This is a genomic window from Rhizobium sp. BK196, assembly GCF_014193255.1.
GTDB lineage: Bacteria > Pseudomonadota > Alphaproteobacteria > Rhizobiales > Rhizobiaceae > Rhizobium.
In genome coordinates this window covers 282312-339394 of sequence record NZ_JACHZB010000004.1, presented here as the reverse complement: position 1 = coordinate 339394, position 57083 = coordinate 282312, and the positions used below count along the sequence as shown (strand labels likewise).

At 60.3% G+C, this 57083-nt stretch carries 56 protein-coding genes (2 of these 56 cut by a window edge); 42 read left to right on the top strand and 14 right to left on the bottom strand.

Translation table 11 applies throughout. The features are described 5' to 3' along the window. The 3 genes from sppA to FHT78_RS16850 all read left to right on the top strand — a co-directional run. A protein-coding gene (gene sppA / locus FHT78_RS16860; protein ID WP_183746216.1) for a signal peptide peptidase SppA crosses the window boundary here: on the top strand, window positions 1–230 show its end. Its footprint begins 721 nt before the window's first position; only the last 230 of its 951 coding nucleotides appear in the window; its start codon lies off the left edge, out of view; the stop codon is at window positions 228–230. Between the two features lie 30 nt (window positions 231–260). Beyond that, window positions 261–560: an integration host factor subunit beta gene (locus tag FHT78_RS16855; protein ID WP_003544934.1), complete on the top strand. Its 300-nt coding sequence runs from the start codon at window positions 261–263 to the stop codon at window positions 558–560. A gap of 100 nt (window positions 561–660) precedes the next feature. After that, entirely contained in the window at window positions 661–993 is a 333-nt protein-coding gene (locus tag FHT78_RS16850) for a LapA family protein (RefSeq protein ID WP_183746213.1), read from the top strand. Between the two features lie 6 nt (window positions 994–999). Here FHT78_RS16850 and FHT78_RS16845 read toward each other — a convergent pair whose 3' ends face one another. After that, complete coding sequence (locus FHT78_RS16845) at window positions 1000–1443, bottom strand: GNAT family N-acetyltransferase (RefSeq protein ID WP_183746210.1); 444 nt, start codon at window positions 1441–1443, stop codon at window positions 1000–1002. Between the two features lie 32 nt (window positions 1444–1475). Next, on the bottom strand, window positions 1476–1928 hold the full coding sequence (locus FHT78_RS16840; protein WP_183746207.1) for a carbon monoxide dehydrogenase subunit G: 453 nt from the start codon (window positions 1926–1928) through the stop codon (window positions 1476–1478). A gap of 115 nt (window positions 1929–2043) precedes the next feature. Between FHT78_RS16840 and FHT78_RS16835 the strand changes: the two genes are divergently transcribed. The 5 genes from FHT78_RS16835 to FHT78_RS16815 all read left to right on the top strand — a co-directional run bounded on the left by FHT78_RS16835 (window position 2044) and on the right by FHT78_RS16815 (window position 7772). Then, window positions 2044–3141, top strand: a complete 1098-nt coding sequence (locus FHT78_RS16835) for a class I SAM-dependent methyltransferase (protein WP_183746204.1) — start codon at window positions 2044–2046, stop codon at window positions 3139–3141. Further along, window positions 3138–3995, top strand: coding sequence for an RNA methyltransferase (locus tag FHT78_RS16830; protein ID WP_183746201.1), 858 nt, complete (start codon window positions 3138–3140; stop codon window positions 3993–3995). Before FHT78_RS16835 ends, FHT78_RS16830 begins: the two co-directional genes overlap by 4 nt. Next, window positions 3992–4498: a signal peptidase II gene (gene lspA / locus FHT78_RS16825; protein ID WP_183746198.1), complete on the top strand. Its 507-nt coding sequence runs from the start codon at window positions 3992–3994 to the stop codon at window positions 4496–4498. Before FHT78_RS16830 ends, lspA begins: the two co-directional genes overlap by 4 nt. 55 nt (window positions 4499–4553) lie before the next feature. Further along, window positions 4554–6788 (top strand): ATP-binding protein, encoded by a 2235-nt coding sequence (locus FHT78_RS16820; RefSeq protein ID WP_183746195.1) that lies wholly within the window; start codon window positions 4554–4556, stop codon window positions 6786–6788. A 108-nt stretch (window positions 6789–6896) separates the two neighbouring features. Then, complete coding sequence (locus FHT78_RS16815; RefSeq protein WP_183746192.1) at window positions 6897–7772, top strand: GNAT family N-acetyltransferase; 876 nt, start codon at window positions 6897–6899, stop codon at window positions 7770–7772. A gap of 377 nt (window positions 7773–8149) precedes the next feature. On the opposite strand, the gene FHT78_RS16810 is transcribed toward FHT78_RS16815, so the two are convergent. After that, complete coding sequence (locus tag FHT78_RS16810) at window positions 8150–10435, bottom strand: NADP-dependent malic enzyme (RefSeq protein ID WP_183746189.1); 2286 nt, start codon at window positions 10433–10435, stop codon at window positions 8150–8152. A 113-nt stretch (window positions 10436–10548) separates the two neighbouring features. On the opposite strand from FHT78_RS16810, the gene mutS reads away from it, so the two are divergent. The 4 genes from mutS (at window position 10549) to murJ (ending at window position 18147) form a co-directional block, all read left to right on the top strand. Continuing rightward, on the top strand, window positions 10549–13275 hold the full coding sequence (gene mutS, locus FHT78_RS16805; protein WP_183746186.1) for a DNA mismatch repair protein MutS: 2727 nt from the start codon (window positions 10549–10551) through the stop codon (window positions 13273–13275). 13 nt (window positions 13276–13288) lie between these two features. Next, the gene (locus FHT78_RS16800) at window positions 13289–13564 is read left to right on the top strand and encodes a hypothetical protein (RefSeq protein ID WP_183746183.1); all 276 of its coding nucleotides are present in this window, start codon (window positions 13289–13291) and stop codon (window positions 13562–13564) included. A 114-nt stretch (window positions 13565–13678) separates the two neighbouring features. Further along, complete coding sequence (locus FHT78_RS16795) at window positions 13679–16570, top strand: [protein-PII] uridylyltransferase (RefSeq protein WP_183746180.1); 2892 nt, start codon at window positions 13679–13681, stop codon at window positions 16568–16570. Further along, entirely contained in the window at window positions 16567–18147 is a 1581-nt protein-coding gene (gene murJ, locus FHT78_RS16790; RefSeq protein WP_183746177.1) for a murein biosynthesis integral membrane protein MurJ, read from the top strand. Before FHT78_RS16795 ends, murJ begins: the two co-directional genes overlap by 4 nt. 89 nt (window positions 18148–18236) lie before the next feature. Here the strand turns inward: murJ and FHT78_RS16785 are convergent, their stop codons facing one another. After that, on the bottom strand, window positions 18237–18665 hold the full coding sequence (locus FHT78_RS16785) for a DUF882 domain-containing protein (protein ID WP_183746172.1): 429 nt from the start codon (window positions 18663–18665) through the stop codon (window positions 18237–18239). A gap of 185 nt (window positions 18666–18850) precedes the next feature. Between FHT78_RS16785 and FHT78_RS16780 the strand changes: the two genes are divergently transcribed. The 16 genes from FHT78_RS16780 to FHT78_RS16705 all read left to right on the top strand — a co-directional run bounded on the left by FHT78_RS16780 (window position 18851) and on the right by FHT78_RS16705 (window position 32742). After that, entirely contained in the window at window positions 18851–19246 is a 396-nt protein-coding gene (locus FHT78_RS16780; RefSeq protein ID WP_183746169.1) for a VOC family protein, read from the top strand. 100 nt (window positions 19247–19346) lie between these two features. Beyond that, on the top strand, window positions 19347–20411 hold the full coding sequence (gene trpS, locus FHT78_RS16775; protein WP_183746166.1) for a tryptophan--tRNA ligase: 1065 nt from the start codon (window positions 19347–19349) through the stop codon (window positions 20409–20411). A 76-nt stretch (window positions 20412–20487) separates the two neighbouring features. Next, on the top strand, window positions 20488–20979 hold the full coding sequence (locus tag FHT78_RS16770) for a universal stress protein (RefSeq protein ID WP_112541815.1): 492 nt from the start codon (window positions 20488–20490) through the stop codon (window positions 20977–20979). Window positions 20980–21086: 107 nt separating this feature from the next. Further along, a complete protein-coding gene (locus FHT78_RS16765) occupies window positions 21087–21653 on the top strand; it encodes a NifU family protein (RefSeq protein WP_183746163.1) in 567 nt (188 codons plus the stop codon). Between the two features lie 88 nt (window positions 21654–21741). Next, window positions 21742–22401: a tRNA (adenosine(37)-N6)-threonylcarbamoyltransferase complex dimerization subunit type 1 TsaB gene (gene tsaB, locus FHT78_RS16760; protein WP_183746160.1), complete on the top strand. Its 660-nt coding sequence runs from the start codon at window positions 21742–21744 to the stop codon at window positions 22399–22401. A 2-nt stretch (window positions 22402–22403) separates the two neighbouring features. Beyond that, a complete protein-coding gene (locus tag FHT78_RS16755; RefSeq protein WP_183746157.1) occupies window positions 22404–22898 on the top strand; it encodes an N-acetyltransferase in 495 nt (164 codons plus the stop codon). A gap of 33 nt (window positions 22899–22931) precedes the next feature. Continuing rightward, complete coding sequence (locus FHT78_RS16750; protein ID WP_183746154.1) at window positions 22932–23360, top strand: Fur family transcriptional regulator; 429 nt, start codon at window positions 22932–22934, stop codon at window positions 23358–23360. A 27-nt stretch (window positions 23361–23387) separates the two neighbouring features. Further along, window positions 23388–24185 (top strand): lysophospholipid acyltransferase family protein, encoded by a 798-nt coding sequence (locus tag FHT78_RS16745; protein WP_183746150.1) that lies wholly within the window; start codon window positions 23388–23390, stop codon window positions 24183–24185. A 47-nt stretch (window positions 24186–24232) separates the two neighbouring features. Next, window positions 24233–25642 (top strand): tRNA (N6-isopentenyl adenosine(37)-C2)-methylthiotransferase MiaB, encoded by a 1410-nt coding sequence (gene miaB, locus FHT78_RS16740; protein ID WP_183746147.1) that lies wholly within the window; start codon window positions 24233–24235, stop codon window positions 25640–25642. 18 nt (window positions 25643–25660) lie between these two features. Next, on the top strand, window positions 25661–26713 hold the full coding sequence (locus FHT78_RS16735) for a PhoH family protein (RefSeq protein ID WP_183746144.1): 1053 nt from the start codon (window positions 25661–25663) through the stop codon (window positions 26711–26713). Further along, on the top strand, window positions 26713–27228 hold the full coding sequence (gene ybeY / locus FHT78_RS16730) for an rRNA maturation RNase YbeY (protein ID WP_183746141.1): 516 nt from the start codon (window positions 26713–26715) through the stop codon (window positions 27226–27228). The genes FHT78_RS16735 and ybeY overlap by 1 nt, the downstream gene beginning before the upstream one ends. Then, entirely contained in the window at window positions 27225–28358 is a 1134-nt protein-coding gene (locus tag FHT78_RS16725; RefSeq protein WP_183746138.1) for a hemolysin family protein, read from the top strand. Before ybeY ends, FHT78_RS16725 begins: the two co-directional genes overlap by 4 nt. Window positions 28359–28436: 78 nt before the next feature. Further along, entirely contained in the window at window positions 28437–30041 is a 1605-nt protein-coding gene (lnt, locus tag FHT78_RS16720; RefSeq protein WP_183746135.1) for an apolipoprotein N-acyltransferase, read from the top strand. Between the two features lie 153 nt (window positions 30042–30194). Continuing rightward, a complete protein-coding gene (locus FHT78_RS16715; protein WP_183746132.1) occupies window positions 30195–30614 on the top strand; it encodes a helix-turn-helix domain-containing protein in 420 nt (139 codons plus the stop codon). A 176-nt stretch (window positions 30615–30790) separates the two neighbouring features. Further along, window positions 30791–32044 carry a methionine adenosyltransferase gene (gene metK / locus FHT78_RS16710; protein ID WP_183746130.1) on the top strand — a complete coding sequence of 418 codons (1254 nt, stop codon included), beginning with the start codon at window positions 30791–30793 and terminating at the stop codon, window positions 32042–32044. Continuing rightward, the gene (locus tag FHT78_RS16705) at window positions 32041–32742 is read left to right on the top strand and encodes a tRNA (guanosine(46)-N(7))-methyltransferase TrmB (RefSeq protein ID WP_183746126.1); all 702 of its coding nucleotides are present in this window, start codon (window positions 32041–32043) and stop codon (window positions 32740–32742) included. Before metK ends, FHT78_RS16705 begins: the two co-directional genes overlap by 4 nt. Before the next feature lie 177 nt (window positions 32743–32919). On the opposite strand, the gene FHT78_RS16700 is transcribed toward FHT78_RS16705, so the two are convergent. Both FHT78_RS16700 and FHT78_RS16695 read right to left on the bottom strand, forming a co-directional pair. Beyond that, complete coding sequence (locus tag FHT78_RS16700; protein WP_007814896.1) at window positions 32920–33177, bottom strand: DUF1150 family protein; 258 nt, start codon at window positions 33175–33177, stop codon at window positions 32920–32922. Between the two features lie 47 nt (window positions 33178–33224). After that, window positions 33225–33650, bottom strand: a complete 426-nt coding sequence (locus tag FHT78_RS16695; RefSeq protein ID WP_183746123.1) for an Hsp20 family protein — start codon at window positions 33648–33650, stop codon at window positions 33225–33227. A 282-nt stretch (window positions 33651–33932) separates the two neighbouring features. Between FHT78_RS16695 and FHT78_RS16690 the strand changes: the two genes are divergently transcribed. Then, a complete protein-coding gene (locus FHT78_RS16690) occupies window positions 33933–34877 on the top strand; it encodes a nucleoside hydrolase (protein ID WP_183746119.1) in 945 nt (314 codons plus the stop codon). A 72-nt stretch (window positions 34878–34949) separates the two neighbouring features. Here FHT78_RS16690 and grpE read toward each other — a convergent pair whose 3' ends face one another. After that, window positions 34950–35585: a nucleotide exchange factor GrpE gene (gene grpE, locus FHT78_RS16685; protein WP_183746116.1), complete on the bottom strand. Its 636-nt coding sequence runs from the start codon at window positions 35583–35585 to the stop codon at window positions 34950–34952. Window positions 35586–35696: 111 nt separating this feature from the next. Further along, a complete protein-coding gene (hrcA, locus tag FHT78_RS16680) occupies window positions 35697–36782 on the bottom strand; it encodes a heat-inducible transcriptional repressor HrcA (RefSeq protein WP_183746114.1) in 1086 nt (361 codons plus the stop codon). 175 nt (window positions 36783–36957) lie between these two features. On the opposite strand from hrcA, the gene rph reads away from it, so the two are divergent. The 4 genes from rph (at window position 36958) to hemW (ending at window position 40030) form a co-directional block, all read left to right on the top strand. Continuing rightward, entirely contained in the window at window positions 36958–37674 is a 717-nt protein-coding gene (gene rph, locus FHT78_RS16675) for a ribonuclease PH (RefSeq protein WP_183746111.1), read from the top strand. A 73-nt stretch (window positions 37675–37747) separates the two neighbouring features. After that, a complete protein-coding gene (locus FHT78_RS16670; protein WP_183746107.1) occupies window positions 37748–38164 on the top strand; it encodes a VOC family protein in 417 nt (138 codons plus the stop codon). A gap of 9 nt (window positions 38165–38173) precedes the next feature. After that, window positions 38174–38818 carry an RdgB/HAM1 family non-canonical purine NTP pyrophosphatase gene (gene rdgB / locus FHT78_RS16665; protein WP_183746104.1) on the top strand — a complete coding sequence of 215 codons (645 nt, stop codon included), beginning with the start codon at window positions 38174–38176 and terminating at the stop codon, window positions 38816–38818. A gap of 15 nt (window positions 38819–38833) precedes the next feature. Beyond that, window positions 38834–40030 (top strand): radical SAM family heme chaperone HemW, encoded by a 1197-nt coding sequence (gene hemW / locus FHT78_RS16660; protein ID WP_183746101.1) that lies wholly within the window; start codon window positions 38834–38836, stop codon window positions 40028–40030. A 106-nt stretch (window positions 40031–40136) separates the two neighbouring features. Here hemW and FHT78_RS16655 read toward each other — a convergent pair whose 3' ends face one another. Next, window positions 40137–41057: a DMT family transporter gene (locus FHT78_RS16655; protein WP_183746099.1), complete on the bottom strand. Its 921-nt coding sequence runs from the start codon at window positions 41055–41057 to the stop codon at window positions 40137–40139. 141 nt (window positions 41058–41198) lie between these two features. Between FHT78_RS16655 and gcvA the strand changes: the two genes are divergently transcribed. Further along, window positions 41199–42083, top strand: a complete 885-nt coding sequence (gene gcvA / locus FHT78_RS16650; protein ID WP_183746096.1) for a transcriptional regulator GcvA — start codon at window positions 41199–41201, stop codon at window positions 42081–42083. On the opposite strand, the gene FHT78_RS16645 is transcribed toward gcvA, so the two are convergent. The 5 genes from FHT78_RS16645 to mutM all read right to left on the bottom strand — a co-directional run bounded on the left by FHT78_RS16645 (window position 42080) and on the right by mutM (window position 47852). Beyond that, on the bottom strand, window positions 42080–43162 hold the full coding sequence (locus FHT78_RS16645; RefSeq protein WP_183746094.1) for a saccharopine dehydrogenase C-terminal domain-containing protein: 1083 nt from the start codon (window positions 43160–43162) through the stop codon (window positions 42080–42082). The two genes, gcvA and FHT78_RS16645, sit on opposite strands and share 4 nt — an antisense overlap. 131 nt (window positions 43163–43293) lie before the next feature. Then, entirely contained in the window at window positions 43294–44847 is a 1554-nt protein-coding gene (gene dnaA / locus FHT78_RS16640) for a chromosomal replication initiator protein DnaA (RefSeq protein WP_183746091.1), read from the bottom strand. Between the two features lie 858 nt (window positions 44848–45705). Next, complete coding sequence (rpsT, locus tag FHT78_RS16635) at window positions 45706–45984, bottom strand: 30S ribosomal protein S20 (RefSeq protein ID WP_007814867.1); 279 nt, start codon at window positions 45982–45984, stop codon at window positions 45706–45708. A 194-nt stretch (window positions 45985–46178) separates the two neighbouring features. After that, window positions 46179–46952 carry an enoyl-CoA hydratase gene (locus FHT78_RS16630; RefSeq protein ID WP_183746088.1) on the bottom strand — a complete coding sequence of 258 codons (774 nt, stop codon included), beginning with the start codon at window positions 46950–46952 and terminating at the stop codon, window positions 46179–46181. Between the two features lie 9 nt (window positions 46953–46961). Continuing rightward, window positions 46962–47852: a bifunctional DNA-formamidopyrimidine glycosylase/DNA-(apurinic or apyrimidinic site) lyase gene (gene mutM / locus FHT78_RS16625; RefSeq protein ID WP_183746085.1), complete on the bottom strand. Its 891-nt coding sequence runs from the start codon at window positions 47850–47852 to the stop codon at window positions 46962–46964. A 153-nt stretch (window positions 47853–48005) separates the two neighbouring features. Between mutM and ubiE the strand changes: the two genes are divergently transcribed. From ubiE to FHT78_RS16585, 8 genes are all read left to right on the top strand, one after another. Next, window positions 48006–48782 (top strand): bifunctional demethylmenaquinone methyltransferase/2-methoxy-6-polyprenyl-1,4-benzoquinol methylase UbiE, encoded by a 777-nt coding sequence (ubiE, locus tag FHT78_RS16620; RefSeq protein WP_183746082.1) that lies wholly within the window; start codon window positions 48006–48008, stop codon window positions 48780–48782. Between the two features lie 5 nt (window positions 48783–48787). Continuing rightward, window positions 48788–50362 (top strand): 2-polyprenylphenol 6-hydroxylase, encoded by a 1575-nt coding sequence (gene ubiB / locus FHT78_RS16615; RefSeq protein ID WP_183746079.1) that lies wholly within the window; start codon window positions 48788–48790, stop codon window positions 50360–50362. Window positions 50363–50454: 92 nt separating this feature from the next. Then, window positions 50455–52038: an aromatic amino acid lyase gene (locus tag FHT78_RS16610; RefSeq protein WP_183746077.1), complete on the top strand. Its 1584-nt coding sequence runs from the start codon at window positions 50455–50457 to the stop codon at window positions 52036–52038. A 28-nt stretch (window positions 52039–52066) separates the two neighbouring features. Beyond that, window positions 52067–53434, top strand: a complete 1368-nt coding sequence (locus FHT78_RS16605) for an amidohydrolase family protein (RefSeq protein WP_183746075.1) — start codon at window positions 52067–52069, stop codon at window positions 53432–53434. Then, window positions 53431–54711 carry a Zn-dependent hydrolase gene (locus tag FHT78_RS16600; RefSeq protein WP_183746073.1) on the top strand — a complete coding sequence of 427 codons (1281 nt, stop codon included), beginning with the start codon at window positions 53431–53433 and terminating at the stop codon, window positions 54709–54711. Before FHT78_RS16605 ends, FHT78_RS16600 begins: the two co-directional genes overlap by 4 nt. Next, window positions 54692–55789 (top strand): DUF917 domain-containing protein, encoded by a 1098-nt coding sequence (locus tag FHT78_RS16595; protein ID WP_183746071.1) that lies wholly within the window; start codon window positions 54692–54694, stop codon window positions 55787–55789. The genes FHT78_RS16600 and FHT78_RS16595 overlap by 20 nt, the downstream gene beginning before the upstream one ends. A 3-nt stretch (window positions 55790–55792) precedes the next feature. Beyond that, window positions 55793–56122 (top strand): TfoX/Sxy family protein, encoded by a 330-nt coding sequence (locus FHT78_RS16590; protein ID WP_183746069.1) that lies wholly within the window; start codon window positions 55793–55795, stop codon window positions 56120–56122. A 47-nt stretch (window positions 56123–56169) separates the two neighbouring features. Beyond that, on the top strand, window positions 56170–57083 hold the 5' portion of the coding sequence (locus FHT78_RS16585) for a urocanate hydratase (protein WP_183746067.1). 748 nt of this gene lie beyond the right edge of the window; 914 of the gene's 1662 nt are visible here — the first part of the coding sequence; the start codon lies at window positions 56170–56172; its stop codon lies beyond the right edge, outside the window.

The window sequence follows — 57083 nt, the reverse complement described above, 5'->3', positions numbered from 1 at the left end:
AGCCGGAAATCCGCGCCTATCTGACCTCGCGAAACGTCAGCGCCAAACTGCCGGTCGTCGACTGGGACAAGAAGAGCAACACGCCCTTTCTGCTCGCTGGAGCTGTTTCTCGGTTGATTACGATCCTTGGTTATGGCGATCTTGTCAAAGGCCAGGATCTGAACGGCATCCTGCCCCCAAAGTTGCTCCTTGACGGGCTGCTTTCAGTTTGGCAGGTTGGCCAGGATTGAATAAGAAATCAATAATTTAAGGGGGCGACCGTGATCAAGTCCGAATTGGTGCAGATAGTTGCGGCACGCAATCCGCATCTCTACCATCGGGATGTGGAAAATATCGTCAACGCGGTCCTCGACGAGATCACTGATGCGCTTGCCGCCGGCAACCGTGTCGAACTGCGCGGCTTCGGCGCATTTTCCGTAAAGAACCGCCCTTCCCGCTCCGGTCGCAATCCGCGCACCGGCGATACGGTCTTCGTCGAGGAGAAGTGGGTTCCTTTCTTCAAGACTGGCAAGGAACTGCGCGAGCGCCTGAACCCCGGACAGGCCGACGAAGAGGATTGATCCTCGGCACCGCGCATCACGCCGCACTTGAACTTCGCCGCCGCACTTCTATTCTGGCGTCCATGAAGCTTGCCTTCGCCAAACCGGCGCGGAGAACGATATGACCAAGAAGATTATCAACCTTTTGATTTTGCTGCCGCTTGGTGTCATCCTGATCATCTTCTGCGTCGCCAACCGGCAGAGTGTGACGCTCGCCTTCAATCCGTTCCGGCCGGAAGATCAGGTTCTTTCCCTGGCCGCGCCCTTCTTCGTTTTCCTGCTGATTGCCTTCATCATCGGCATGCTGGTGGGCTCTGCTGCGACCTGGTTCAATCAAGGCAAACACCGCAGACGCGCACGCGTAGAAGCTAAGGAAGCAATCCGCTGGCAGGGCGAAGCTGACCGCCACAAGACGCGGGCGGAAGAGATCGCCGGGCAGTTACCCTCGCGGTGATTGCCGTTATTCCGTCGTTGCGGGAGTGAAACTCAGCTCTTCATAATCGCCTTCCGTCGAGGCGCCCCTGCCGGTGACCTGGAAGCCGTGCGCCAGATAGAAGGTCTTTGCGTGGCTGTTGTTGACGAGGCATTTCAGCCGATATGTGTGTTTCGGCCAGGCGGGAAGCGATTGCAGCAAGGCGGCTCCCGCGCCTTTGCCCTGAAATTCGGGCAAGACATAGAGCATATGGATGAAGTCATCCGCCGCCCAGATCGAGATGAAACCGGCTATCCTCCCGTCAGGCGCCTCGCAGACGGAAACGACTTCGCCATTGGTATGGGCCGCAAAGTCCTCTCTGTGAAATTTGCCGGGGTCGACCCAAGTGAAAGTCTGCCGCCGAACGGTCAGATAGAGTTCCGCAAGCTTTATCGTGTCTTCGGGGCGGTTCGGCCGGATTTTCCAGTTCATGGATCTTGCGTGAAACGAGTTATGCATGGTGTCTAGCTTGCAGCCTTTTCAATAATCGCCGCATTGAAATTTCCCCAAAAGCGGCGGGCGAGCTTTTCCAATGTTGCGCGGATCAATCTGCCGCCGAGTTCGGCGAGCCGGCCGCCCGTGTCCCCATCAGCTTTATAACGCAACAGGGTATGCAGACCCTCGTCCTCCAGGGCGACATCGGCTTGGCCCCTGGCAAAGCCGGCGATGCCGCCCCGCCCTTCCGCGGCGATGGTGTACCTGCGCGGCGCATCGACATTCGAAAGCCTGATCTCACCGTTAAACGTCACCGAAAACAGGCCGAAGCCAACTTTCACCGTTGCCAGGAATTGCGTGGGTGACAGCTTTTCCACGCTCTGGCAGCCTGGAATGCACCGCCTGATGATATCGGGATCGTTCATGGCAGCCCATACTACGTCCCGCGGTGCAGCAATGCGTTCCTCCCCGATCAGGTCCATCAGCAATTCCCCGTTTCCATGGCCGGAGCATATCATAACGGGAAAGCGCTTTGCCAAGGTCGGGCGGGATGCTATTTGCACTGGCTCAAGTGAATTCAAGACGCGGAAGACCACGTTGAAACAAAGAGAACGCCGGCTTGGCGCGAAGATAGCGACAGGCCCTTCCGGCGGGCGCCGCTCCGATGTGCGGCCTGCAAAGCCGGAAAAGACAGCAATTAAGGCGGCACCGGCGCGCGAACAGCGCCCGCCGGCAGCCGTTCCAGCGATAATCGAACGCCCGCTTATGGCGCGCCACGGCGAACGGCCGGCGGAGCGCGTGCCTGTCATCCTGGAATCGACGGGTGCGGGCGATTTCCATCTGATCGACAGCGGCAACGGCCAGAAGCTTGAACAATATGGCCCCTATAGGGTCGTGCGGCCTGAGGGACAGGCGCTTTGGCAGCCATCGCTGCCCACCCATGTCTGGGAGAAGGCCGATGCTGCCTTCACCGGCGATACTGATGAAGAAGGCACCGGCCGCTGGCGTTTTCCGAAGCAAGCCCTTGGCGAAACCTGGCCGCTCAACCTGCTCGGTGTAGATTTCTTCGGCCGTTTCACCTCCTTCCGGCATGTCGGCGTCTTCCCGGAGCAGATTGTTCACTGGAGCTGGATGAAGAGCCAGGCAGAAAGCGCCGGACGCCCGCTGAAGGTGCTGAACCTCTTCGGCTATACCGGCGTCGCCTCTCTGGTCGCCGCCGCTGCCGGCGCGGAAGTCACCCATGTCGATGCCTCGAAGAAGGCGATCGGCTGGGCGCGCGAAAACCAGGCGCTGGGGCGCATGGAAAAGCTGCCGATCCGCTGGATCTGCGAGGACGCGATGAAATTCATCCTGCGCGAAGAACGCCGCGGCAGCCAGTACGACATCATCCTTACCGATCCGCCGAAATTCGGCCGCGGACCGAACGGCGAAGTCTGGCATCTCTTCGAACATTTGCCGCTGATGCTGGACATCTGCCGGGAAATCCTGTCGCCGAAGGCGGTTGGTCTCGTGCTGACGGCCTATTCGATCCGGGCAAGCTTCTACTCCATCCATGAACTGATGCGCGAGACGATGCGCGGCGCCGGCGGCGTCGTCGAATCCGGCGAACTTGTCATTCGTGAAGCGGGGCTGGACGGCAAAACACCGGGCCGGGCGCTCTCGACCTCTCTCTTTTCCCGCTGGGTGCCGAAATGACCGAATTCCATGATCGTGGCCCCCGCAGGGTCGGGCAGGTGAAGGAAGTCACCTCGCTTGCCAATCCGATCATTAAAGACATCAAAGCGCTGACGAACAAAAAGTCGCGCGAGGAGAGCGGCACCTTCATCGCCGAAGGTCTGAAGCTCGTCATCGATGCGATCGAGCTCGGCTGGACGATCCGCACGCTCGTCTACGCCAAGGCCGCCAAGGGCAAGTCACTCGTCGAGCAGATGGCGGCAAAGACCGTCGCTTCGGGCGGGCTCGTGCTCGAAGTCAACGAGAAAGTGATCTCCTCGATCACACGTCGTGACAATCCGCAGATGGTGGTCGGCATCTTCGAAAGCCGCTGGAGGGCCCTGAAGGATATCAGGCCGAAGGAGGGCGAGACCTGGGTGGCGCTCGACCGTGTGCGCGATCCCGGCAATCTCGGAACGATCATCCGCACTGCCGATGCTGCCGGCGCCTCCGGTATCATCCTCGTCGGCGAAACTACCGATCCCTTTTCGCTGGAAACGGTGCGCGCTACGATGGGCTCGATTTTTGCGGTTCCGGTTTCCCGCGCAACGGCGGAGGAATTCATCGCCTGGAAGAAGCAGGCTGGCGTTTCGATCGTCGCGACCCATCTTGCGGGCTCTGTCGATTATCGTACGATCGACTACAAGAAGAAGCCGGTCGTGCTGCTGATGGGCAACGAACAATCCGGGCTGCCGGATCAGCTTGCCGGGCAAGCGGATGCGCTTGCCCGCATTCCGCAGCAAGGCCGCGCCGATTCTCTCAATCTCGCGGTTGCCACAGCCGTCATGCTTTTTGAAGCACGCCGCCATCTCCTCTCACTGACCGAGGGCAAATGACCAACCAGACGATCGCACGCCCGGCGCTCTTCTCGCGCCCCCTGCCAATACTGATCTTCATCGTGATCGCCGTTATCCTCGACCAGATCGTCAAGATCGCCGTCGATCGCTATCTGCCGCTGCAGGAAGCCGTGCCCGTCATTCCGATGCTGGCCCTTTACCGCACCTACAATCTCGGCGTCGCCTTCTCGATGCTTTCCGGCATGGATGGCTGGTTCATTGTCGGCATGCGTTTGGCCATCGTCGCCTTCGTGCTTTATCTCTGGCGCCGCACCGCCAAGGACCGCTGGCTGGCCCATCTCGGCTATGCACTCATCATTGCCGGAGCGATCGGCAACCTCGTCGACCGTTTCACCTATGGGCATGTCATCGACTACATCCTCTTTCACACGGAAACCTGGTCCTTCGCCGTGTTTAACCTTGCGGACAGCTTCATCACCGTCGGCGCCGGCTGCGTCATTCTCGATGAGATGCTGCCGAAGCCGAAAAACACGGACCATTAAACTTTTAGCGGATTCCTGAAAACATTCGGAACGGGCAATATGTTAGCTGATCTGCATGCAGAGTCTGGCGCAGTTTCAGGAACGATTGTCCGCTACATTCGGCGGAGCCGCCGTTAGGTCTGATCGAGGCCGAACAGCGGGCCAATTCGTGTCGCCCCCTCCTGTTCGCCCCCATCAGCCCTTGCTCTTCTACTGGCTCGGCGGAGTGGGCTTGCTGACGGCGATCCTATTATTGCTTCTCTTCCATTGGGGTGATTCACTTCTGGCCGGTCTCGGCTTTGTCCTGCTTGCCGCCATCGTCGGCTACCTCGCCGTTCTTTTCAAGAATAGACAGAGACCGGGCGGCGGCGGCCGGGAAACATCAGAACGCATCGATGTGACCGGCCTGCTCGGTACAGTCCATGACGTGCTCGGCGATATCGTCGTCACCCGTATGATGGACCGGCGGATCATCGGCGCAAATGAGACGTTCCGTAATCTCACCGGACGCGCCACACCCGAAGGCCAGACCTGCGAAGAGATCGGCCTCGCCTTCCGTCCCGGACCGCAGCCGCACCGTTACGATGTGGAGATTTCGACACCGACCGGGCAACGCATCTATCTCTGGCACGATGTCGTGACCCGCGATCCGGCAAACGGGCGCCTGCTTCTGCAGAGCATCGCACGGGATGTGACCGAAGAGCGGCTTGCAGCAGAGCGCCGCGAGGAGGCGCTGCAGAAGGCCGAATATAACAGCGCTGCCAAATCGCGGCTGCTCGCAACCGTCAGCCATGAAATCCGCACGCCTCTGTCAGGCATTCTCGGCATGGCCCATCTGATTTCCGAAACGAAGTTGACGCAGGAACAGCAGAATTATCTGACCAGCATCCGCCAGTCCGGTCATGCGCTGACGCAGCTGGTCGAGGATCTGCTCGACTTCTCCACCATCGAGGTTGGCCGTTTCCAGCTCCATCCGCGCTCGGAATCGCTGCGCAAGCTCGTCGAAAGCGTCGTGGAGATGCTCGCCCATCGCGCCCATGAGAAGGGTATCGAGATCGGCGCGACGGTTTCCTCCGACGTGCCGGAGCTGATGAGCTTCGATCCGGCACGGCTGCGGCAGGTGCTCTTCAACGTCATCGGCAATGCCGTCAAGTTCACGCAGGCAGGCGGCGTCTTCATCCGCGTTTCGAGAGGCGCCGGCGAGCTGCTGATATCAGTGACCGATACCGGCCCTGGCATGGCGGCAGAGGAGCAGGCGCGCATTTTCGGGGAGTTCGAACAAGGCGGTTCGCTTGCCCAGAAGAGCAACGGCACCGGCCTTGGCCTTGCAATCTCCGCCCGGATCATGCGGGAATTCGGCGGCTCGCTGACAGTTGCAAGCGAGAGGGGCAAGGGTAGCCAATTTACCATCCGCTTCCCTGTTGAACTTTCGGAAGAGGATAAAGCCAGCCGGAGCGCGTTGCTGGCGGGAAACAGCATCGTGCTGCTTGCCCCGGCTGGTGCAGCGCGCACGGCGATCGCCGAGACGATCACGACGCTCGGCGGGCGCTGCCACCTTGTCGCCGGCGGCGACGCAGCGCGCGAGAGCCTGCTGTCACTCGCCCGCAGCGGCGAGCAGCCGACCGATATCATCGTCGATCACCGCATGTCCGAAGAATTCTCGCTGCATATTGCCGATCGCACGGAGATCGCGGCGCTCGGCCTGCGCAAGGTGCTGCTCGTCAATCCGGAAGAGCGTAACTCCTATTCGCTCGACCTCTTCGATGCGTGGCTGATCCGGCCGTTGCGCGAGCAGTCGCTGATCGACGTGCTGCGCGGACGCATGCGCGGCATGGAAAAGCGTGATGCGCTGAACGACAATCAGCCCGGCCTCGGCCCATCCATTGCAGAACGGACGGCAATGGGTGGCGGTCTTTCCGTTCTCCTCGGCGAGGACGATCCGATCAACGCCATGCTGGTGCGCGTCATGCTGGAAAAAGGCGGCCACTCCGTCAGGCATGTGGATGATTTCGAAACTCTGCTCGATTATGCGCTGGGTGACGACAGGCCTGATATCATCATCAGCGATCTCTCCATGCCCGGCGGCAACGGCATCGACATGCTCGGACGCCTGCGGGGACACGAACGGCGGCTCGATCTCCAGCCCGTACCGGTGATCGTTCTGACAGCGGACAAGAGCGACGAATCACGGCGGCAGGTCTTGCTCAACGGCGCCAATCGCGTCATGGTAAAACCGGTGGATCCGGTCAGGCTGCTCACCGAAGTACAGGCAGTTGTTGCTCTTTCAGCCCGTCGGGCTGAGGTGCGCTGAAGCTGAGAAGATCGGCACGCTTCTTGCGTGCATAAATTCGGTATGTCACTTTCCTGTCGTACATAAGTGTTTTATGGCGTGTGATAAGCCGGAGACGGGAGAATCGCTATGTCTGTTGACATCCTTAATTGTGACGCCACTGCCGAGGCCGCTCGGCCATCGACGGCAGCTGCGCCAAAGGAAGGCGATGTTCTCGGCCGCATCGGCAATCTGGAGACTCGCCTTGCCCGCAGCGCGCGGGAGATCGATGCCGCGCAGGCTGTGCGCTATCGCGTTTTCGTCGAGGAAATGAAGGCTCAGCTGCCGGCCGACGCGATGCGCCGTGAGCGGGATTTCGATGCCTATGACGCCTTCTGCGACCACCTTCTCGTTCTCGACCGATCGATCGAAGGCGATGCCGAAGATCAGATCGTTGGCACCTACCGTCTGCTCAGGCAGGACGTCGCCATGGCAAATGGCGGTTTTTACTCGGCTTCGGAATTTGCGATCGACGAGCTCATTGCCCGTCATCCCGACAAGCGCTTCATGGAACTCGGGCGCTCCTGCGTGTTGCCGGAATACCGAACCAAGCGGATCGTCGAACTGCTCTGGCAGGGTAATTGGGCCTATGCGCTGAAACATGGCATGAGCGCCATGTTCGGCTGCGCCTCCTTCCCGGGCGTTCACCCCGAACGCCACGCTTTGGCGCTATCCTTCCTCTATCACAGCGTGCTCGCCAAAGGCGAATGGGCTGTTGGCGCCCTGCCGCATCTGGCCCGCGACATGGACCTGATGCCGCCCGAAGGCGTCAATCCGAAGAAGGCGCTGATGGCGTTGCCGCCACTTATCAAGGGTTACCTGCGCCTCGGCGCGATGGTCGGCTCCAGCGCCGTCGTCGATCAGGCTTTCAACACGACCGACGTGCTGATCGTGCTGCCGATATCGAGCATTTCCGACCGGTACCTGAACTATTACGGCGCGGATGCAGGCCGTTTCTCAAGCTGAGGCGACTGCCTGACGACTGTCTCGTTAATTCATTCTGTTCGGCGTTTTGAGTAAGGCGCATCGGCAATGCCAGCTGGGCTATGCCCCGCCTACAACATTAACACCATGCGCCATATCGAATGTCGGAAATCTCAAGAAGAAGGCTGGCAAGCTTCGCCAGCGCGAGAGGGATATTCTCTCGGCGACGATTACGCTTGATGACGTGAAGGCGCTTTTCTTGAATACACTGCAAACGGCGCTTCGTTTCATAAGCCGCGGCGGCCGGAGACCTGGGGCGCGCGAATATTCATCGTTTGCGGTCCAGATGATAATCTGATCGCTTCTGCAGGTCAGGCCGCCCTAAGGCGGACCACGCACGCGGTCCGCCCTTCCTGTTGTCACGAACCGGCGGCGTAGGCCGCGATGGCAGCCATGTTGACGATATCGCTGTCCTTGGCGCCCATCGCGGTGATCTGCACTGCCTTGTCGAGGCCGACGAGGATCGGGCCAATGACTGTCGAGCCGCCGAGTTCCTGCAGCATCTTGGTCGAAATCGATGCCGAGTGGAATGCCGGCATGACGAGGACGTTGGCCGGTCCGGAGAGGCGGCAGAAGGGATATTGCTCCATCACTTTGCGGTTCAGGGCAACGTCGGCGGCCATTTCGCCATCATACTCGAAATCGACGCGTCGCTTGTCGAGGATCTTCACTGCTTCGCGCACACGTTCGGAGCGTTCCCCCGAGGGATGGCCGAAGGTGGAATAGGCGAGCAAAGCGACTCGCGGCTGGTAGCCCATGCGGCGCGCCAGACCTGCGGCCTCCTCGGCAATATCGGCAAGCTCCTCGGCCGTCGGCATGTCGTGAACCGCGGTGTCGGCAACGAAGACCGTACGGCCGCGGCAAAGAGCGATCGACACGCCAATGACGCGGTGGCCGGGCTTCTGATCGATGCAGCGGCGCACATCGTCCAGCGCCGTCGAATAGTTGCGGGTGATGCCCGTCACCATGCCGTCAGCATCGCCAAGCGCCACCATGGTGGCGGCGAAATGGTTGCGGTCATTATGGATCAGGCGCTGCGCGTCGCGGTGAAGGTAGCCTTTGCGCTGCAGACGGGCGTAGAGATAATCGATATAGGCCTCGACGCGGGTCGAGATACGAGCGTTGACGATTTGAAGACCCGGACGATTGAGGTCGATGCCGGCGCGCTCTGCCGTTGCATGGATCAGGTCCTCACGGCCGAGCAATATGGCGGTGCCAAGCTGCTGATTGGCGTATGACATGGCGGCGCGGAGCACCTGCTCCTCTTCAGCCTCGGCGAAAACCACCCGCTTCGGGTGACGGCGCACACGCTCATAAAGGCTGGCGAGCGTGGAGGCGATCGGATCGCGGCGGGCCGACAGCTCTCGCTTGTAGCCAGCCATGTCGGTGATGGTCTTGCGGGCGACGCCGCTTTCGATCGCCGCCTCGGCAACCGCGGCCGGAATGGCAGATATCAGGCGCGGATCGAAGGGAACCGGAATGATGTATTGAGCGCCAAAACGCGGGCGGTTGCCCTGATAGGCGGCGGCGACATCGTCGGGCACGTCTTCGCGCGCCAGGCTGGCCAGCGCCTTGACGGCTGCGATCTTCATCGCATCATTGATGGTCGAGGCACGAACATCCAGCGCGCCCCGGAAGATATAAGGAAAGCCCAGCACGTTGTTGACCTGGTTCGGATAGTCCGAACGGCCGGTCGCCATGATGGCGTCATCACGGATGCGGGCAACTTCTTCCGGCGTGATTTCCGGATCGGGATTGGCCATGGCAAAGATGATGGGCCGGTCGGCCATGGAGCGGATCATCTCTTCGGAGAAGGCGCCCTTCTGCGACAGGCCGAACACCACATCGGCGCCTTTCATCGCCTCCTCCAACGTGCGGGTATCGGTCTTTGCCGCATGCGCCGATTTCCACTGGTTCATGCCTTCGGTACGACCCTGATAGATAACGCCCTTGGTATCGCAGAGGATGATGTTCTCAGGCGCAAAACCCATCGACTTGATGAGCTCGACACAGGCGATGGCGGCAGCGCCCGCGCCGTTGCAGACGAGCTTGGTGGTCTTGAGATCGCGGCCGGTTAGTTCCAGCGCGTTGATAAGGCCGGCGGCGGCAATGATCGCAGTGCCATGCTGGTCGTCATGGAATACGGGAATATCCATCAGCTCGCGCAGACGGCTTTCGATGACGAAACAGTCCGGCGCCTTGATGTCTTCCAGATTGATGCCACCGAAGGACGGACCGAGGAAACGCACGCAATTGATGAATTCGTCGACATTTTCCGTATCGACTTCAAGGTCAATGGAATCGACATCGGCAAAACGCTTGAAGAGTACCGACTTGCCTTCCATGACCGGCTTGGAGGCAAGCGCGCCGAGATTGCCGAGACCGAGAATAGCCGTGCCGTTGGAAATGACGGCAACCATATTGCCGCGGGTCGTGTAGTCGTAGGCAGTAGCAGGATCGGTGGCGATGGCTTTGACCGGCACAGCGACACCGGGAGAATAGGCCAGCGAGAGGTCGCGCTGCGTCGCCATCGGCTTGGTCGGGTTGATCTCCAGCTTGCCGGGCCGGCCCATCGCGTGAAATTCGAGCGCTTCCTTGTCGGTAACAGAGGTCACCGGCCGTTCTTTCTTCTCCATCTGCGACATGCCTCCTCCAAACGTCTGTGGGTGACGTTTTCCTCTTTCCCAATTGCTGTTGTCATCTATAGCGGCGCGCGGATAGGGTTGGCACCTGTTTTTTTGGGAAAAACTGCACCTCCGTGAACGCACGAATAGACAGCAGAAACGAAGCCTTCTCGGCAGCCGAGCTCGCCACTGAGGAAAGCCGCGCCTCGGCGACGCCGATGATGGAACAATATATCGAGATCAAGGCGAACAATCCGGATTCGCTGCTCTTCTATCGCATGGGCGATTTTTACGAGCTGTTCTTCGAGGACGCACTTGAGGCTTCACGCGCGCTCGGCATCACGCTCACCAAGCGTGGTCAGCACATGGGGCAGGATATTGCAATGTGCGGCGTGCCTGTGCATGCGGCCGATGACTACCTGCAGAAGCTCATCGGGCTCGGTTACCGCGTCGCCGTTTGCGAGCAGGTGGAAGATCCGGCAGAAGCCAAGAAACGCGGCTCGAAATCCGTCGTCAAGCGCGATGTCGTACGCCTCGTCACGCCAGGCACCATCACCGAGGAAAAGCTGCTCTCGCCCTCGGAATCGAACTATCTGATGACGCTGTCGCGTATCCGCGGTGCTTCCGAGCCGGTGCTGGCGCTTGCCTGGATCGATATCTCCACCGGCGTTTTCCGGTTGGCGGAAACGGAAGCATCGCGATTGCTCGCCGATATCCTGCGCATCGATCCGCGCGAGCTCATCGTTCCCGATACGATGTTTTATGACGGCGAACTAAAATCGGTCTTCGACGTGCTCGGCCGCACCGCCGTCCCGCAGCCGGCTGTGCTTTTCGACAGCGCGACGGCAGAGACCCGCATAGCGCGTTATTTCGACGTTTCGACGCTCGACGGCTTCGGAAGTTTCTCGCGCGCAGAACTGGCGGCCGCGGCAGCAGCCATCGCCTATGTGGAGAAGACGCAGATTGCCGAACGGCCGCCGCTCGGCAGGCCGGAACGGGAAAGCGGCGCCTCGACGCTGTTCATCGATCCGGCCACACGCGCCAATCTGGAACTAGTGCGCACGCTCTCCGGTGATCGCAATGGTGCGCTGCTGAAGGCGATCGACCGCACGACCACCGGCGGTGGGGCACGGCTGCTTGCCGAACGGCTGATGTCGCCGCTCACCGATCCTGCCCGCGTCAACGAGCGCCTGGATTCAATTGGTTTCCTGATGCAGGAACCTTCACTCTGCGGCGACCTGCGCGACGCGCTGAAACACGTACCCGACATGCCGCGGGCGCTCTCCCGCCTAGCGCTTGATCGGGGCGGTCCGCGGGATCTCTGGGCCATTCGCCAAGGGCTCGCCGCTGCCGCGCATATCGCCGATCTATTGGGAAGCGCGATGCTGCCAGAGGAGCTGGAACAGGCGCGCATGGGGCTGCAGGCTCTCCCGTCCGAGCTCGAAGCCCTGCTTGCCGAAAATCTCGCAGAGGAATTGCCGCTTCTGAAACGCGATGGTGGCTTCCTGCGAGACGGTGCCAATGCCGATCTCGACGATGTTCGGGCGCTACGCGACCAATCGCGCCGGGTGATCGCAGGCCTGCAGCTGCAATATGCCGAAGAGACCGGCATCAAGTCGCTGAAGATAAAGCACAACAATATCCTCGGTTACTTCATCGAAGTCACCGCCGGCAATGCCGGACCGATGACCGATACAGCAGAGGCGAAGGCTCGCTTCATCCACCGGCAGACGATGGCAAATGCCATGCGTTTCACCACGACTGAGCTTGCCGACCTCGAAAGCCGCATCGCCAATGCCGCCGACCGCGCGCTGCAGATCGAGCTCGAGGCTTTCGCCCGGATGACGGAAGCGACTGTTGCAGAGGCAGAATCGATCAAGGCTGGCGCGCTGGCCCTTGCCGTCATCGATGTTGCGGCAGGTTTGGCGCTGCTTGCAGAAGAGCAGGCCTATTGCAGGCCGCTGGTCGACGGCTCGAAGATGTTTGCGATCGAGGGCGGGCGCCATCCCGTCGTCGAACAGGCACTGCGGCGGCAGTCCATCGGTCCCTTTGTCGCCAATAATTGCGATCTGTCGCCGGTCTCCGACGGCAAGGATGGCGCGATTTGGCTGCTGACCGGGCCGAACATGGGCGGTAAATCGACCTTCCTGCGGCAGAACGCGTTGATCGCCATTCTCGCCCAGATGGGTTCCTTCGTGCCGGCAACGTCGGCCCATATCGGTATCGTCGACCGGCTGTTTTCGCGTGTCGGCGCCTCCGACGATCTGGCGCGCGGGCGTTCCACCTTCATGGTGGAAATGGTCGAGACGGCTGCGATCCTCAACCAGGCAACCGATCGTTCCCTCGTCATTCTCGACGAGATCGGCCGTGGCACCGCGACCTTCGACGGCCTTTCCATCGCCTGGGCCGCTGTCGAGCATCTGCACGAAGCCAATCGCTGCCGCGGGCTTTTCGCCACGCATTTCCATGAGCTGACCGTGCTTTCGGAAAAGCTTGCCAGGCTATCGAACGCAACGATGCGCGTGAAGGAGTGGGATGGTGATGTCATCTTCCTGCACGAGGTCGGTCCGGGTGCGGCCGACCGCTCCTACGGCATTCAGGTCGCGCGGCTTGCCGGCCTGCCTGCCTCTGTCGTGGCTCGCGCGCGTGATGTGCTGACCCGGCTTGAAGATGCCGATCGCAAGAACCCAGCGAGCCAGCTGATCGACGACCTGCCGCTTTTCCAGGTCGCGGTGCGCCGCGAGGAAACATCCCGCGGGCCTTCCAAGGTCGAAGAAGCCCTTAAGGCAATGAGCCTCGACGACATGACGCCGCGCGAGGCGCTCGATGCGCTTTACGACCTTAAAAAGAAGATGAAATAGGAGCAGCACCCCCGTGTTCATGGAAAAACTGCTTCAGGAAACGCAGCGCCTCTCCGTCATCGTCTCGATGCTCGAAATCATGAAACAATCTGATGGTAATCTGGAGGCGCGCGGCTGGAATACGCCAATCGGTATGGCGAAGATCACCGGTTCCTGCCTGAAGATCGGCGAGTTCTGCGGCGCGATCGTCGATGCCGGCTACCGTGAATGCGACAAGGCGACGCTTAACGGCATCATGAGCGAAACGCGGCAGGTTCTCGATACGCTGCTGACGCAGACTGCAGCTTGAGGGCTTGCGGCAAAGCGTCCGTCACCTGCGGCTTGCCAACACCATTTCGCCAAATTTAAAGGTTCATGGAATATGAAGGCCCGTGTCAATCCGCGGGTAAAGAGGCTATAGCGCATGCAGATCAAACAAGAGGCGCGCCATGAGCAAGCGGCTCGGACCGAAGAGATAACCGCCCGGCCGATGGTGACGCACGACATCGACTTCTCCGAGATCCTCGATGTGGAACTGCTGCAGGGGCAATGCAACGCCATTGCCGATGCCAACCGCAATCGTCCCGACGTGCTGCGGAACGATCTTCTTGCCGTTCTGAAGAAAGCCAGCGTCGAAGGACGCAGGAAGGCGCGGGAACTTCTCGACGCCCAAGGCGGCGGGCTTGATTGCGCTCATCGCATTTCCTGGCTGCAGGATCAGATCATCACCGCTCTCTATAATTTCGCCACCGCCCATGTCTTCCCGAAGCAGAGGGACAAGTTTGCGGTCACGGCAGTCGGCGGCTACGGTCGCGACACGCTCGCGCCAGGCTCGGATATCGATCTGCTCTTCCTCTTCCTGCCCAAGCCGGCGGAAGAGACGCACAAGGCCGTCGAGTTCATGCTCTATATGCTGTGGGATATGGGCTTCAAGGTCGGCCACGCGACCCGCACCGTCGATGAATGTATCGCGCTTTCCAAGTCCGACATGACCATCCGCACCGCCATTCTGGAAATGCGTTTTATTTGCGGGCTGCAGTCGTTGGAAACGGAGCTGGAAACCCGCTTCGACAAGGAAATCGTCACCGGAACAGGACCGGAATTTATCGCTGCCAAACTTGCCGAACGCGACGAACGCCACCGCAAGGCCGGCGATACGCGTTATCTCGTTGAGCCGAACGTCAAGGAAGGCAAGGGCGGCCTTCGTGATCTCCATACGCTCTTCTGGATTTCGAAATATTATTATCACGTCCGTGATCCGGCCGATCTGGTACCGCTCGGCGTGCTGTCGAAGCAGGAGTACCGGCTTCTCAAAAAGGCCGACGATTTTCTCTGGGCCGTGCGTTGCCATATGCATTTTCTGACCGGCAAAGCGGAGGAGCGTCTTTCCTTCGATATCCAGCGCGAGATCGCCGAGGCGCTCGGCTATCATTCCCGCCCTGGCCTTTCGGCCGTCGAGCGTTTCATGAAGCACTATTTCCTGGTCGCTAAAGATGTGGGCGATCTCACTCGCATCCTCTGCGCGGCACTCGAAGACCAGCAGGCGAAATCGATCCCGGGACTGACGGGCGTCATCAGCCGCTTCACCCATCGCAATCGCAAGATCCCCGGCAGCGTCGAGTTCGTGGAGGATCGCGGCCGCATCACGCTCGCCAATTCCGATGTGTTCAAGCGCGATCCGGTCAGCATCATCCGCCTGTTCCATGTGGCCGATATCAACGGACTGGAATTCCATCCCGATGCGCTGAAGCGCGTCAACCGTTCGCTCGGCCTCATCAACAACGACCTGCGCGAGAATGACGAGGCAAACCGGCTTTTCCTGTCGATCCTCACCTCCAGGCGCGATCCCGCACTCATCCTGCGGCGCATGAACGAGGCCGGCGTGCTTGGCCGCTTCATTCCCGAATTCGGCAAGATCGTCGCGATGATGCAGTTCAACATGTATCATCACTACACGGTCGACGAGCACCTGATCCGCGCCATCGATGTTCTCTCGGAAATCGACAAGGGCAAGGCGGAGGAGCTGCATCCGCTCGCCAACAAGCTGATGCCGCATATCGAGGACCGCGAGGCGCTTTATGTTGCCGTGCTGCTGCACGATATTGCCAAGGGCCGGCAGGAAGACCATTCGATCGCCGGCGCACGTGTCGCCCGCAAGCTCAGTGCCCGCTTTGGCCTGTCGCAAAAGCAGACCGAGATCGTCGTCTGGTTGATCGAGGAACATCTGACCATGTCGATGGTCGCTCAGACGCGCGACCTGACGGACCGCAAGACGATCACCGATTTCGCCGACCGTGTTCAGTCTCTCGACCGCCTGAAGATGCTGATCATCCTGACGATCTGCGACATCCGCGCTGTCGGTCCGGGTGTCTGGAACGGCTGGAAAGGCCAGCTGCTGCGCACGCTGTATTACGAGACGGAACTGCTGCTTGCCGGCGGCTTTTCGGAAGTATCGCGCAAGGAGCGCGCCCAGGCCGCGGCCGAAGCGCTCAACGCCGCGCTTTCCGATTGGAGCCAGAAGGATCGCCGCACCTATTCCAAGCTGCACTACCAGCCCTATCTGCTTTCCGTGCCGCTGGAAGACCAGATCCGCCATGCGCATTTTATCCGCCAGGCGGACAAGGCCGGCCAGGCGCTGGCAACCACAGTGCGCACCGACAGCTTCCACGCGATCACCGAAATCACCGTTCTCTCACCCGACCATCCGCGCCTGCTCGCCGTCATTGCCGGCGCATGTGCGGCAGCCGGGGCCAACATCGTCGATGCGCAGATCTTCACGACCTCTGATGGACGGGCGCTCGATACGATCCATGTCAGCCGCGAATTTCCGAACGACGAGGACGAGCTTCGACGCGCCGGCACGATCGGCCGCATGATCGAGGACGTGCTTTCCGGCCGCAAACGCCTGCCCGAGGTGATCGCGACCCGCACGAAGAACCGGAAGAAGAGCAAGGCCTTCGTCATTCCACCGTCGGTGACCATCACCAACAGCCTGTCGAACAAGTTCACCGTCATCGAGGTGGAATGCCTCGACCGGCCGGGCCTGCTGTCGGAAATGACAGCCGTTCTGTCCGATTTGTCGCTCGACATCCAGTCGGCGCGCATCACCACCTTCGGTGAGAAGGTCATTGATACGTTCTATGTCACCGATCTCGTCGGCCAGAAGATCTCCGGCGACAGCAAGCGTTCCAATATCACTGCCCGCATGAAAGCGGTCATGGCCGAGGAGCAGGACGAACTGCGCGAACGCATGCCGTCAGGCATCATCGCCCCTGCCGCGACTGCCGCCGAAAAGAAAGCCGGTTCCCCCGTATGAGCCTCGTCAAGAAATTCGCCACGGTCGGCGGCGCCACGCTCGGAAGCCGCATCTTTGGTTTTGCCCGCGAAACGCTGATGGCAGCGGCGCTCGGCACCGGGCCGATGGCCGACGTCTTCTATGCCGCCTTCCGCTTCCCGAACCTCTTCCGCCGGCTCTTTGCCGAGGGCGCTTTCAATGCAGCCTTCGTGCCGCTCTTCGCCAAGGAGATCGAAGCGAACGGCATTGAGGGCGCCAAGCGTTTTTCGGAAGAAGTCTTCGGGGTTCTGTTCTCCGTCCTGCTGCTCATCACCATCGTGATGGAGCTTTGCATGCCGCTGCTGGTGCGCTTCGTCATCGCGCCTGGCTTTGCTGATGATCCCGAGAAATTCGGGATCACCATCCGCATGGCGGCAGTGATGTTCCCTTATCTCATGTGCATGTCTCTGACGGCGATGATGAGCGGCATGCTGAATTCGCTGCATCATTTCTTCGCCGCGGCCGTCGCACCTATCTTCCTCAATGTGGTGATGATCGGCGCGCTGTTCTATGCGCTCTATACCGGCGCCGAACCATTGGCGACGGCCTGGTATCTTTCCTGGGGCGTGCTGGCAGCGGGCGTCCTGCAGCTGGCCGTCGTCTATCTCGGAGTCCTGCATGCCGGCATGAGCATCGGCTTCCGCTTTCCGAAGATGACGCCCAACGTCAAGCGGCTGCTGATTCTCGCCGTCCCAGCGGCCGTCACCGGCGGTATTACGCAGATCAACCAGCTTATCGGCCAGGCGATCGCCTCTTCACGCGAAGGCGCCATCGCCGCCCTGCAATATGCCGACCGCATCTACCAGCTTCCGCTCGGCGTCGTCGGTGTCGCCGTCGGCGTGGTACTGCTGCCCGAACTCGCCCGCGCGCTGAAAGGCGGCGCGTTACGCGAGGCCGCCTTCCTACAGAACAGATCGATCGAATTCGTGATGTTCCTAACGATCCCCGCCGGTTTCGCGCTGTGGATCCTGTCGGATGAGATCATCCGCGTGCTCTACGAGCGCGGCGCCTTCCATGAGCAAAACACCCTGATCGTTGGTTCGATCCTTGCGATCTACGGTATCGGGCTGCCGGCCTTCGTGCTCATTAAGGCGCTGCAGCCAGGCTTTTATGCCCGCGAGGATACCAAGACGCCGATGCGGTTTTCGGCAATCGCGGTCGCCACCAACTGCGCGACCGCGCTGACGCTCTTTCCCTATATGGGCGCACCGGGCATTGCGGTGGCGGAAGCGACAGCAGGCTGGATCAGCACCGTGCTGCTCTTCACCACGCTTCTACGCCGCGGCCATCTGACATGGGAATGGGCGCTTGCCAAACGCGCCGCGTTGCTGATCGTCGCCTCTGCGGTCATGGGCGCCGTCATCTTCTATCTCAAGCAGCACTGGGCGCCCTGGCTTGCCTCGGGTGCGCCGCTTCTGACCAAGGTCGGCACGCTTGGTCTGCTGATTGCGATTTCGATGGTCGTCTATTTCGCGACCGCCTTTCTGATCGGTGGGGCGGACCTCGGCATGATACGGCGCAATCTTAACCGCAAACCGGCACCCGCGAAGGACGCCTGAGACTAGATTATCTCCGGTTCCTTCAAAGGAGAGGGAGACTCTAACTTTTAGTTTTCACGCAATTCGCGCGCAAAACCACTGGAATTTTCCTAGCAATCGACCCATCGTCGCTGCGGCCCGACATCGACATGGATGATGCCGTTGCAGTAGCTGCCGATCCCACCTATCCAGGGCGCGGTTTTCGCGGCCGCGATAATCGTTCGCTCCGACAGTCCAGGAATCCTGATATCGGCTGCCATACACTTTCCGTGTAGTGAGCCGTGGCGGCGGGGATGTGGCCGGAAGCCCGACGTTATCATCGGCCGACGTCCAGTCTTTGCCGCGATATGCGATAAGACCGCCCGCAATCGCGCCGGGAAACAGCCGGCGCGAACACTGACGGTCTGCATCGTGTAAGCTATACGCGTTTCGTATTTGGGAAGTTGGGTGGTCTGCCGTCGATTATCTTGACCGACAGCTGTCGTTGCTGATTGTAGGGCGAAAAGGCCTGCCATGGCGAGCAAACTAGCGTTCTGCATGGTACCTCCGATCGATTATTCCGACGGCCCGTTGGGCCGCAGCCGGGCGAGAGGATTTTCAGTTCAAAGAAAGCTTTTCTGTGAAATTTTATACTCAATTCTAGCTAAACGTACTGATCAATTTGGCGTAAAATCGGGCACTTTTCTGCACATAAATGGAATAAACATCCAAATCTGGAGATCGCATGACCCAATCCCTGTTCCTCGTCACCCTCGTCGTCGATGACTATGACCGTGCCAAAGCCTTCTATTGTGAGGCTCTCGGCTTCGAATGCCTTCAGGATGAATTGCAGCCGGAAGGCAAGCGCTGGGTCGTCGTGAAACCGAAGGGCGGCGATGGGGCGGCCTTTCTGTTGGCACAAGCGGCAAACGAGACGCAGCGGGCCGTCATCGGAAATCAGAACGGCGGACGCGTCGGCTTCTTTCTGAAGACCGACGATTTCACACGCGACTATGCCGCGATGCTTGCCGCTGGCATTCGTTTCCTGGAGGAGCCGCGACACGAGGTTTACGGCACCGTCGCGGTCTTTGCGGACCCTTACGGCAACACCTTCGACTTGATCGAACATGCCGCGGGCTGAACCTCTTGATTGCAATCCTGAGCACGTGCATAAGCGCCCGCGTTAGCAACATGGGTCTTTGGCCCTGGGGCCCTCCACCAGCCTAATCGAGGACAACATCATGGGCGAATTCAAGAAGCTCGTATTCTCCGGCGTTCAGCCGACGGGCAACCTGCATCTCGGCAACTATCTCGGCGCGATCCGCCGCTTCGTGCAGCTCCAGGACGGTAACGACTGCATCTATTGCGTCGTCGATCTGCATGCGCTAACCGCGCAGCTCGTCCACGAGGACATGCTGTCGCAGACGCGTTCGATCGCAGCCGCCTTCATCGCTTCCGGCATCGATGCCGAAAAGCATATCGTCTTCAATCAGTCCGCCGTACCGCAGCACGCCGAACTCGCCTGGATCTTCAACTGTGTCGCCCGCCTCGGCTGGATGAACCGCATGACGCAGTTCAAGGACAAGGCCGGCAAGGACCGCGAGCAGGCCTCGCTCGGTCTCTATGCCTATCCGAGCCTGATGGCTGCCGACATTCTCGTCTACCGCGCCACGCATGTGCCCGTCGGCGAGGACCAGAAGCAACACCTCGAGCTGACGCGTGACATCGCGATGAAATTCAACCTTGATTATGCCTCGCATATCCGCACGACCAACTACGGGATCGACATCACCGTTGGCGACGAGCCAGTGCATGCCTATTTTCCGATGGTCGAACCGCTGATCGGGGGGCCGGCGCCGCGCGTCATGTCGCTGCGCGATGGCACGAAGAAAATGTCGAAGTCCGATCCGTCGGACCTTTCGCGCATCAACCTGATGGACGACGAAGACGCGATCTCCAAGAAGATCCGCAAGGCCAAGACCGATCCGGATGGCTTGCCGAGCGAAGTGGCCGGCCTTGAAAACCGGCCGGAAGCTGAAAACCTCGTCTCGATCTATGCCGCACTCGCCGACAAGACGAGGGAACAGGTGCTCGCCGAATTTGGCGGCCAGCAGTTCTCCGTCTTCAAGCCGGCGCTGATCGATCTGGCTGTGCAGGTCCTGTCGCCGATAACAGGCGAAATGCGCCGGTTGATGAACGATACGAGCCATATCGACGCGATCCTGCGCAATGGCAACGAGCGTGCAAAAGCACGCGCCGACGTGACGATGCGCGAACTTCGCGAGATCATCGGCTTCCTATACTAGTCCGATCGACATGCAGAGCTCCCACGCAAAACGGGGGGCTTGCAAATTTTTGGTCACAGGTGTCAGAGTTCGCGTCATGGTATCAAAGCGACTCTCACGGCTCGAAGGTCACCGCCGCAAATTCATGGCGGTGATAGACGGGACACCAGAATGCCAACGCGCCGTCCACTATGCCGGACGGCGCGCCAAGAATTCCAATGGCGGCCTCATCCTTCTCTACGTGATCCCGGAAGGCGATTTCCAGCAATGGCTCGGCGTCGAGGAGATCATGCGGGCGGAAGCCCGCGAGGAGGCGGAAGCCACCGTCGCCAAGGCAGCACAGATCGTGCGCGAGACGATCGGCATCGAGCCTGAAATTGTCATCCGCGAGGGCAACTCGGCCGAGCAGATCAATGCCGTCATCGAGGAAGACCGGGACGTCGCAATCCTCGTGCTTGCCGCAAGCTCCGCCAAGGAGGGACCGGGACCGCTGGTTTCGTCCGTCGCAGGACGCGGAGCTGCCTTTCCCATTCCCGTCACCGTGCTTCCGGACACGCTGACCAACGAGGAAATCGATGCCCTCTGTTAAGCCATTTCTTGAGTACCAGTCTCTTGAATCGGCCCGACAATAGGCTTATTTTCTTTTGAAGAATTCTAAAGACGGTTGAGGTCATGGCCCGCCGCATGGAGAGCGAGATGTTCATTCAGACCGAAGCCACGCCAAATCCTGCCACGCAGAAATTCCTTCCCGGTAAGGTGGTGATGGAAAACGGCACGGCCGAATTCCGCAATGCCGATGAAGCTCAGGCTTCGCCGCTCGCTGCCCGTCTCTTCGAAATTCCGGGCGTGACCGGCGTCTATTTCGGCTACGATTTCATCTCCGTCTCCAAGGATAATGCCGAATGGCAGCATCTGAAGCCGGCTATTCTCGGCTCGATCATGGAGCATTTCATGTCCGGCAAGCCGGTCATGGGCGATGCGTCGATCCTGTCGGAAGAGGTCGATGCCGGCGATGAATTCTTCGATGAAGGCGACGAGTCGATCGTGCTGACTATCAAGGAACTGCTGGAGACCCGTGTACGTCCGGCTGTTGCCCAGGATGGCGGCGACATCACCTTCCGTGGATTCAAGGACGGCAAGGTTTACCTCAATATGAAAGGTTCCTGCGCCGGCTGCCCGTCTTCCACGGCAACGCTGAAGCACGGCGTCCAGAACCTGCTGCGCCATTTCGTTCCGGAAGTGCAGGAAGTGATTGCCGCTTAAAAATCTCTGATGCGTCCGGCCGTTCATCCAAGGTTCGGCCAGACGGATTTATGGATAGGCGACAATAGTTTATTCGGAAATTGATGGCATGATCGTTCTGGCGCTCGACACGGCAGGTGTGGATTGCGCTGCCGCTATCTATGACAGCGGCAGGGATACGATGCTGGGGGAGGCATCGGACATGATCGGCAAGGGGCATGCTGAACATCTGATGGGTATCGTCGACCGCGCGCTGGATCAGGCGGGCGTCGCACTATCGGATGTCGGGCGCCTTGCCGTCACCGTCGGCCCCGGCTCCTTTACCGGTATCCGCGTCGGAGTTGCTGCAGCCCGCGGCTTTGCGCTTTCCCTCCATATTCCCGCAGTCGGCATCACGACGCTCGAAGTCATGGCCGCTGCCCAGCGCGAGAAGACGCCTGGCCGCGCGGTACTCGCGGCGATGGATGCCAAGCGGGAAGAAATCTACCTTCAGTCTTTTGCTGCCGACGGCTCACCACTTGATGAAGCCCGCGCGGTCAGCATTGCCGAAGCGCAGGTCTTCGCTGCCGGTTTCGACGGCGAGATCACCGGTTCGGCGACTCCGTTGCTGAAACCCGGTGTAACGGGCGAATATGCCAACTCCTTCCCGATCTCAATCGTGGCACGCCTCGGTGCTGCCGCGAACCCAAATGCCGGAAAGCCGAAGCCCCTTTATCTGCGCGGACCCGACGCCAAGCCGCAGGCCGGGTATGCGATTGCAAGAGTGTGACGATGCTGGAAGCCTATCTGACGCTGAAACCGGAATTCGAAATCGTTGCCATGGAGCCGGAGGATTGCTCCGACGTTTCCATCCTGCATGGCGAACGCTTCGCCCGCCCTTGGGGTGACGGCGAATTCCACAGCCTCCTGTCACAAAATACCGTCTTTGGCTTCGTCGCCCGCCAGACCAATGCTATCCTGAAAAAGACCCTGCCGGGCTTCATTCTCGCACGCCAGGTGGCGGGCGAGGCGGAAATCCTGACGCTCGCCGTGCAGGCGAAGGTCGCGCGTTCCGGCCTCGGCTGGCGGCTGATGCAGGCCGCCATGCGCGAGGCACGTCTTCGCGGCGGCGAAAGCATGTTCCTGGAAGTCGACAACGGCAATATCGCCGCCCTTGCGCTCTATCGCAAACTTGGCTTCGAGCAGGCTGGCGAGCGCAAGGGCTATTACAAGGACGCCAATGGGGAGACCTCTACGGCGCTTGTCATGAAGCGCGTTCTTCGGTAGTTCCCCTCTCGACAGGATAATGAGAAGGCAGCCATGACTGAGGTAGCCAAGACCCTCGAGGAGCTTTGCGCTGAACGCGGCATGCGCATGACCGAGCAGCGCCGGGTGATCGCGCGCATTCTCGAGGATTCTGCAGATCATCCCGATGTCGAAGAGCTTTATCGCCGGTCGGTCAAGGTCGACGCCAAGATTTCCATCTCGACGGTCTATCGCACGGTGAAGCTGTTCGAGGATGCCGGCATTATCGCCCGCCACGATTTCCGTGACGGCCGCTCGCGCTACGAGACGGTGCCAGAAGAACACCATGACCATCTGATCGACCTGAAGACCGGCGTCGTCATCGAATTCCGCTCGCCGGAAATCGAGGCGCTGCAGGAGCGGATCGCTCGCGAGCACGGCTTCAAGCTGGTGGATCACCGCCTGGAACTCTACGGGATTCCGCTGAAGAAAGACGAACTCTGATATCATGGCAGTCCGGGAGCGCCGTATTTGATCGTCTGGCTGCGCATTGCCTTCGCGCTGACCGTCATCATCGTCGTCAGCGTCCTGCTCATGCCGCTACAGGTGCTGGCGCTGCGCTTCGACTGGAAACTCAGGCGCACCCTGCCCCGGCGCTGGCATCGTATCGTCTGCTACTGTCTCGGCATTCGCATCCGGGTGCGCGGCACGCTTGAGAGTCGCCGGCCGCTGATGCTCTGCTCGAACCATTCCTCATGGATGGACATCATGGTCATGTCCGCCGTGGCCGACGTCGCCTTTATCGCTAAGATCGAAGTGCAGGACTGGCCGATTTTCGGCACGCTTGCCAAGCTGCAGAAGAGTGTCTTCGTGGTGCGGGAGGAAAAACGCCGCACCGGACACCAGGCGAGCGAGATCGCCGCGCGCATGGTGGACGGCGAAATCGTCGTGCTTTTTCCCGAGGGAACGACGTCCGACGGCAACCGCTTGCTGGAGGTCAAATCGTCGCTCTTTGGAGCGGCCGCAATGGCCGTGCCCCATTCCCCGACCGGCACCGTCATGGTCCAGCCGGTTTCCATCGCCTATACGCAGGTGCACGGTATCGCCATGGGCCGCTATCACCGCCCGCTCGCAGCCTGGCCCGGCGATATCGAGCTTCTGCCGCATCTGATCGACATCTTGAAATGCGGCGCGATCGATGCCGAGGTTTCCTTCGGCGAGGCGATCGAATATGGCGAAAAGACCAATCGCAAGGATGTCAGCGCGACGATCGCTGCCCGCGTCCGCAACCTGCTGAACAGCAGCCTGCGCGGCCGCGATATCGCCTGAGCGAGATACCCTTTTCTCGCGCGTCAAAAACCACTAGATAACGGGCCATGACCCAGGACATCGCCATTCTCCAGGCCCCGGAGGTTTCCCTCCGCGATGGCTCCAACAGCCGCAAGGTTTTCATCAAGACCTATGGCTGCCAGATGAACGTTTATGACTCGACGCGCATGAGCGATGCTCTTGCCCGCGACGGCTACGAGGCCACCGAGGACATGGAAGAGGCGGACCTCGTTCTGCTCAACACCTGCCATATTCGTGAGAAGGCGGCCGAGAAGGTCTATTCCGCGCTCGGGCGCCTGCGCGAGATGAAAAAGCGCAAGGCTGCCGACGGCCGCGAGATGATGATCGGCGTTACCGGCTGTGTCGCGCAGGCTGAAGGAGAGGAAATCCTGCGCCGGGCCCCGGCTGTCGATGTCGTTATCGGCCCCCAGACTTATCACCGGCTGCCGGAGGCGCTGCGCCGCGCCAAAGAAGGTCACCGCGTCGTCGACACGGAATATGCGATCGAGGACAAGTTCGAGCATCTGCCGCTCGCCGAGACACAGAAAATCCGCGCTCGTGGCGTCACCTCGTTCCTGACCGTGCAGGAAGGCTGCGACAAGTTCTGCACCTTCTGCGTCGTACCCTATACGCGCGGCTCGGAGATCTCGCGGCCGGTTTCGCAGATCGTCGAGGAGGCAATGAAGCTGGTTGCCTGCGGCGTGCGCGAAATCACCCTGCTCGGCCAGAACGTCAATGCCTGGCACGGCGTCGGCCCGAAAGGCGAAGAGTGGAGCCTTGGCGACTTGCTCTACAGGCTTGCCGATATCCCTGGTCTTGCACGTCTTCGCTACACGACCAGTCATCCGCGCGACATGGACGATCGGCTGATCGAAGCGCATCGCGACCTTCGCACGCTCATGCCTTATCTACACCTTCCGGTTCAATCCGGTTCGGACCGCATTCTAAAAGCCATGAACCGCCGTCACACGGCGGCCGAATATCTTTCCCTCATCGAGCGCATCCGCAAGGCCCGTCCCGATATCGCGCTCTCGGGCGACTTCATTACCGGCTTTCCGGGGGAGACAGACCGGGAATTTGAGGATACACTAAAACTCGTTGAGGAGGTCCGTTATGCACAGGCCTTCTCGTTCAAATATTCAACGCGGCCGGGTACGCCCGGAGCGGAATTGAAGGACCAGGTGCCGGAAAATATCAAGGCAGAACGGCTGGAACGCCTGCAGGCGCTGCTTCTCAAGCAGACGCAGGAATTCAACGAGTCCTGTATCGGCAAGGAAATCGATCTTCTCCTGGAAAAGCCCGGCCGTATGCCTGGCCAGCTTATCGGCCGGTCACCGTGGCTGCAGTCCGTGAATGTTGATGCAAAAGCATCGCAAATCGGTGACATTATTAAAGTGCGAATCACAGGAACCGGAACCAACAGCCTGTTTGCCGAACGCGCAAAGGCTGAGGTCTAACCCAGGGAGCTCGACCGCTTGAACGGACAAGAATTGGTTTCTTCTTCACCGCGCCACCCACGCATAGCGAGCGACGCCAATCACTTCGTCCTGACGTTCGAGAACAACCGGTTCGCCAGCGAACTTTTCGGACAGTTCGATCAGAATCTGAAGCTCTTGGAGCAGCGGCTTCATATCGATGCGCGAGCGCGCGGTAACTCCGTTGTCATCACCGGCGATGTGCTGGCGACCAATCAGGCGCGGCGCACACTCGATTACCTCTATGAAAAACTCCAGAAAGGCGGCAGTGTGGAGCGTTCAGACGTTGAAGGCGCAATTCGCATGGCGGTTGCCGCGGACGATCAGCTCACGCTGCCGACGATGGAGAAAAAAGCCAAATTGACGATGGCGCAGATTTCGACGCGCAAGAAGACGATCATCGCGCGCACGCCGACACAAGATGCCTATATGCGGGCGCTCGAGCGCTCGGAGATGGTGTTCGGCGTCGGGCCGGCTGGTACAGGCAAGACCTACCTCGCCGTCGCTCATGCCGCCCAGCTTCTGGAGCGCGGCGCGGTTGAGAAAATCATCCTTTCACGACCGGCCGTGGAAGCCGGCGAACGCCTGGGCTTTCTGCCGGGTGATATGAAGGAAAAGGTCGATCCTTATCTCCGCCCGCTTTATGACGCGCTTTACGACATGATCCCGGGCGACAAGGTCGAACGGGCAATCACTGCCGGCGTCATCGAAATCGCGCCGCTCGCCTTCATGCGCGGCCGTACACTTGCCAATGCCGCTATCATCCTCGACGAGGCGCAAAACACCACGGCGATGCAGATGAAGATGTTCCTCACGCGTCTTGGCGAGAATTCGCGTATGATCATCACCGGCGACCCGAGCCAAATCGACCTGCCGCGCGGCGTCAAATCCGGCCTCGTGGAAGCGCTCCACCTGCTGAACGAAGTCGAGGGCATCTCAATCACGCGCTTCAAGGATATCGACGTCGTGCGCCATCCGCTGGTCGGCCGCATCGTCAAGGCTTATGATGCGACCTATATAGCGGCAAACGAAGAGGCTAGCCAGCAGGACTGATGGCCGATCTCGACATACAGATCAGCATCGAGGACACGGGCTGGCCCGCCGAAGATGTGTTGCATGCCCTTGGCGAACGGGTGCTGGGTGCGGCGGTCACTTACCTGCGGGAAGAAGAACAGCAGCCCTTCCCGAAGATGCCACCGGAAGTTTCGCTCGTCTTCACTGACGATGCCTCGATCCAGGACATCAATGCGGAATGGCGCGGCAAGGACAAGCCGACCAACGTGCTGTCATTCCCGGCTTTTCCGGTGAAGCCCGGCCAGATGCCCGGCCCGATGCTCGGCGATATCATCATTGCCAGGGAAACGGTGGAGCGAGAGGCGCAAGAGCTCGAAAAGAGCGTTTACGATCATCTGACCCATCTTATGGTGCACGGTTTCTTGCATCTGCTCGGCTACGACCATATGAAAAATGACGAAGCCGAAATTATGGAGGGGCTGGAGACTCGCATTTTGGCAGTACTCGGCCTATCTGACCCCTACGAGGGTCAAGACCTTAAAATGGAACCATGAGCGACTTTTCAACGAAGCCGGCGTCAGACGCCAGGGACTCCGACCAATCCTCCTCTTCCGACGAGGGTGGCAGTAGTCGACACCGACCGCAATCCTTCTGGTCACGCGCCGCACGCATGCTGCGACCGCAACAGGGCTCACGCCTGCGCGAAGACATAGACGCGCTGATGACCGATCCGGCTGCAGCCGATGCCTTTTCGCCCGATGAGCGAGCAATGCTTCATAACATCCTGCGCTTCCGCGAAGTGCGCGTTGCCGACGTGATGGTGCCACGTGCCGATATCGAGGCGGTCGACCAGAACATCACCATCGGCGAACTGATGATCCTGTTCGAGGAAAGCGGCCGTTCGCGCATGCCGGTCTATGCCGAAACGCTCGACGACCCGCGCGGCATGGTGCATATCCGCGACCTTCTTTCCTACGTTGCCAAGCAAGCGCGCAACAAGCGCCGCAGCGGCACGAAGCCTGCGGCGGGCGCACCGGCTATCGAGGTTTCGCCGGAGAATATCCAGAAGGCGCCGCGTTCGGCTAAACCGAATTTCGATCTCGGACGAGTCGACCTTCAGAAGACGCTCGCCGAGACTGGCATTATCAGGCAGATCCTCTTCGTGCCGCCTTCGATGCTGGCGTCCGATCTTCTGCGCCGCATGCAGGTGAACCGCACACAGATGGCACTGGTCATTGACGAATATGGCGGCACTGACGGCCTCGCCTCGCATGAAGACATTGTGGAGATGGTCATCGGCGATATCGATGATGAACATGACGATGAGGAAGTCATGTTCAAACGTGTTTCGGAAGACGTCTTCGTTGCCGACGCACGCGTCGAACTCGAGGAGATTGCCGAAGCCATCGGTCCCGATTTCGACATCAATGAGCAGATCGACGAGGTCGATACGCTCGGCGGCCTGATCTTCTCGGCACTGGGACGCATTCCCGTGCGCGGAGAAGTCGTTCAGGCCCTGCCGGATTTCGAATTTCACATTCTCGATGCCGATCCGCGCCGCATCAAGCGGGTGCGCATCACCCGCAAGCGCCAGGCAATCCGCCGCCGTGCCAAGGCGGACGGTGACGCATCGCTTATTGGCGACGGAAACGATGATCGGCCGGCGGAATCGACTGCAAACTGACCTTTCCGTAAGACGACAAGCGCGCGCTTTTTTGAAAGACTGCGATTGGATTGATTCGCGGCTTTGATGGGAGTGCGTATGGAGCGGCTTGCGGACAGGATTATCCTCGTCTGGGGTTTCAAACGGTCACTACTTGCGATCGCAGCAGGTGCCTTCGGCGTCCTGGCGCTGCCTCCCGTCGGCTTCTTCGCCGCGATGTTTATTTCCTTCACGCTGCTCGTCTGGCTGATCGACGGGGCAGCCGCCTCGCCGGAAAGCAGCTTTCTCGGCAGGCTCTGGCCGGCCTTTGTCGCGGGCTGGTTGTTCGGTTTCGGTTACTTCGTTGCCGGGCTCTGGTGGCTTGGGCACGCACTAATGATCGATTCAGAGGAGTTCGCCTGGGCTTTGCCGCTCGCGATCCTCGGGCTTCCGGCCTGTCTTGCCATCTTTTACGGGCTGGCTGCGGCTCTCGCCCGTATCTTCTGGTCCGATGGCATGGGGCGGATTGCAGCACTTGCTGCCAGCTTCGGCCTGTTTGAGTGGCTACGCAGCTTCATCTTCACCGGTTTTCCGTGGAACGCCATCGGCTATGGCATGATGCCCATGCCTGTCATGATGCAGTCCGCGCATGTGATCGGCACGATGGGGGTGACGGCTCTTTCGGTCTTCGTCTTTGCTGCCCCTGCTCTCATCGGAACCCGGCAGGGAGCAAAACTCGGCGTCAGCCTTGCGGCGGTCCTCTTTGCGGCGCATCTCGGTTACGGCGCCTATATCCTCTATTTCACACCGAAGCCCGAGGCGTTACCCGAAGACAAGCGGCCCGTGGTCCGCCTGGTCCAGCCTGCAATCGAACAGACCGCCAAGATGGACAATGACGCGGACCGCGATGCTATCTTCGAGACACATCTCAAACTTTCGACGGAACCGCCCAAGGAAGGCGGCAAGAAGCCCGATATCATCGTCTGGCCGGAAACCTCGATACCCTTCATCCTCACCGACAACAAGGATGCGCTGACGCGGATTGCCGATACGCTCGACGACGACCAGATCCTGATCGCAGGCGCCGTGCGCGCTGAAGAACTCGGCCCCGGCAATCCCACCCGCTATTATAATTCGATCTATGTGATAGACGGGCGGGGGCAGATCGTCGCCGCCTCAGACAAGGTACACCTCGTTCCCTTCGGCGAATATCTTCCCTTCGAGGACATGTTCAACGAGCTCGGTGTCCAGAATGTAGTGGAGATGCCCGGTGGCTTTTCGGCGGCCGCCAGCCGTCATCTGCTCGAGCTTCCGAACGGGCTGAAATTCTATCCCCTCGTCTGCTACGAGATCATCTTCCCGGACGAAATGACTGGCGACATCACCCAAGCGAATGCCATTCTCAACATCACGAATGACAGCTGGTTCGGCTCGACACCTGGTCCCTACCAACATTTCCAGCAGGCACGCGTACGAGCGGTCGAGACGGGTTTGCCGCTGATTCGCGATGCAAATAGTGGAATTTCAGCGGTTGTAGATGCACGCGGCGAAATCGTTGCAGGTCTGAGATTGGATGAAATGGGGTATATTGATGCAACCCTCGATGGATGGGGGAAAAACCCAGGAAGTCCATATCCTCACCAAACGTACTTCTGGTTGACTGAAACGTTGCTGATAGGCATTGCGCTAATTTCTCGCAAGGGTTTAATTTTCAGGTTGAATTGACCGAAAACCCCTAAAATTGCATAGTGGCAACAATCGGCGTTAGTAACGTATGTTTCAAGCTGGGTTATCGCGACTTGCAACGTGGCGTTACGGAATGAGGTCAGGGCATGCCGGTTAGAACAGAGTTGAATTTTTCTTTGCTAGGGCACGACCATGATTGAAAATAAGAAGAAGCCGAATCCTATCGACATCCATGTCGGTAGCCGCATTCGACTTCGCCGTACCATGTTGGGCATGAGCCAGGAGAAGCTCGGCGAAAGCCTCGGCATCACCTTCCAGCAAATCCAGAAATATGAGAAGGGTACCAACCGCGTTGGTGCAAGCCGCCTCCAAAACATCTCAAGCATCCTCAACGTTCCCGTTTCTTTCTTCTTCGAAGATGCTCCCGGCGAGCATTCCGCCGCCTTGACCGGCATGTCGGAAACCTCCAGCTCGAACTACGTCGTTGATTTCCTCTCCTCTTCGGAAGGACTCCAGCTCAACCGCGCATTTGTGAAGATCACCGATCCCAAGGTTCGACGTAAAGTCGTCGAACTGGTGAAGGCGCTCGCGGCGGAAGCAGACTCCGACTGAGCGTTGCCACGCTCGGAAGCTTAAGGCGGCTCAAAAGGCCGCTTTTTTGCGTTTTTGAGGCAAAATTTGTCATTTCGCCGCAGATATAAAGATATATTTATGTCCTTCTGTGCTTGTCATTCGAATGCGAACTGAGTACCTACTAACTGCTTTTGTTCTTTGAGGGGAATCCCGGAATGCGCGCGAACTATCTCTTTACCAGCGAATCTGTTGCCGAAGGTCACCCGGACAAGGTGTGTGACCGCATCTCCGACGAGATCGTCGATCTGGTCTACCGCGAAGCGGCAAAGACCGGCATCAATCCGTGGGGCGTGCGCATTGCCTGCGAAACCCTCGCGACGACCAACCGTGTCATCATCGCCGGCGAAGTTCGTCTGCCGCCCAGCCTGATGAAAAAAGACAAGGACGGCAACGACGTCATCAACCCGTCGAAGTTCAAGGCTGCGGCTCGTCGCGCCATCAAGGACATCGGTTACGAGCAGGACGGCTTCCACTGGAAGAAGGCCAAGATCGACGTGCTGCTGCATTCGCAGTCGGCGGACATCGCCCAGGGCGTGGACAGCGCCGCCGACCAGCAGGGCGATGAAGGCGCCGGCGACCAGGGCATCATGTTCGGCTACGCCTGCAAGGAAACGCCCGATCTCATGCCGGCGCCCATCTACTATTCCCACAAGATCCTTCAGCTGCTCGCTGTCGCCCGCAAGAAGGGTGAAGGCGAAGTCGCCAAGCTCGGCCCTGACGCCAAGAGCCAGGTGACCGTACGCTATGTGGACGGCAAGCCGGCGGAAGTTACGTCGATCGTTCTTTCCACCCAGCATCTGGACGACAGCTGGGATTCAAAGAAGGTCCGCAGCGTCGTCGAACCCTATATCCGCGAAGCTCTCGGCGATCTGAAGATTGCCGCCGATTGCAAGTGGTACATCAATCCCACCGGCAAGTTCGTCATCGGCGGCCCGGATGGTGACGCCGGCCTCACCGGCCGCAAGATCATCGTCGACACATATGGCGGTGCTGCTCCGCACGGCGGTGGCGCATTCTCCGGCAAGGACACGACCAAGGTCGACCGTTCGGCTGCCTATGCTGCCCGCTACCTCGCCAAGAACGTCGTAGCTGCCGGCCTTGCCGACCGTTGCACGATCCAGCTCTCCTACGCCATCGGTGTTGCTCAGCCGCTGTCGATCTATGTCGACCTGCACGGCACCGGCAAGGGTGTTTCCGAGGATCAGGTCGAAGCCGCGATCCGCCAGAACATGGACCTGTCGCCGTCGGGGATCCGCCGTCATCTCGATCTCAACAAGCCGATCTATGCCAAGACCTCGGCTTACGGCCATTTCGGCCGCAAGGCCGGCCGCGACGGCTCGTTCTCCTGGGAGCGCACGGACCTCGTGAAGGCGCTCAAGGACGCCGTCAGGACCAAGGCTGCTGCATGACGGACATGGAACGGCGGGGCCGTGCGACCGAAGCCTTCTTCGGTCGCCGCAAGGGAAAAGCCCTGCGTGAACAGCAGGCCGACCGACTCGCTACGCTGCTTCCGGCATTCATCATCGATCTTTCGGCGGCTCCCCCAGAGCCGCTGAAGAAGCTCTTCCCTGATACGGTCGAGAGATTGCGGCTGGAGATCGGCTTCGGCGGTGGCGAGCATCTCATCCACCGTGCGCTGGAAATGCCTTCGACGGGCTTTATCGGCGTCGAACCCTTTGTGAACTCCATGCAGAAGCTGCTTGCCCGCGTCGATGAAACGGGTGCTCGCAACGTGCGTGTCTATGATGATGACGCGACGCAGCTTCTCGACTGGCTTCCCGATCACTGTCTCGATCAGATCGATCTGCTCTATCCGGATCCCTGGCCGAAGCGCAAGCATTGGAAGCGGCGCTTCGTCTCCAAGACCAATCTCGACCGTTTCCACCGGGTGCTGAAGCCGGGCGGGCTGTTCTGCTTCGCCTCCGACATCGACACCTATGTGAACTGGACGCTCCTGAAATGCCGCGACCATGGCGGCTTCGAATGGATGGCGCAGAATGCCACCGACTGGCTGACGCCCTATGAGGGCTGGCCGAGCACCCGCTATGAAGCCAAGGCCCGTCGTGAGGGCCGCTCTTCGGCCTATCTCACGTTCAAACGCGTCTGACCCGCATAGACGAGTCAATTTCGACGGCGTTGCCGTCGACTGGAATTTTTCGAGAATAGGGAAATGCCGCAAGGCAGCTAGCGTATGGGCAAGGGACTGACGTCAGTCCCTTGCATCGCCCATTACGATCCTCACACATGCGTTCGGCGGCCAGCGTGCTCGACAGGCCGGTTTCGATCAATGCAGGCTAACCGTCTTCAGTTCGTCTTCGGCGGCCTTGAAGAAGGTGCTGGAGCGATTGTCGGTCAGCAGGATCGGCGTACCATCGGCGCCGAACAGTGCCCAGAGATCGACGCTTGGATCGATATCCGGCGCCTCAGGGAAGCACTTGGCAACCTCTTCGTTGCGGATTTTGCGGATATAGGCGACCTCGCCATTGCCGATGCCGGCAAGTTCAGACTTGGTCAGACGCGACGTGGCTTCTTTCATCAACATTCCTGTTCCTCCGAGAGAAGGGACCAACGGTTCAACAAACCGTTGTGCTACTGTGAAACCGAAATGTTAATTTTCTTGACCATCCGCGCCGGTTCCGGGCGAATTAGATCAACAGAGAGCAGGCCGTTCTTGAGGCTCGCACCTAAAACCTGCATGCCGTCGGCGAGAACGAAGGTGCGCTGGAATTGTCTCGCCGCGATACCGCGGTAGAGATAATCGCGCTCGCCGTGATCGACCTGGCGGCCGCGGATCATGAGTTGGTTTTCCTCGATGGATACATCGAGCTCTTCCTCGGTGAAACCGGCAACCGCAAGCGTGATGCGAAGCCGCTCAGGCGCTTCCTGGCCTGCGGCGATACGTTCGATATTATAGGGCGGATAACCGTCGCTCGCCTTCGAAATCCGCTCGAGCGTCTTTTCCATGGCATCAAAGCCCAAAAGCAGCGGGCTGGCGAAAGGGGTGATACGGCTCATCTTCCAAAGTCCTTGATGCAAGCGACCTTCCCGGACCTCATATGCAGCATCCGGATACCGCCAATATGGGGACGACCGTTGTCTGCTGCAAGGCGTGATGACCGCTGGCCGGGCCTCCCGCACTTTTAATGTAAAGCCGCACGAGGCCGCTTCCTTGACAAAGGACGCAGCGCCCCGCATCAAAACATGCCCCGGCGCACCGTGCTGATTTGCGACGAGTGCGTGAAAACAATGAGAAGGTGCATGCTGGAACGACGTGCACCAGATAATGGAACGATTCGGATGGCTGAACCGAGAAAAATCATCATCGACACGGACCCTGGCCAAGACGACGCTGCCGCGATCATGCTGGCCTTCGGCAGCACTGAAGAGATTGACGTGCTGGGCATCACCACCGTCGCGGGCAATGTGCCGCTGTCTTTGACAAGCCGCAACGCGCGCATCATCTGCGAGCTTTGCCAGCGCGCCGACATCAAGGTCTTTGCCGGCGCCGACCGGCCGATCGCCCGAAAGCTGGTCACCGCCGAGCACGTGCACGGCAAGACGGGCCTCGATGGCCCGACGCTTCCTGAACCGACGATGCCGCTGCAGGCTCAGCATTCCGTCGATTTCATCATCGAAACGCTGCGACGCGAGCCGGCAGGCACAATCACGCTCTGCACGCTCGGGCCGCTGACCAATATCGGCCTCGCCTTTCAGAAAGCGCCCGACATCGTGCCGCGGATCCGCGAACTCGTGATGATGGGCGGCGGATTCTTTGAGGGCGGCAACATTACGCCAGCTGCTGAATTCAACATCTATGTCGATCCGGAAGCCGCCGATATCGTATTCCGCTCGGGCGTGCCCGTCGTCATGATGCCGCTCGACGTGACACACCAGCTCCTGACCCGCAAGGACCGCGTCAAGCGCATGGCCGAAATCAGCACCGCGCCTGCCAAGGCGATGGTGGAGATGCTGGAATTTTTCGAGCGCTTCGACATAGAAAAATACGGCTCGGACGGCGGTCCGCTGCACGATCCGACCACGGTCGCCTACCTCCTGAAACCTGAGCTCTTCAAGGGCCGGGACTGTAACGTCGAGATCGAGGTCGCGTCGGAGCTGACTGTCGGCATGACCGTCGTCGACTGGTGGCATGTGACAGACCGCAAGCGCAATGCGAAGGTCATGCGCTACGTGGATGCCGACGGCTTCTTCGATCTGCTGATCGAGCGCTTTGCGCGAATATAGCCTGCAAACGAAGACTGATGTGAAAAAGGCCGCCGATGCGGCCTTTTTCAATTGTCAGGCATTCTCTTTGTTTCAGGCGTCCTTCTCGTCCAGCACCGAGTTGGCCTCGGCTTCCACGAGTTTCGGACCGCCCTTGGCGACGCCGACCATGGCCGGGCGCAGCACGCGCTCGCCGATGGAGAAGCCGGCCTGTACGACCTGCACGACCGTGTTGTTCGGCACTTCGGTATTCGGCACCTCGAACATCGCCTGATGGAAGTTCGGGTCGAACTTCTGGCCGACCGGCTCCAGCTTGCGAACGCCGTGGCGCTCCAGAGCCGAGAGCATGGAACGCTCGGTCATTTCGACACCTTCGATCAGCGTCGTCAGACCGGCATCAGCCGTTTCCTTCACCTCAGCAGGAATGGCATCGAGCGCACGGCGCAGGTTGTCCGAGACGGCCAGCATGTCGCGGGCGAAGCCTGCGACGGAATAAGACTTGGCGTCTTTGACCTCGCGCTCTGTGCGGCGGCGCAGATTGTCCATTTCGGCAGCGAGCCGCAGGTAGCGGTCGCGCAGCTCGGTATTTTCGGCCTTCAGAAGCTCAAGCGGATCGGGCTCGCTTGCGGCAGCTTCTTTCACGGCTTCATTTTCGACGTTTGCGGCAGCGTCGGCTGCGGCTTCTGCCGCAGTTGCGTCAGGTCCGTTCTGCGTCGTTTCATCGGTCATGACGGTCTCCGGTTAGTGTCTTCTCAGATGCGCCCGATATCGATGTTTGGCCGGAAAAAATCAAGTCTGCGTGACGAAGAAGCGAAGATTCGAGCGGTTTTGCGAAGTATTTCAGAGAGAACCGCGCGAAAGGCGCGAAACGAGCTGGGCGGTATAGTCCACCATCGGGACGATACGGGAATAATTGAGCCGGGTCGGGCCTATGACACCGACAGCGCCGACGATGCGGTCATCATCATCGCGATAAGGTGCGACGATTAATGAAGAGCCCGACAGCGAGAACAGCTTGTTTTCCGAGCCGATGAAGATGCGCACCCCCGGCCCGCTTTCAGCTAGGTTCAGGAGTTCGATCAAGCTGTCCTTCTTCTCCAGGTCGTCGAAGAGCAGGCGCAGCCGGTCGAGATCTTCCGCACCCACGCCTTCCAGAAGGTTTGCGCGGCCACGGATGATGAGCTGTGCCGGTTTGGTCTCGTCCGAACTGCCGGCCCATACGGCAATGCCGCGTTCCACGAGATCCCGCGACAGCGCATCAAGTTCATGGCGAACTTCGTCTTTCAGGCGGCTCAATTGCAGACGCAATTCCGGCAACGTCTGCCCGGTCATGTGCGCATTGAGAAAATTGGCAGCTTCGGTAAGTTGCGAAGAGGTGACGCCCGCAGGCAGCTCGATAATGCGGTTTTCCACCTGGTCGTGATCGCCGACAAGAACAGCCAGCGCCTTGGTCGGTTCCAGACGGATGAACTCGACATGTTTCAAGACCGGATCGCTCTTGGAAGTGATGACGAGGCCGGCACCGCGCGAGATGCCCGAGAGCATGCGGCTTGCCTCGTTCATCATCGATTCTACCGGATTGTCGCGGCTTCCAGCCCGAACCTGGCGGTCGATGCTGGCCCGCTCCTCGACTGAGAGATCGCCGACCTGCATGAAGGCATCGACGAAGAAGCGCAGTCCAACCTGGGTCGGCAGGCGGCCGGCGCTGACATGCGGAGAATAGATAAGCCCGAGCTCCTCCAAATCGCTCATGACATTGCGAACGGAGGCAGGCGACAGCGACATGGGAAGAAGACGCGAGAGATTGCGAGAGCCGAGCGGCTCGCCATGCTCCAGATAGCCTTCGACGATGCGCCGGAAGATTTCCTTCGATCGTTCATCCAGCGCGGCCACGGCATCCGAAATTGATGTCGACCTGTAGCTCATGAACTTTCGCACCCGCACTGAATGATGTGAGGGAAATATAGCCAATCTGCCCCCGTGGCAAAAGGGAATTTGCAAATGCTCGCAGCCAATCGTAGAAGCTGGCGACGATACATGCATGCATGACACCGCCCGAGAAGCGCTCACGCTTTTCGGCATGATGTTTCAGGAGAAAAGAATGCGGCCTTCAGGCAGAAAAACCGACCAGATGCGCAAGGTCTCCTTCGAGCGCAATTTTTCCAAGCACGCGGAAGGCTCCTGTCTGGTGAAGTTCGGTGACACGCATGTGCTCTGCACGGCGAGCTTGGAAGACAAGACTCCTCCGTGGCTGCGCAACACCGGCAAGGGCTGGGTCACCGCCGAATATGGCATGCTGCCGCGCGCGACCGGCGAACGCATGAAGCGCGAAGCCGCCGCCGGCAAGCAGGGCGGCCGCACGCAGGAAATCCAACGCCTCATCGGCCGCTCGCTGCGGGCCGTTGTCGACTTGGCCGCGCTTGGCGAACGCCAGATCACGCTCGACTGCGATGTCATCCAGGCGGATGGCGGCACGCGCACGGCCTCGATCACCGGTGGCTGGATTGCGCTTTATGACTGCCTGCGCTGGATGGAAACGCGCAACATGATCAAGGCCGACCGCGTACTGAAGGATCATGTCGCAGCGATCTCCTGCGGGATCTTCGCCAAGCAGCCGGTGATCGACCTCGATTATCTCGAAGATTCCTCGGCCGAGACCGATGCCAATTTCGTCATGACGGGCGCCGGCGGCATCGTGGAGATTCAGGGCACGGCAGAAGGCACGCCTTTCAGCGAGGAAGAATTCTCCTCACTGATGGGCCTTGCCAAGGCAGGCATTTCCGAACTGGTCGACTTGCAGAAGCAGGCGATCGCCTGAGGCTTTCTTCAAGCCTTGCTAGTGAATTTCCTCGTCCCTGCTTCCGGGGGCAAGGCCGGACAAAGGGCGGGTAATGGCGCACCCCATCGAAGGCATTCTTGAAACTGCGCTCTACGCAACCGATCTCGATGCGGCCGAGGCCTTCTACGGGACTGTGCTCGACCTCGAGAAGATCGCACGTTCAGGCAACCGCCATGTCTTCTTCCGTTGCGGACCAGGCGTGCTCCTGATCTTCAACCCGGAGGAAACGGTGAAGCCACCGGCACCCGACAGCCTGCAGGTTCCGCCACATGGCACCACCGGAAAAGGTCATGTCTGCTTCAGGGTTCCGGGAGACAGTCTCGATGCGATGGCGGAGAAGCTGAAAGCCGCCGGCATCGGCATCGAATCCGAGGTTCACTGGCCGCAAGGCGGCCGATCGATTTATTTCCGCGATCCCTCGGGCAATAGCCTGGAATGCGCGGAGGCGAAAATCTGGGGCATGGGATAAGGATATTTTATGCGTAAGCTTGAAACCAAGACTATCGTCGTCGCCAGCCATAATCAGGGCAAGATCCGCGAGATCCAGGATCTGATCGGGCCGCTCGGCTTCACCGCGAAATCGGCCGCCGAACTGAATTTCATCGAGCCTAAGGAAACCGGGACCACCTTCGAGGAGAATGCCACGATCAAGGCGCTTGCCTCGGCTCAAGCCTCCGGCATGCCCGCACTATCAGACGATTCCGGCCTCGTTGTCGATGCACTCGGCGGTGATCCCGGCGTCTACACTGCCGACTGGGCAGAGACCGGCAATGGCACCCGCGATTTCGCCATGGCTATGGAGAAAATCGAAAACGCATTGGAAAAGGCCGGCGCCACGAAGCCCGAGCAGCGCACAGCGCGTTTCGTCAGCGTGCTCTGCCTTGCCTGGCCGGATGGTCACACGGAGCTTTTCCGCGGCGAGGTGGAAGGCGCCGTCGTCTGGCCGCCGCGCGGGACGCAAGGTTTCGGCTATGATCCAATCTTCCAGCCGGAAGGTTATGATGAGACTTTCGGCGAGATGAGTGCGGAGGAAAAGCACGGCTGGAGTATCGGCAAGCCGCAGGCGCTGTCGCACCGCGCCCGGGCCTTCAAGCTCTTTGTCGAAACCTGCCTGGAAGCATAAGGCCAAGCTTTGAACATGATCGAACCGCCTGCGCTGATGCCCGATGCAAAGCTTCTGCCCGATACCGGCGAGCCCGGTTTCGGGGTCTATGTGCATTGGCCTTTCTGCGCGGCAAAATGTCCCTATTGCGATTTCAACAGCCATGTCCGCCGTCAGCCGGTCGATCAGGAGCGCTATGTCGCGGCGTTCCTGAAGGAGATCATGGCTGCCCGGATCATGAGCGGGCCAAAGACGGTCACCAGCATCTTCTTCGGTGGTGGCACGCCTTCGTTGATGAAGCCGGAAACGGTCGCCGCGATCATGAACGGCATTTCACGGCATTGGCATGTGCCTGAAGGTATCGAGATCACCATGGAGGCCAACCCCTCCAGCGTCGAGGCTGACCGCTTCCGCGGCTATCGCGCTGCCGGCGTCAACCGCGTCTCGCTCGGCGTGCAGGCACTGAACGATCACGATCTCAAATTCCTCGGACGACTGCATGACGTTGCCGACGCACTGAAGGCGATCAGGCTGGCCCGCGACATTTTCCCGCGCATGTCCTTCGACCTGATCTACGCCAGGCCGAACCAGACGGTGGAGGAATGGGAACGCGAATTGAAGGAAGCGATCTCTTATGCCGTCGATCATCTTTCGCTCTACCAGCTCACCATCGAGGAGGGCACGCCCTTCTACGGCCTCCACAAGGCGGGAAAGCTGATCGTACCTGATGGGGACCAGTCCGCCGCACTCTATGAGGTCACGCAGGAGATCACCGAGCGGGAAGGATTGCCTGCCTATGAGGTGTCAAATCATGCCCGGCCCGGCGCCGAGAGCCGCCACAACCTCACTTACTGGCGCTACGGCGATTATGCCGGCATCGGCCCCGGCGCGCATGGGCGCCTGACGCGCGGGCCAGAAAAGATTGCGACGGCAACGGAACGCAAGCCGGAAACCTGGCTAGAACTCGTCGAACGCGATGGGCACGGTCTCATCGAGCAAGAGCGTCTCGGTTTCGATGAGCAGGCCGATGAATTGCTGCTGATGGGACTGCGCCTGAAGGAAGGCGTCGATCTTGCCCGGTGGCAGCAGCTTTCCGGCCGCGATCTCGATCCGAAGCGCGAAGAATTTTTACTGGAACACGGCTTCATCGAGCGGATCGGCAATTCCCGCCTGCGCTGTACGCCGGCAGGCATGCTGATCCTCGATTCCGTCGTCGCTGACCTCGCCTGCTAGAGCACCCCTTAAATTTCGAAACGCGGGAATGATCTATTCCCTTTGCTTTTACACAATTCCAGGTGCAAAATCGCCGCCCACTTAAGCTGGAAGTGCTCTTTCCGCGTCAGGCAGCGTGCCTCTTTCTGAAATTGACGAGCCGTCCATCGATCGCCGCAAGCCCGGCCGCAATCAGTGCCATGCCGATCAGATGCTTGATCTGCATTTGCTCGCCGAGTGCTGCGGCGCCAAGCAGGATCGCACTGACGGGGATCAGAAAGGTCACCAGCATCAGATTCGTAGCGCCCGCCGTCGCCAGAATACGGAAGAAGAGCACATAGGCCACCGCGGTGGAGAGGATCGCGAGGCCGAGCAGCGCCAGCCAGGTTTCGCCAGAGGGTATATCGAGCGTCCAGGGCCGATCAACGATCAGCGCGATCGGCAGCATCAGCACCGTGGAAGCGGTCACCTGCCCGGCGGCCGGAATGAGCGGAGCAAGGCCCATCCGGCGGAACCGCCGTCCCCAGATGCCGGCCAGCGAATAAGAGAAGGCCGCACCAAGGACCGCGAGCTGGGCAAGCACATTCGAGCCGAGATCCTTCAAGGCGTCGAAACCAATCATATAGGCCACACCGGCGAACCCCACGATCACGCCGAAGAGACGGTTGGCCGTCAGCTTTTCATCCGCTGTCAGCACATGGGCGACAACCACGGCAAATAGCGGCGTCGTGGCGTTGAGGATAGAGGCGAGACCGCTCGCAATATGGGTCTGACCCCAGACGATCAGACAGAAGGGAATCATATTGTTGAGGAACCCCATGCCGAAGAAAGCGATCCAGCTCTGCCTGTCGCGCGGCATCGTGTGGCCCATGGCGCGCACAATCAGATTGAGTGCGATAGCGGCAAGCAATACACGGCCGGTCACGATGGTGAAAGGTGGCAGCGCCTTTACGAGAATGCCGTTGAAGAAGAAGGAGCCGCCCCAGAGAAGCGACAACACAAGCAGCATGACCCATTCTGCTGCTCCCATGGACTTCTGAATGGACATGACAGCTCCTTCGTCGAGTTTTGCTAAAGCGTTCCCTCCGGCTCGCCTCTATGGATTTGCCAGACATATCAACTTTTATTAGTATTCCTTGCCGTCTGACAAACGAGCATTTCTCCTGGCATGATTGAGCTGAACTAAACCATGATCGATCCACTGCCGTCGCTATCGGCTCTGCGCGCCTTCGAGGCGACCGCACGTCATCTCAGCATGACGCAGGCCGCGCACGAACTGCACGTCACACCCGGTGCCGTCAGCCTGCAGATTCGCGATCTCGAGGCTTCACTTGGCGTTTCGCTGTTCGAACGGCGGACCCGGCAAATTCTGCTGACGGCGGAGGGCAGGGATTATTTCGCCACCCTGCGGACCGCCTTCCAGCTCGTGCGCGAGGCGACGGCCTCGCTGACTGCGCGGCGGCGCGGCAATGCGCTGACGCTCACCTGTACGGCAGGCTTCGCAACGCACTGGCTATTGCCGCGGCTTCAGCGCTTCGAGGACACGCATCCTGATATCGATGTTCGTATCAGCGCCTCCCATCGCATGTTCGATTTCGAGCGCGATGGCATCGACCTCGCCATCCGCCACGGGCTCGGCGGTTATGAAGGATTGATCAGCGAGCGGCTGGTGGATGATGAGCTGGTACCGGTCTGCACGCCCGCGCTTGCGGCGGCCCTTGGCGCCGATCCTTCGCCCGATCTGCTTGCGGGATATCAGCTCATCCACGACGTCTACCGCCGCGACTGGCAGCTCTGGCTGGCTGCAGCGGGCGCCACCAAGGTGGACGCCGCCCGTGGCCCGATCTTCAGTGACGGCAACGGCGCCTTCGAGGCGATGAAATCGGGTTTCGGCGTGGCACTGATGCGCCGTTCCTTCATCGAGAAGGAGCTTGCCGAAGGACGACTCGTCGCGCCGTTCCCACTGGGACTCACGAGCAAGCTTGCCTACCATCTGGTTTATCCGGGCACAGCACTGGAGCGCCCGGCGGTCGCAGCCTTCCGTCGCTGGCTGCTTTCAGAAGCGAAAGCCTAGCCTCTGCTTGCGGCACCTGCCTTGAACAAGCTGCCCGTCGGTGTCTTCAGGAACATGTCCAGCGGAATGTGTTCCTGATGCAGGAAGCCAGCAGCCGGCAGCAGGCCGTCGCGGACCATTTCGATGACCGCAACCACCGATGCCGAGGTCGTCCAGGCGATTGCCGTACGTCGGGCTCCGGCAATTTCGATCGGGTGATACGCGCGCACGAACTCTTTACGGCGCAGGGCGCCATTGACCGTGCCTTCAGCCGCGACATGCACATAGACGACGTCGTCATCAACCGGCGGCTTGGCGTTGGTCAGAATCTCGCCGGCGAGCTGACGGCGGTCGCGCATCAGGAGCTCATGGAAGAAGAAATTCATCAGCTCCATGTGGCCGGGATAACGCATCGTCTTGTAGTCGAGGTTGTCGACCTTACCGAGCATGGTGTCGCACATGGTCCCGAGGCCGCCGGAGGTCGTGAAGGCCTCTAGCTTGACGCCGCCAACATAGATCGTCTCGTGCCATTCCATCGGCGAGACAAGCTTGCGCACGCCCCCCTCGATAACCTCGCAATCGTTCAGATATTCATTGACCACGCCCTCCGGCGACCAGTTGAAGGCATAGCCCAGAAGGCCGGTCGGATGTTGCGGCAGAGCGCCGACGCGCATGCGGATAGAGCGGCAGCGATCGAAGCCATCGGCAAGGCTTGCGCCGACGATGCCAACGAATCCTGGCGCCAGGCCGCATTGCGGCGCCATCAGTCCGCGGGCAGTCTTGGAAAGCTCGATGATGAAATTGGTGGTCGGTACATCCTCGGTCAGATCGAAGTAGTGGATGCCTGCAAGATGGGCAGCCCGCGCCAGCTCGATATTCAAATGATAGGGTAGGCAGGAAAGAACCGCCTCGACGCTCGACAGCAGCTCGCCGACCACCGAGCCGTCGGTGATATCGCCAGCCCGGCATTTGAACGGCAGGTCACCCACGGGCAGTTGCGCATCGACACCAATAACCTCGAAGCCACCCTCATGCAAAAGCGTTGCCGCCAGCCGCCCGACCTTGCCCAGGCCGATCACGGCAATCCGTTCAAAACTCATTGATGTCCTCCCGAATGCCGACGTTCGTTGCCGGCGTATTTTTCACGTGAGGGCTGTATAGAATAAAACGCTTATAAAAGAAAACAGCCGGGACTTCTCCCGGCTGCCGGAACGCGATGATTGTACACCGCTTATTCGTTGATGAGGCGCTTCAGAAGCTCGATCTCATGTGAAAGCTTCGTATCTCCCGTGATCAGTTCCTCGATCTTGCGCACGGCGTGCAAAACCGTTGTGTGATCGCGTCCGCCGAAGCGGCGGCCGATCTCCGGGAAGGAGCGTGGCGTTAGCGTCTTCGCCAGATACATGGCGATCTGGCGCGGCTTGACGATGACGCGCGTGCGGCGATTCGAGACCAGTTCCTGGCGCGAAACGTTGTAGTGACGCGCGACGATACGCTGGATGTCCTCAATACGTACACGACGCGGCTCGCCGGAACCGACGAGATGAGCCAGCAGCTCGTCCACGCGCTCGATCGACAGGTTCGGCTCGAAAGAGCGACGGAAGATCAGCTGGTTGAAGGCACCTTCCAGTTCGCGGCCGCTCGCAGTGATGTTGCGGGCGACATGCTGCAGCAGCTCGGCCGGGATTTCCAGTGACGGATCCTCCAGGCGTGCGGCCGTCAGACGACGCTTGAGGATTTCAAGACGCATCTCATAATCCGGGGCATCGAGCTCGATCGCCACGCCGCCCTGCAAACGCGAACGAACGCGCGGATCGAGCGATTCCAGTTCCCACGGCGCACGGTCGGCTGCGACGACGACCTGCTTGGCGCTGTCGAGCAGCATGTTCAACAGGTGGCAGAACTCATGCTGGATCATCTTGCCCTGCAGGAACTGCATGTCGTCGATAATCAGAAGATCGATGTTGCGCAGCGAGTCCTTCAGCGTCAGCGCGTCGTTGTCGCGGATCGCTGTCGCGAAGCGCCACATGAAGTATTCGGCCGTCAGATAGACGACGCGCAGGCCACGCGGGTTCTGTACCGCAGCATTGGCGATCGCCTGCAGCAGATGGGTCTTGCCGAGGCCGACTGTCGCATGAAGGAAGAGCGGGTTGAAGCGCACGGCGCCCTGACCTGCTTCCGCAATGGTCTTTGCGGCGGCGAGCGCCACACGGTTGGAGCTGCCCTCAACGAAGGTGTCAAAGGTGAAGCGGGAATCCAGCGGCGAGCCGAAGAGCGGCGAACCGACACTTGCCGGGCGCGCCGCAGCGGCGGCCGAAACCGCCTGCTGAACGATCTGCCCCGCCGGCTGGGCGGATGCCGGCCGGCGAAGCTGGGTGGGCTGGGCCACCGGCTCGACGGCAACTGCCTCGTCCAGCGCCTTCACGCCAGTGCGCGTTGCCGTGCGCACAAGGATCTCGACCTTCAGGATTTCGGGATCTTCAACCTGGAAGAGGCCAACAATGAGATCGAGATAGCGATTGTTGATCCACGATTTCAGAAAGGTCGTGGGAACGGTGAGACGAACGACACTCTTGGAGACCGAATGAAGCTTGAGCCGTGCGAACCAGCTTGCGTAGACGTCGGGGCCGACTTGTGCCTTCAGACGCGCGCTGACGCGGTCGAAGAGAACGCCATGCTTCATCTCGCCCTTTTCTTCCGTTGCGCTCAGGTCAATGGAACCGAAAGACTGCGGTGCAGCTTCCCCGTTATCCAGCGCACCCGTGGTCATCGAATTCATCTGCATAATGCCGCCTTTCATTTCCTCGGGCGGTCATTCGTTGACAGCCGCCCGATCATTCCCCGCTTTGACAAAGCCGGCGGCATCCTCATGATCCGCCCGGCATGCCGGTTCACTCAAACACTGTCTCTTTCGAGACTGACACAGAGCCCCTGCGGCGGTCGCGGTCATGCGACAACCGTTAAACGCTCTATGTCAGGCTGGCGGCCGATCCTCGTTTTTCGCCCGCAAGCCCGAACGCAATGTTACACTTTCCCCTGCCCTTCTCCTGGCCTCGCGCAATACGTGCGGCCGCGGAGCGCACAAAACGTCCCCGCCCCGTGACAGCCACGTCACGGTACAATGCCGTCGAGTGCGTGAGAAAACGGAAGCTGTCTGCTCCGTCGCAAGTGACACAGTACCATCATCCTGCCGACGTGGCAGTTTGGACTGACTTCTGCAGGTGATGTCCGCGCCCTTTGCTGGACGCCATTTAGGCAGGATCAAAAGGCAAGATCAACGATGAATTTTACGCAAAATTTACAGGCGGCCATTGACTCCGGCGGCCCTTTTAGGGCGTCACACCACCGTCAAAAAAGAATCGCTTTTGAATCAAGGAGATTCCCCAAGTGGGGTATTTTGGACACGCATAAAAAGAAAAAAGAAAAAATCTGCTTGACTCATTTGGGGCCACGGGCTGGGTGACCAGAGTCGCAAGCCTTAAAAAGATCCTTGCGTAAACCATTGTTTTGAAACAATTTTTCCTGTCATTCCCCTGACACGAAATCGTCTCCGGATTAACCATACCCGAGCCACGTGGTTGAATCGAAAAAGCCCGGTAAAATTACCGGGCTAATCATAACGAGCAATTCGTTAATGAGATATTTAGGCGTTCGCGGAAGCCGAAAGAGCCTTCACACGAGCAGCGAGGCGTGAAACCTTACGGGATGCAGTATTGGCGTGCAGAACGCCCTTGCTCGCGGCGCGCGCCAACTCGGGCTCAGCGGCGATGAAGGCTTCTTTTGCCTTGGCGGCATCACCAGCGGCGAGTGCCTCTTCGACCTGGCGAACGTAGGTGCGAACGCGCGAACGGCGAGCCTTGTTGACTGCGGTGCGGCGTGCGATCTTGCGGGTCGCCTTTTTCGCCGAAGTTGTATTGGCCATGGATGCCTCTCTCAAGAATTCGAACAAAACTCCGCCATTGCCGCGCTGGCCCTGCGGCCACTCAATTCAGCAATACGGGAGCATTAGCGGAAAACCTGCGCGGCTTTCCGAACCGTGGGCGGGCATATAACGCTAAAGCTCACCCGCGTCAACGCGCATTTTCAAGGAAACGCGCCTTTCCCGGCAGCATCCGCTCACCTGTTCTTGAAGGCCGGTTTGCGCTTTTCGATGAAGGCGGCCATGCCCTCTTTCTGGTCCTCGGTCGCAAAGAGGCTCTGGAAGAGGCGGCGCTCGAAACGTAGGCCCTCCTCCAGCGTCGTCTCAAAGGCGCGGCTGACTGCCTCCTTCGCCATCAGCACTGAAGGATGCGACAGCGATGCGACCTTGGTTGCTGCCTCCAGCGCCTCATCCAGCAGCCTCTCGGGCGCCACCACACGTGAAACGAGTCCCGCGCGCTCGGCTTCCGCCGCATCCATCATCCGGCCGGTCAGGATGAGGTCCATCGCCTTGGCCTTGCCGACCGCCCGCGTCAGGCGCTGCGAACCACCGATGCCGGGAATGACACCGAGGGTGATCTCCGGCTGTCCGAACTTTGCGGTTTCAGAGGCAATGATAAAGTCGCAAAGCATGGCAAGCTCACAGCCGCCACCGAGCGCAAAACCGCTGACGGCGGCGATGATCGGCTTGCGGGCCTTGGCGATCTCGTCCCAGCCGCTGATGAAATCGCTCTTATAGACTTCGGCGAATTCGAGCGGCTGCATTTCCTTGATATCGGCGCCGGCGGCAAAGGCCCGCTCGGAGCCGGTCAGCACGATCGCGCCGATAGCCTCATCGGCATGAAAGGCCGCATAGGCCTGCTTCAATTCCTTGAGCACGGTCGAATTCAGCGCATTCAGCGCCTGCGGCCGGTTCAACGTGATGAGGCCGACATTACCGCGGGTTTCGACAAGAAGTGTTTCATAGGCCATGGCGCTCTCCTATTTCTGGCAGGCGACACAATAGAAGGTGGAACGGCCGGCCTGCACGATGCGCGAGACCGTACCGCCACAGCCCGGTGTGCGGCAAGCAAGACCTTCGCGATCATAGACGGAAAAGGAATGCTGGAAGTAGCCGAGCGAGCCGTCCGTCTGGATATGGTCACGCAGCGACGATCCGCCCGCAGCGATCGCATCGGCGATGACATCGCGAATAGAGCTGACCAGCAGGTTCAGCGCCTCTTTCGGCTTACCTGCCTTGGTCACCAGCGTGCCGGCTGCGCGCGTCGGCAACAGATGCGCCCGCCAGAGCGCCTCGCAGACATATATATTGCCGAGCCCGGCGATGTTCTTCTGATCGAGCAACGCGCTTTTCAGCGGCTGTGCCTTGCCGTCGAAACGCTCAGCCAGATAGTCGGCCGACAGTTCGTTGCCGGTCGGTTCCGGCCCTAGGCCGAACAGAAAGGGATTGGCATCGAGTTCGGAGCGGTCGGCGATGTCCATGAAGCCGAAGCGGCGCGGGTCATTATAGATGACGCGGCGCGGGCCGCCCTCCCCTTGCAGATGGAAGATAGCGTGATCGTGCTTCTCATCCTTGGAGCGCTCGTGGTGGAAATCGCCAGGCGTGGCCGTCACCGGCCCCTGTTCGATGCGAAAGGAGCCGGACATGCCGAGATGGGAGATGATCGTCCTGCCGCTGTCGAGATCGAACAGCAGATACTTGGCCCGCCGTCCGAGGCCGATGATCGTGCGGCCGGACACCTGGCTCTCGAAATCGTCCGGGAAAGGAAAGCGCAGGTCGCCCCGGCGCAATTCCAGTCTTTCGATATGCGCGCCTTCCATTGCCGGCGTCAGGCCGCGCTTGACTGTTTCGACTTCTGGCAATTCCGGCATCTTAACCCATCTATATCTAACGTGTTTCAACCGCTAGCGATGTGCGCTATAGCGCCAACGTGCCGCGGGCGGACCGTGGCCCACAGATAGCGCTGCCGCCACACTTTCGCTATGGTCGCCGCGCCGAATTCTTGATGTGAACGGAGTAGCTTGATGCCAGACAGCCGGACCTCCGCCGATGGCGGCATGGAAACATCCTACGGCTTCCGCGAGGTGCCGACCGGTGAGAAGCAGGGCCTCGTCAACGAGGTCTTCCACAAGGTCGCCAAGCGCTATGACATCATGAACGACGTCATGTCCATGGGCATGCACCGCGTCTGGAAAGACGCCATGATTGCCGCTCTGAACCCGCGCAAGGAGCCCGGCTACAAGGTGCTCGACGTTGCCGGCGGCACGGGTGATATCGCCTTTCGTATCGTCGAAGCATCGAACCGCCAAGCGCATGCGACCGTGCTCGACATCAACGGCTCGATGCTCGGTGTCGGCGCCGAGCGGGCGGAAAAGAAGAAGCTTTCGGACAATATCACCTTCGTGGAAGCTAATGCCGAGGACCTTCCTTTCGAGGCGAACAGTTTCGATGCCTATACGATCGCCTTCGGCATCCGCAACGTGCCGCGGATCGAGGTCGCTCTCTCGGAGGCCTATCGCGTGCTGAAGCGGGGCGGCCGTCTGCTGGTGCTCGAATTTTCGGAAGTGGAGCTACCGGTTCTCGATAAGGTCTATGATGCCTGGTCGTTCAACGCCATTCCAAAATTCGGCAAGGCGATCACCGGTGATGCCGAGCCTTACCAGTATCTGGTGGAATCGATCCGCAAATTCCCGAACCAGGAGAATTTCGCGGCAATGATCCGGACAGCCGGCTTCTCGCGCGTGACATACACGAATTATACCGGCGGCATCGCAGCGCTGCATTCCGGCTGGAAGCTCTGATCCGCATGAGCGCTTTCGGGGCATATTTCAGGCTCGCAAGGGTCGGCTGGATTCTCGTGCGCGAGGGCGTTATTTCGGCGCTGCCTTCGGAGGGCCTACCGCCATCCGTCAGCCTGGCGAAATCCTTCGTCGGCATGTTCGCCCGCAGTCGCAGCAAATATCAGAAGCGCAGCGACCGATTGGCGAAAGCCGTCGAGCGGCTCGGGCCGTCCTATGTAAAGATTGGTCAATTCCTCGCGACGCGTCCTGATGTCGTCGGCGTCGAGTTCGCCGACGACCTGTCGCAGCTTCAGGACCGGATGGCCTTCTTCCCGGCGGCAGCGGCCAAGGCGAATATCGAAGGCTCGCTCGGACGATCGATGGCCGACCTCTACGCGAGCTTCGGCGATCCGATTGCAGCGGCTTCCATTGCGCAGGTGCATCCGGCGGAGGTCGATACGCCGACAGGACCCAAGAAGGTTGCCGTGAAGGTCGTGCGGCCCGGTGTCCGGGCGCGGTTTGCCCATGATATCGAGGCGATGTATCTCGTCGCCCATATGCAGGAACGCTTGATGCCGGCCAGCCGACGCCTGCGGCCGGTGGAGGTGACAAAAACGCTGGAACAGACCACAAAGGTGGAGATGGACCTGCGCCTTGAGGCCGCCGCCCTTTCAGAGATTGCCGAGAATACCGAAAAGGATCCGGGCTTCCGCGTGCCGAAGGTGGACTGGGAACGCACCGGCCGCGACGTCATTACCATGGAGTGGATCGACGGCGTCAAAATGTCCGATGTCGAAGGGCTGCGGGCTGCCGGCCACGATCTCAACCAGCTTGCGGACACGCTGATCCAGTCATTCCTGCGCCATACGCTGCGCGACGGCTTCTTCCATGCCGACATGCATCCGGGCAACCTCTTCGTCGATTCCGACGGCATGATCGTTGCCGTCGACATGGGCATTGTCGGGCGTCTCGGGAAGAAGGAGCGCCGCTTCCTTGCCGAGATCCTCTACGGCTTCATTACCCGCGACTATGTCCGGGTGGCGGAAGTGCATTTCGAGGCAGGTTATGTACCTGGCCACCACAATGTCGAGAGCTTTGCCCAGGCGATCCGCGCGATCGGCGAGCCGATCCATGGCCAGCCGGCCGAAACCATCTCCATGGGCAAACTCCTGACGCTGCTTTTCGAGGTGACTGAGCTTTTCGACATGCAGACGCGGCCCGAGCTCGTGATGCTGCAGAAGACGATGGTCGTCGTCGAAGGCGTCTCGCGTATGCTCAATCCGCGTTTCAATATGTGGAAGGCCTCCGAGCCCGTTGTCGGCGACTGGATCAAGAACAATCTCGGTCCGAAGCGCATCGTCACCGATCTCAAAGACGGGCTGAAGGCCGCCGTGAAGCTTGCCGAAGCCGCGCCCGAAATTGCCGCTCAGACCGAAAAATTCCACCATCAGCTTCTGCATATGAGCGAGCACGGGTTGCGCTTCGACGAACAGACCGCCGAGGCCATAGGCAAGGCGGAAGCACGCCATAACCGCTCTGCGAAAGTGGCACTCTGGATCATTGCGCTCACGCTTCTCTATATTGCCTGGATACTGAGTTGATGGGACGCCAACAAAAGCATGATGTGTTCGGCATTTGGGATATCCCGTCAGGCATGAGGCTCGCTTAGTCTCGCCTCTATGGAGATGAGCACATGAAGCACGAACGGCCGGGAATAGAACTGAGCGGCCAGCCATTCAGCTTTGCCGAGATGGTGCGGATCGGGTCCGGCAAGGTTGCGCTTTCAGCCTCTGATATCGGCATGCAGCGCGTGAAGATCGCGCGCACGATTGTCGAGGATGCCATCGAATCCGGTATGCCGGTCTACGGGGCGACGACAGGCGTCGGCGCCATGAAGGATGTCGAATGGTCACCGGAAGATCTTGACGCTTTCAACCTCGGTCTCGTGCGCGCCCACCACTTCGGAACCGGCACACCTTTTTCCTGCAATGTCGTGCGCAATGCGATGGCGATGCGCGTCAACACGGCGCTGACGGGCCAGGTCGGCTGCACCCCTGACCTCATCGACGCGTATATGCGGATGCTGAAGGCGGACATCATTCCAGTCGTGCGCCGCACTGGCTCGATCGGCTGCGCCGATATCGGACTGATGGGCCAGATCGGCGCGGTGCTGACGGGCGTCGGCGAGGCGATCTATCGCGGCAACCGTATGCAGGCGGCCGAAGCCTTCCAGGCCGCCGGCATGGAGCCAGTGAAGATGGCGCCACGCGACAGCCTCGCCTCGCTCAGTGTCAATGCCGTCAGTTTTGCCGCTGCCGCCGAGACGACGCGCAATGCCGCGGCCTCCATCCGCATTCTGCTTGCCACAGGCATGATGGCGTCTGGCGCGCTTGGCGCTTCGCGCGATCCCTGGCGGGCCGTGCGTCATGTCGGCACGGCACGGGAAGCGCTGATCGGCGCCTGGCTGTGCAATGCCTCGGACGAATGGGAATGGCCGGTCGCAACGCATGTGCAGGATGCGCTCAGCCTGCGCATGATCGCCCAGGTATTCGGTGCCGTTATCGAAAACCTGCTTTCGACGGGCCACAAGATCCTCGCCGCGACGGGTCGTTCCGACGACAATCCCGTCGTCGTCGAGGGACGGGTGATGACATCGGGAGGCTCCCTGCCGCTCGACGTGACCATTCTGCTGGAATCGGCGGCACTCTGCATGGCACATGCGGCGCGAAACGCCTTCAACCGCTGCGTCCTGCTCGGCAACGGCCAGCGGCGCGGCCTGCCGGTTAATCTCGTGCCTCCCGGCCGCATCGCGACCGGCTTCGGACCGATCATCAAGCTCGCAGGCGAGATCTTCTCGCGCGTACTCTCCATGTCAAATCCGGTTTCGGCGCAATCGCTCGTCGTTGCGGCCGGTCTCGAGGACGAGGCAGCCTTTCTGCCGCTCGTCATCGAACGTTTCGACCGGCAGATGCGAGCGCTGAAGCGTCTCGCCGCATTGGAAGCCCTGCTTTCGGCACAGGCGATCGATATTATCGGCGACACGCCGAAGGGCGTTGCCGGCATGCTCTATGAGGTCGTGCGTAAACATGCGGACTTCTACACGGTCGATCGGCCGCTTTCGGCCGAGGTCGAGGCGATCGAAGAGGAACTCGGCTCTGACGCGTTCCTCTCCAAGCTGATCGAGCAGGTGCCGATCGCCTCTTTTGACGATTTCTTCGCGCTCGGGTCGCTCGAGCGCATCGAGGAGCGACTGACGCAGGAAACAGTCATCATCTGAATTTCGAACCTACCGAGGGAGACGCGGCATGGATTTCGATCTCGTTCTGCAGGGCATAGTGGTGCTGCCGGAGCGTATTGTCGAGGGCGGCTATGTCGCCGTTTACGACGGAAAGATCGGCGAAGTTGGCATCGGCGTGCCGCCGGCGGCCAAAGAACGGCACCTGCTCGGCAAGGCACTGATCCTGCCGGGCGCTATCGATGCGCAGGTCCACTCGCTTTCCCAGAAGGACCAGGAGGATTTCATCTGGTCGACGCGCTCGGCCGCTGCCGGCGGCGTCACCACCATCGTCGACATGCCTTATGACGAAGGCAATCTCGTCTGCTCAGCCGAAGCGGTGAAGAAGAAGGTCGATCATGCCGGCCCGCAGGCGCGCGTCGATTTTGCCCTCTACGGCACGGTCGATCCCGCGGAGGGCGCTGCCCGCATCGCCGAGATGGTGGCGGCAGGTGTTGCCGCCTTCAAGTTTTCTACCTTCGGCACCGATCCCAAACGTTTCCCGCGCATTCCGCCCGCCCTTCTCGAAGCCTGTTTTGCGGCCATCGCCCCAACTGGGCTGACGGCCGGTGTGCACAACGAGGATGACGAGGCGGTCCGCACCTATATGGAGCAGGTGAAGGCAAGCGGCATTACCGACTGGCGCGCCCATGGCCTGTCGCGCCCGCCGATCACCGAGCTGCTTGCCATGCACACGATCTTCGAGACCGGCGCCAATACCGGCTGCCCGTCCCATGTCGTGCATTGCTCGCTCGGACGCGGTTACGACATCGCGCGGGCCTATCGCCGCGACGGCTTCGAAGCGACGGTGGAATGTTGCATTCATTACCTGACGCTCGATGACGAAAACGACGTAAAGCGGCTTGGCGGTAAGGCGAAGATCAATCCGCCGGTGCGACCGCGCGCCGAAGTCGAGACGCTCTGGCGCAAGGTCGCCGAGGGCAATGTCTGGCTGGTTTCGACCGATCACGTGAGCTGGTCGGAAAATCGCAAGACCAATCCCGACATGCTTGCGAATGCGTCTGGCGTCCCCGGACTCGAGGTTATGGTACCGCTCTTCGTCAAGGGCGCCTTGGAGCGAGGCATTCCCCTGACCTGGGCGGCAAAGCTGATGGCCGAAAACCCGGCTAAACATTTTCGTCTCGACCATATCAAGGGCGCGCTCACACCTGGCAAGGATGCCGATATCGTCGTGCTGGAGCCGAAGGAAGCCGTCTACGACGCCTCGTCCAGCGGCAACAATGTCGTCGGCTGGAGCCCTTATAACGGTATCCGCCTGCCGTGGACGATTTCGGCAGCCTGGCTGCGCGGTGAAAAGATTACCGAAGGATCGAAGGTCCTGGCCGAACCCGGCGCCGGTCGTTTCGTGCGCCCGCTTCCACGAAAGGTGCTGGCATGAGCCGCAACCTGCGCGTCAATCCCGGCCGGATTTCCGCCGATATCGAAGCTCTTTCCGCCATCACCGAGCCGGGGTATCCGTGGACGCGACGGGCCTTTTCACCGCTTTTCCTCGAAGGCCGCGCCTATCTTGAGGGGCGCATGCGGGCGATCGGCCTCGATACCCGTATCGACGCATCGGGCAATCTCATCGGCCGACGCGAAGGCGCAAAGCCTGGCTCGGGCATTATCATGCTCGGCTCCCATTCCGACACTGTGCCCGACGGTGGGCGCTTCGACGGCGTTGCCGGCGTCGCTGCGGCGCTCGAAGTTGCGCGGGCGCTGCGTGAACAAGAGATCCATCTCGACCATGATCTGGAGATTGTCGATTTTCTGGCCGAGGAAGTCAGCATCTTCGGCGTTTCCTGCATCGGCAGCCGCGGGATGACCGGGCAATTGCCGCAGGCATGGCTGTCTCGCAGCGTCGATGGCCGGGAGCTTGGAGAGGCGATAGCCGAGGTCGGGGGATCACCAGGCGTCCTGACCCATGAGAACAAGCCGGATATTGCCGGTTTCCTCGAACTGCATATCGAGCAGGGTCCTGTTCTCGAAAACGAGCGCAAGGATATCGGCATCGTCACCGCGATCTCGGGCATCACCCGCATTGAAATCACCGTCGAGGGTCGCGCCGATCACGCCGGCACGACGCCGATGGATTCGCGTGCCGATGCGCTGGTTGCCGCTGCGCAGATCGTGCTCGACATCCGCAATGCCGCAAGCGAGCTTGCCAAGACGCCCGGCCATTTTGCAGCGACCGTCGGCGAGTTTCGCATCGAGCCGAATGCCGCCAATGTCGTGCCGTCGCGTGTTGTATTGCTGATCGACGCGCGCGCCGAAATCCGCGCGGACATGGAGGCCTTCTGCCGCTGGCTGGACGGCCATACGGAAAAACTCGCTTTGGCCTTTGGTGTGACGATCGCACCGCCCAACCGCATCTCCGACAATTCCCCCACACCGAGCGATGGGGGCCTGCTCTCGATTTTGGAACGGGCCTGCGAGACCGTCGGTGCCAAACACCGCTTCATGGCCTCGGGTGCGGGCCACGACACGGCCTGGATCGCCCGCGTTGCGCCGGCTGCGATGATCTTCGTGCCTTGCAGGGAAGGCCGCAGCCACTCGCCGGATGAATGGGCTGAAAATGACGATATAGCGCTCGGCGCCGCCGTGCTTTTCGAGGCGGTGCGCGAGATGGACAGGACACTTACGACGGAGAAGGATAATGGGACGCATACTGGTTGAGAAGGACGTGGAGGCCGCCGTCAAGGGCGGTTCCGTCTATGCGGCCGGCGGCGGCGGCTGGGCCGATCATGGCCGCATGCTCGGTTATGCTGCCGTCAATGTCGGCAAACCGGAACTCGTCTCCATCGAGGAACTCGGCGACAACGACTGGATCGCCACGGCGGCAGCGATCGGCGCACCGGCGTCCACCACACCCTGGGAAATGCAAGGCATAGACTATGTGAAGGCCGTGCAGCTTCTCCAGGAGGCGCTCGGCGAAAAGCTGTCAGGGCTCATCATCGGCCAGAACGGCAAGTCCTCGACGCTGAACGGCTGGCTGCCTTCGGCGATCCTCGGCACCAAGGTCATTGATGCGGTCGGCGATATCCGCGCCCATCCGACAGGCGACATGGGATCGATCGGTATGGCGGGTTCGCCGGAACAGATGATCCAGACGGCAGTCGGTGGCAATCGTTCGGAGAACCGCTACATCGAACTCGTCGTCAAAGGCGCGACGGCGAAGATTTCGCCGGTGCTGCGGGCGGCGGCGGACCAGTCCGGCGGCTTCATCGCCAGCTGCCGCAATCCGCTGCGCGCCTCCTATGTCCGCAGGAATGCCGCACTCGGCGGCATCTCCATGGCGCTGAAGCTCGGCGAGGCGATCATCGAAGCGGAAAAGCGCGGTGGTTCGGCGATAATCGATGCGATCTGCAAGACGACAGGCGGCCATATCCTCGCCGAGGGTACGATCACCAAGAAGGATGTCGTCTACACCAAGGAAGCCTTCGACATCGGCACGATCACGGTCGGCGCCGGCGACAAGGCCGTGACGCTGCATGTGATGAACGAATATATGGCCGTCGACGATGCCGACGGCAGGCGCGTCGCAACCTTCCCGGCCGTCATAACCACGCTCTCCGAGGAGGGCGAGCCGCTCTCCGTGGGGCAGCTCAAGGGCGGCATGCATGTCTTTATCCTGCACGTGCCGAAGGACATCATTCCGCTGTCGGCCAGCGTGCTCGATCCGACCGTCTATCCGCCTGTCGAAAAGGCGATGGGTATCGAGATAGCACGCTATGCACTGGAGACGAGGGCTTGAGCCATGGCACGCGATCTCGGCCTGGAAGAACTGATGCGCGAGGAACTCGGCGATCGGTCGGGGCTGACCGAAAAATCCATGTTCGGCGGCTGGGCCTTCATGCTCAACGGCAACCTGCTCTGCTGCGCGCGCCAGGATGGCATGTTGCTGCGTCTCGGCAAGGGTAATGACGGCTGGGCGCTGGCTCTGCCTGGCGTGATTCAGATGCTGTCAGGCGAGCGGATCATGCATGGCTGGGTGCGGGCCAATGCCGATGTCTATGGCGACGATGCCATGCGGCGACGTCTCATCGACGCGGCGCTTGCCTATGTGGAACCGATGCCTGCCAAATGAACCAGTGCCCTTCAAGGCGCCGCTGACGAAACGACGAGGAACCCAAGATGCCGAAGGCCAATCCACGCCATCCGAAATTTCCGATCCCCGGCGGACCGGAGCTGCGCGCCAAAGGCTGGCGGCAGGAAGCGCTGCTGCGGCTTCTGGAAAATGTGCTCTCGGTCGGCGAAGACCCCGACAACCTGGTGGTCTATGCCGCTCTCGGAAAGGCGGCGCGCAACTGGGCGGCGCATCGGGGCATCGTCAAGGCGCTGATCGAGATGGAGGAGGACCAGACGCTGCTCATTCAGTCCGGCAAGCCGATCGGGCTGGTGAAGACGCATGCCAAGGCGCCGCTCGTGATCATGGCGAATTGCAACATCGTCGGCCAATGGGCGAAGGCCGAGGTCTTCTACGAGCTGCAGCGCAAGGGGCTGATCTGCTGGGGCGGGCTGACGGCCGGCGCCTGGCAATATATCGGCAGCCAGGGCGTCATTCAGGGCACCTACGAAATCTTCATGCGCATTGCCGAGCGTCGATTCGGCGGCGATCTCCATGGGCGCTTCGTGCTGACGGCAGGGCTTGGCGGCATGGGTGGAGCGCAGCCGCTGGCGGGCCGCATGGCCGGCGCTGCCATCCTCTGCATCGACATCGATCCGGAACGCGCCCGCAAGCGCCAGCAGATCGGCTACCTGCAGGAGATCGCGCCCGACCTCGACAGCGCGCTCGCGATGATCGATGCCGCGGTCAGGGAAAAGCGTGCGCTCTCCGTCGGCCTCGTTGGCAATGCCGCTGAGATCTATCCGGAAATTGCCCGGCGCGGCATATTGCCCGATGTCGTCACCGACCAGACCTCGGCGCATGACCTTGTCTATGGCTATGTGCCGAAGGGCATGAGCGTCGATCAGGTGAAGGGTCTGCGCGACGATGGCCAGGGCCAGCTCATGGCTGCCAGCCGTGCCTCGATCGTCGAGCACGTCAC

Coding starts and splice junctions, on each gene's coding strand:
- FHT78_RS16850 (WP_183746213.1), top strand. CDS start 661: ATGACCAAGAAGATTATCAACCTTTTGATTTTGCTGCCGCTTGGTGTC.
- FHT78_RS16845 (WP_183746210.1), bottom strand. CDS start 1,443: ATGAACTGGAAAATCCGGCCGAACCGCCCCGAAGACACGATAAAGCTT.
- FHT78_RS16840 (WP_183746207.1), bottom strand. CDS start 1,928: ATGGACCTGATCGGGGAGGAACGCATTGCTGCACCGCGGGACGTAGTA.
- FHT78_RS16830 (WP_183746201.1), top strand. CDS start 3,138: ATGACCGAATTCCATGATCGTGGCCCCCGCAGGGTCGGGCAGGTGAAG.
- lspA (WP_183746198.1), top strand. CDS start 3,992: ATGACCAACCAGACGATCGCACGCCCGGCGCTCTTCTCGCGCCCCCTG.
- FHT78_RS16820 (WP_183746195.1), top strand. CDS start 4,554: ATGCAGAGTCTGGCGCAGTTTCAGGAACGATTGTCCGCTACATTCGGC.
- FHT78_RS16815 (WP_183746192.1), top strand. CDS start 6,897: ATGTCTGTTGACATCCTTAATTGTGACGCCACTGCCGAGGCCGCTCGG.
- FHT78_RS16810 (WP_183746189.1), bottom strand. CDS start 10,435: ATGTCGCAGATGGAGAAGAAAGAACGGCCGGTGACCTCTGTTACCGAC.
- FHT78_RS16795 (WP_183746180.1), top strand. CDS start 13,679: ATGCAGATCAAACAAGAGGCGCGCCATGAGCAAGCGGCTCGGACCGAA.
- murJ (WP_183746177.1), top strand. CDS start 16,567: ATGAGCCTCGTCAAGAAATTCGCCACGGTCGGCGGCGCCACGCTCGGA.
- FHT78_RS16785 (WP_183746172.1), bottom strand. CDS start 18,665: ATGCAGAACGCTAGTTTGCTCGCCATGGCAGGCCTTTTCGCCCTACAA.
- FHT78_RS16780 (WP_183746169.1), top strand. CDS start 18,851: ATGACCCAATCCCTGTTCCTCGTCACCCTCGTCGTCGATGACTATGAC.
- trpS (WP_183746166.1), top strand. CDS start 19,347: ATGGGCGAATTCAAGAAGCTCGTATTCTCCGGCGTTCAGCCGACGGGC.
- FHT78_RS16770 (WP_112541815.1), top strand. CDS start 20,488: ATGGTATCAAAGCGACTCTCACGGCTCGAAGGTCACCGCCGCAAATTC.
- FHT78_RS16765 (WP_183746163.1), top strand. CDS start 21,087: ATGTTCATTCAGACCGAAGCCACGCCAAATCCTGCCACGCAGAAATTC.
- tsaB (WP_183746160.1), top strand. CDS start 21,742: ATGATCGTTCTGGCGCTCGACACGGCAGGTGTGGATTGCGCTGCCGCT.
- FHT78_RS16755 (WP_183746157.1), top strand. CDS start 22,404: ATGCTGGAAGCCTATCTGACGCTGAAACCGGAATTCGAAATCGTTGCC.
- FHT78_RS16750 (WP_183746154.1), top strand. CDS start 22,932: ATGACTGAGGTAGCCAAGACCCTCGAGGAGCTTTGCGCTGAACGCGGC.
- miaB (WP_183746147.1), top strand. CDS start 24,233: ATGACCCAGGACATCGCCATTCTCCAGGCCCCGGAGGTTTCCCTCCGC.
- ybeY (WP_183746141.1), top strand. CDS start 26,713: ATGGCCGATCTCGACATACAGATCAGCATCGAGGACACGGGCTGGCCC.
- FHT78_RS16725 (WP_183746138.1), top strand. CDS start 27,225: ATGAGCGACTTTTCAACGAAGCCGGCGTCAGACGCCAGGGACTCCGAC.
- lnt (WP_183746135.1), top strand. CDS start 28,437: ATGGAGCGGCTTGCGGACAGGATTATCCTCGTCTGGGGTTTCAAACGG.
- FHT78_RS16715 (WP_183746132.1), top strand. CDS start 30,195: ATGATTGAAAATAAGAAGAAGCCGAATCCTATCGACATCCATGTCGGT.
- metK (WP_183746130.1), top strand. CDS start 30,791: ATGCGCGCGAACTATCTCTTTACCAGCGAATCTGTTGCCGAAGGTCAC.
- FHT78_RS16705 (WP_183746126.1), top strand. CDS start 32,041: ATGACGGACATGGAACGGCGGGGCCGTGCGACCGAAGCCTTCTTCGGT.
- FHT78_RS16700 (WP_007814896.1), bottom strand. CDS start 33,177: ATGTTGATGAAAGAAGCCACGTCGCGTCTGACCAAGTCTGAACTTGCC.
- FHT78_RS16695 (WP_183746123.1), bottom strand. CDS start 33,650: ATGAGCCGTATCACCCCTTTCGCCAGCCCGCTGCTTTTGGGCTTTGAT.
- FHT78_RS16690 (WP_183746119.1), top strand. CDS start 33,933: ATGGCTGAACCGAGAAAAATCATCATCGACACGGACCCTGGCCAAGAC.
- grpE (WP_183746116.1), bottom strand. CDS start 35,585: ATGACCGATGAAACGACGCAGAACGGACCTGACGCAACTGCGGCAGAA.
- hrcA (WP_183746114.1), bottom strand. CDS start 36,782: ATGAGCTACAGGTCGACATCAATTTCGGATGCCGTGGCCGCGCTGGAT.
- rph (WP_183746111.1), top strand. CDS start 36,958: ATGCGGCCTTCAGGCAGAAAAACCGACCAGATGCGCAAGGTCTCCTTC.
- FHT78_RS16670 (WP_183746107.1), top strand. CDS start 37,748: ATGGCGCACCCCATCGAAGGCATTCTTGAAACTGCGCTCTACGCAACC.
- rdgB (WP_183746104.1), top strand. CDS start 38,174: ATGCGTAAGCTTGAAACCAAGACTATCGTCGTCGCCAGCCATAATCAG.
- hemW (WP_183746101.1), top strand. CDS start 38,834: ATGATCGAACCGCCTGCGCTGATGCCCGATGCAAAGCTTCTGCCCGAT.
- FHT78_RS16655 (WP_183746099.1), bottom strand. CDS start 41,057: ATGTCCATTCAGAAGTCCATGGGAGCAGCAGAATGGGTCATGCTGCTT.
- gcvA (WP_183746096.1), top strand. CDS start 41,199: ATGATCGATCCACTGCCGTCGCTATCGGCTCTGCGCGCCTTCGAGGCG.
- FHT78_RS16645 (WP_183746094.1), bottom strand. CDS start 43,162: ATGAGTTTTGAACGGATTGCCGTGATCGGCCTGGGCAAGGTCGGGCGG.
- dnaA (WP_183746091.1), bottom strand. CDS start 44,847: ATGCAGATGAATTCGATGACCACGGGTGCGCTGGATAACGGGGAAGCT.
- rpsT (WP_007814867.1), bottom strand. CDS start 45,984: ATGGCCAATACAACTTCGGCGAAAAAGGCGACCCGCAAGATCGCACGC.
- FHT78_RS16630 (WP_183746088.1), bottom strand. CDS start 46,952: ATGGCCTATGAAACACTTCTTGTCGAAACCCGCGGTAATGTCGGCCTC.
- mutM (WP_183746085.1), bottom strand. CDS start 47,852: ATGCCGGAATTGCCAGAAGTCGAAACAGTCAAGCGCGGCCTGACGCCG.
- ubiE (WP_183746082.1), top strand. CDS start 48,006: ATGCCAGACAGCCGGACCTCCGCCGATGGCGGCATGGAAACATCCTAC.
- ubiB (WP_183746079.1), top strand. CDS start 48,788: ATGAGCGCTTTCGGGGCATATTTCAGGCTCGCAAGGGTCGGCTGGATT.
- FHT78_RS16610 (WP_183746077.1), top strand. CDS start 50,455: ATGAAGCACGAACGGCCGGGAATAGAACTGAGCGGCCAGCCATTCAGC.
- FHT78_RS16605 (WP_183746075.1), top strand. CDS start 52,067: ATGGATTTCGATCTCGTTCTGCAGGGCATAGTGGTGCTGCCGGAGCGT.
- FHT78_RS16600 (WP_183746073.1), top strand. CDS start 53,431: ATGAGCCGCAACCTGCGCGTCAATCCCGGCCGGATTTCCGCCGATATC.
- FHT78_RS16595 (WP_183746071.1), top strand. CDS start 54,692: ATGGGACGCATACTGGTTGAGAAGGACGTGGAGGCCGCCGTCAAGGGC.
- FHT78_RS16590 (WP_183746069.1), top strand. CDS start 55,793: ATGGCACGCGATCTCGGCCTGGAAGAACTGATGCGCGAGGAACTCGGC.